Origin of the sequence: Parabacteroides sp. PF5-6 (genome assembly GCF_029504695.1) — a bacterium.
GTDB lineage: Bacteria > Bacteroidota > Bacteroidia > Bacteroidales > Tannerellaceae > QVMG01.
The window spans coordinates 1-57671 of record NZ_JAQFIN010000009.1; the positions used below are offsets into that span (position 1 = coordinate 1).

At 48.6% G+C, this 57671-nt stretch carries 36 protein-coding genes (1 of these 36 running past the window's edge); 21 read left to right on the forward strand and 15 right to left on the reverse strand.

Annotated elements, in window-relative coordinates; genetic code table 11:
* Positions 1 to 93 precede the first annotated feature (93 nt).
* Both M2133_RS11135 and M2133_RS11140 read right to left on the reverse strand, forming a co-directional pair.
* Positions 94 to 1575, reverse strand: a complete 1482-nt coding sequence (locus M2133_RS11135; RefSeq protein ID WP_277466206.1) for a THUMP domain-containing protein — start codon at positions 1573 to 1575, stop codon at positions 94 to 96.
* Between the two features lie 12 nt (positions 1576 to 1587).
* Complete coding sequence (locus M2133_RS11140) at positions 1588 to 2487, reverse strand: serine acetyltransferase (protein ID WP_277466207.1); 900 nt, start codon at positions 2485 to 2487, stop codon at positions 1588 to 1590.
* 543 nt (positions 2488 to 3030) lie between these two features.
* On the opposite strand from M2133_RS11140, the gene M2133_RS11145 reads away from it, so the two are divergent.
* The 10 genes from M2133_RS11145 to M2133_RS11190 all read left to right on the forward strand — a co-directional run bounded on the left by M2133_RS11145 (position 3031) and on the right by M2133_RS11190 (position 18564).
* Positions 3031 to 3732, forward strand: a complete 702-nt coding sequence (locus tag M2133_RS11145) for a succinate dehydrogenase cytochrome b subunit (RefSeq protein ID WP_277466208.1) — start codon at positions 3031 to 3033, stop codon at positions 3730 to 3732.
* A gap of 33 nt (positions 3733 to 3765) precedes the next feature.
* A complete protein-coding gene (locus M2133_RS11150; RefSeq protein ID WP_277466209.1) occupies positions 3766 to 5706 on the forward strand; it encodes a fumarate reductase/succinate dehydrogenase flavoprotein subunit in 1941 nt (646 codons plus the stop codon).
* 82 nt (positions 5707 to 5788) lie between these two features.
* Complete coding sequence (locus M2133_RS11155) at positions 5789 to 6544, forward strand: succinate dehydrogenase/fumarate reductase iron-sulfur subunit (protein ID WP_277466210.1); 756 nt, start codon at positions 5789 to 5791, stop codon at positions 6542 to 6544.
* Positions 6545 to 7586: 1042 nt separating this feature from the next.
* Positions 7587 to 9326 (forward strand): helix-turn-helix domain-containing protein, encoded by a 1740-nt coding sequence (locus M2133_RS11160; protein ID WP_277466211.1) that lies wholly within the window; start codon positions 7587 to 7589, stop codon positions 9324 to 9326.
* 55 nt (positions 9327 to 9381) lie between these two features.
* Entirely contained in the window at positions 9382 to 10569 is a 1188-nt protein-coding gene (locus M2133_RS11165) for an AraC family transcriptional regulator (protein ID WP_277466212.1), read from the forward strand.
* Positions 10548 to 10859, forward strand: a complete 312-nt coding sequence (locus tag M2133_RS11170) for a hypothetical protein (protein ID WP_277466213.1) — start codon at positions 10548 to 10550, stop codon at positions 10857 to 10859. The genes M2133_RS11165 and M2133_RS11170 overlap by 22 nt, the downstream gene beginning before the upstream one ends.
* Positions 10856 to 11188, forward strand: a complete 333-nt coding sequence (locus M2133_RS11175) for a hypothetical protein (RefSeq protein WP_277466214.1) — start codon at positions 10856 to 10858, stop codon at positions 11186 to 11188. Before M2133_RS11170 ends, M2133_RS11175 begins: the two co-directional genes overlap by 4 nt.
* A 269-nt stretch (positions 11189 to 11457) precedes the next feature.
* Complete coding sequence (locus tag M2133_RS11180) at positions 11458 to 13953, forward strand: hypothetical protein (protein WP_277466215.1); 2496 nt, start codon at positions 11458 to 11460, stop codon at positions 13951 to 13953.
* Positions 13954 to 14070: 117 nt separating this feature from the next.
* Positions 14071 to 15261 (forward strand): helix-turn-helix domain-containing protein, encoded by a 1191-nt coding sequence (locus M2133_RS11185; RefSeq protein ID WP_277466216.1) that lies wholly within the window; start codon positions 14071 to 14073, stop codon positions 15259 to 15261.
* A gap of 105 nt (positions 15262 to 15366) precedes the next feature.
* On the forward strand, positions 15367 to 18564 hold the full coding sequence (locus M2133_RS11190; RefSeq protein WP_277466217.1) for a hypothetical protein: 3198 nt from the start codon (positions 15367 to 15369) through the stop codon (positions 18562 to 18564).
* Between the two features lie 307 nt (positions 18565 to 18871).
* Here the strand turns inward: M2133_RS11190 and M2133_RS11195 are convergent, their stop codons facing one another.
* Entirely contained in the window at positions 18872 to 22525 is a 3654-nt protein-coding gene (locus M2133_RS11195) for a hypothetical protein (RefSeq protein WP_277466218.1), read from the reverse strand.
* 1765 nt (positions 22526 to 24290) lie between these two features.
* Here M2133_RS11195 and M2133_RS11200 point away from each other — a divergent pair.
* On the forward strand, positions 24291 to 26381 hold the full coding sequence (locus tag M2133_RS11200) for a choice-of-anchor Q domain-containing protein (protein ID WP_277466219.1): 2091 nt from the start codon (positions 24291 to 24293) through the stop codon (positions 26379 to 26381).
* A gap of 254 nt (positions 26382 to 26635) precedes the next feature.
* On the opposite strand, the gene M2133_RS11205 is transcribed toward M2133_RS11200, so the two are convergent.
* Positions 26636 to 27367, reverse strand: a complete 732-nt coding sequence (locus M2133_RS11205; protein ID WP_277466220.1) for a DUF1080 domain-containing protein — start codon at positions 27365 to 27367, stop codon at positions 26636 to 26638.
* A gap of 102 nt (positions 27368 to 27469) precedes the next feature.
* Positions 27470 to 28633: a CapA family protein gene (locus tag M2133_RS11210; RefSeq protein ID WP_277466221.1), complete on the reverse strand. Its 1164-nt coding sequence runs from the start codon at positions 28631 to 28633 to the stop codon at positions 27470 to 27472.
* 54 nt (positions 28634 to 28687) lie between these two features.
* Between M2133_RS11210 and M2133_RS11215 the strand changes: the two genes are divergently transcribed.
* On the forward strand, positions 28688 to 29599 hold the full coding sequence (locus M2133_RS11215; protein WP_277466222.1) for an aldo/keto reductase: 912 nt from the start codon (positions 28688 to 28690) through the stop codon (positions 29597 to 29599).
* Positions 29600 to 29644: 45 nt separating this feature from the next.
* On the opposite strand, the gene uxaC is transcribed toward M2133_RS11215, so the two are convergent.
* The gene (uxaC, locus tag M2133_RS11220) at positions 29645 to 31048 is read right to left on the reverse strand and encodes a glucuronate isomerase (protein WP_277466223.1); all 1404 of its coding nucleotides are present in this window, start codon (positions 31046 to 31048) and stop codon (positions 29645 to 29647) included.
* A gap of 181 nt (positions 31049 to 31229) precedes the next feature.
* Here uxaC and M2133_RS11225 point away from each other — a divergent pair, with 181 nt between their 5' ends.
* From M2133_RS11225 to M2133_RS11240, 4 genes are all read left to right on the forward strand, one after another.
* The gene (locus tag M2133_RS11225) at positions 31230 to 32042 is read left to right on the forward strand and encodes an SDR family oxidoreductase (protein ID WP_277466224.1); all 813 of its coding nucleotides are present in this window, start codon (positions 31230 to 31232) and stop codon (positions 32040 to 32042) included.
* Between the two features lie 148 nt (positions 32043 to 32190).
* Complete coding sequence (gene uxuA / locus M2133_RS11230) at positions 32191 to 33369, forward strand: mannonate dehydratase (protein ID WP_277466225.1); 1179 nt, start codon at positions 32191 to 32193, stop codon at positions 33367 to 33369.
* 24 nt (positions 33370 to 33393) lie between these two features.
* Positions 33394 to 34437 (forward strand): sugar kinase, encoded by a 1044-nt coding sequence (locus M2133_RS11235; protein WP_277466227.1) that lies wholly within the window; start codon positions 33394 to 33396, stop codon positions 34435 to 34437.
* Between the two features lie 32 nt (positions 34438 to 34469).
* Positions 34470 to 35138 carry a bifunctional 4-hydroxy-2-oxoglutarate aldolase/2-dehydro-3-deoxy-phosphogluconate aldolase gene (locus M2133_RS11240; protein WP_277466228.1) on the forward strand — a complete coding sequence of 223 codons (669 nt, stop codon included), beginning with the start codon at positions 34470 to 34472 and terminating at the stop codon, positions 35136 to 35138.
* Between the two features lie 18 nt (positions 35139 to 35156).
* Here the strand turns inward: M2133_RS11240 and M2133_RS11245 are convergent, their stop codons facing one another.
* The 7 genes from M2133_RS11245 to M2133_RS11275 form a co-directional block, all read right to left on the reverse strand.
* A complete protein-coding gene (locus tag M2133_RS11245; RefSeq protein ID WP_277466229.1) occupies positions 35157 to 39239 on the reverse strand; it encodes a right-handed parallel beta-helix repeat-containing protein in 4083 nt (1360 codons plus the stop codon).
* 1149 nt (positions 39240 to 40388) lie between these two features.
* The gene (locus M2133_RS11250; protein WP_277466230.1) at positions 40389 to 41585 is read right to left on the reverse strand and encodes a hypothetical protein; all 1197 of its coding nucleotides are present in this window, start codon (positions 41583 to 41585) and stop codon (positions 40389 to 40391) included.
* Between the two features lie 29 nt (positions 41586 to 41614).
* Positions 41615 to 43678, reverse strand: coding sequence for a DUF349 domain-containing protein (locus M2133_RS11255; protein ID WP_277466231.1), 2064 nt, complete (start codon positions 43676 to 43678; stop codon positions 41615 to 41617).
* Between the two features lie 112 nt (positions 43679 to 43790).
* Positions 43791 to 45026, reverse strand: a complete 1236-nt coding sequence (locus M2133_RS11260; RefSeq protein ID WP_277466232.1) for a sodium ion-translocating decarboxylase subunit beta — start codon at positions 45024 to 45026, stop codon at positions 43791 to 43793.
* Positions 45026 to 46960 (reverse strand): biotin/lipoyl-containing protein, encoded by a 1935-nt coding sequence (locus M2133_RS11265; RefSeq protein WP_277466233.1) that lies wholly within the window; start codon positions 46958 to 46960, stop codon positions 45026 to 45028. Before M2133_RS11265 ends, M2133_RS11260 begins: the two co-directional genes overlap by 1 nt.
* Positions 46961 to 46983: 23 nt before the next feature.
* Positions 46984 to 47286, reverse strand: coding sequence for an OadG family protein (locus tag M2133_RS11270; RefSeq protein ID WP_277466234.1), 303 nt, complete (start codon positions 47284 to 47286; stop codon positions 46984 to 46986).
* Between the two features lie 434 nt (positions 47287 to 47720).
* Positions 47721 to 49256, reverse strand: a complete 1536-nt coding sequence (locus M2133_RS11275) for a sulfatase (protein WP_277466235.1) — start codon at positions 49254 to 49256, stop codon at positions 47721 to 47723.
* Positions 49257 to 49410: 154 nt separating this feature from the next.
* Here M2133_RS11275 and M2133_RS11280 point away from each other — a divergent pair, with 154 nt between their 5' ends.
* A complete protein-coding gene (locus tag M2133_RS11280; protein WP_277466236.1) occupies positions 49411 to 50361 on the forward strand; it encodes a tetratricopeptide repeat protein in 951 nt (316 codons plus the stop codon).
* Here the strand turns inward: M2133_RS11280 and M2133_RS11285 are convergent.
* A complete protein-coding gene (locus M2133_RS11285) occupies positions 50358 to 51647 on the reverse strand; it encodes an iron-containing alcohol dehydrogenase (RefSeq protein ID WP_277466237.1) in 1290 nt (429 codons plus the stop codon). The two genes, M2133_RS11280 and M2133_RS11285, sit on opposite strands and share 4 nt — an antisense overlap.
* Positions 51648 to 51730: 83 nt before the next feature.
* Positions 51731 to 53251 carry a hypothetical protein gene (locus tag M2133_RS11290; protein WP_277466238.1) on the reverse strand — a complete coding sequence of 507 codons (1521 nt, stop codon included), beginning with the start codon at positions 53249 to 53251 and terminating at the stop codon, positions 51731 to 51733.
* Positions 53252 to 53416: 165 nt separating this feature from the next.
* On the opposite strand from M2133_RS11290, the gene rbsK reads away from it, so the two are divergent.
* The 4 genes in view from rbsK to M2133_RS11310 are tightly spaced (at most 29 nt apart) and all read left to right on the forward strand, a layout consistent with a single transcriptional unit that may run on beyond the window.
* Entirely contained in the window at positions 53417 to 54358 is a 942-nt protein-coding gene (rbsK, locus tag M2133_RS11295; RefSeq protein WP_277466302.1) for a ribokinase, read from the forward strand.
* 14 nt (positions 54359 to 54372) lie between these two features.
* Positions 54373 to 55374: a nucleoside hydrolase gene (locus M2133_RS11300; RefSeq protein WP_277466239.1), complete on the forward strand. Its 1002-nt coding sequence runs from the start codon at positions 54373 to 54375 to the stop codon at positions 55372 to 55374.
* A 5-nt stretch (positions 55375 to 55379) separates the two neighbouring features.
* Positions 55380 to 56381, forward strand: coding sequence for a GRP family sugar transporter (locus M2133_RS11305; RefSeq protein ID WP_277466241.1), 1002 nt, complete (start codon positions 55380 to 55382; stop codon positions 56379 to 56381).
* Between the two features lie 29 nt (positions 56382 to 56410).
* On the forward strand, positions 56411 to 57671 hold the 5' end (the start) of the coding sequence (locus M2133_RS11310; protein WP_277466242.1) for a TonB-dependent receptor. Its footprint extends 1790 nt past the window's final position; only the first 1261 of its 3051 coding nucleotides appear in the window; its start codon is at positions 56411 to 56413; its stop codon lies off the right edge, out of view.

Sequence of the window (57671 nt, forward strand, 5' to 3'; positions counted from 1 at the left end):
GTCAATTCAAATCAAAAAATCAAAGAACGCTTGTATCTTATATATAATCAACCTGTTACGGTTGAAATTAAAAAATTAACGCATCAGTAGTAATTAATAATTATCCTTCCCTCTTTTCTTGAAAGGTTTCTTTCCGGACTTAGAGCCGAAGTCATCATTGCCGAAACGTTTTCGGTCGCCTCCGCCGGAAAAAGATTTCTTCGCCGGACGACTGTCGCGCCGCTCTTCGCCGTAGAATTTATTCTTAGGCAAAAAGGCGGTCCGGTCTTCATCGCCCTCCGCATGCGCCGCAGCAAAGCGGCGGTCGGGACGGTCCATCCGGTCGTTCTTGAAATCCGGACGGCGGGGAATCACCTTATGCGGGCGGTCCGCACCCGGCCGTTTATCGTCGAAAGAACGGCGGTCGCCCTTCTCATTCAACGCTTTTTTATACTCTTTATTCTTTCCGTCGAACAATTCATAACAACGATACTCACATTCCAATGAGCCATTCATCAGTTTCACCTTCTCACTCGGACGCAATGCGATCTTATCGAAGCACTCGTCTTTATAGCTGAGTATCCACGCTTTATAACCCGTAAACACATGTTTCAACCGCTCCCCGATCATGGAATACAATCCCATCAGGTCGCGCGAAGAAATGCGTTCCCCATAAGGCGGATTCGTCACCAGAATACCCGGCTGCGGCGCCTCTTCGTATTTCTGGAAAGGCAATACTTTCAGTTCGATATATTTGGATAATCCGGCATTCCGTATATTCTCCTGTGCCATCTCGATGACCACCGGCGAGATATCCGAGCCATAACATTTGAATTCGAAGGTACGCTCCTGGCTCTCGTCGTTATAGATCCGGTCGAACAGTTCCTGATCGAAATCGATCCATTTCTCGAAAGCGAATTCTTTCCGGTGAATGCCCGGAGCGATATTCAGGGCGATCATCGCCGCTTCGATCAATAAGGTACCGGAGCCGCACATCGGATCGATAAAATTCGACTCACCCCGCCAGCGCGTCATCAGGATCATACCCGCCGCCAATACCTCGTTCAACGGCGCTTCGGTCTGTTCGATCCGGTAACCCCGCTTATGCAGGCTCTCGCCCGAGCTATCGATCGACAGCGTACAGTCGTTATGCGAAATATGTATATTGATATAAAGATCCGGATTATTCACCCTCACGGAAGGACGTTTCTGGAATTTCTCCACGAAATAATCCACGATCGCGTCTTTCGTGCGGTAGGCCACGAATTTGGAATGATTGAAATCTTCCGAGAAGATCACCGAGTCGATGGCGAAAGTGGTTTCCAGCGTCAGGAACTTCTCCCATTCCACTTTTTTTACTTCCTGATAGACCTTATCCGCGTCTTTGGCTTTAAAACGATAAATCGGTTTCAGGATACGAAGCGCTGTGCGGCAACAGAAATTAGCCTTGTAGAGCAATTCCTTATCGCCCGTAAAAGAGACCATGCGACGGCCTTTCTCTACATTGTCGGCACCTAATGCGATTAATTCTTCGGCCAGAACATCTTCCAACCCATGCAGGGTCTTGGCCACCATTTCGAAATTCGCTGTGTTCATAGTATTTAATTATCAATTTTCAGTTTTCAATTGATGGATGACTTCGCCGGGCGCCACGTCCCGGGTAATCCACACGTTTCCGCAGATCGTCGCCCCCATGCCGACATGGATCCTTCCCAACAGGGTCGCGTTGGAGTAGACCGTGACATGATCGTCCAATACCGGATGGCGGGCTACTCCCCGAATCAGATTTCCCCCCTCGTCAGGCCCCAGCTTCTCGCCGGCAAGGCTCACGCCCTGGAAGATCCGCACATAATTGCCGATCACCGCCGTTTCGCCGATCACCGTTCCCGTTCCATGGTCGATCGAGAAATGATGCCCGATCGTTGCGCCCGGATGAATATCGATCCCCGTTTCGGAATGCGCCATTTCGGCAATCATCCGGGGGATAAAAGGCACATCGGAAAGATAAAGCTGATGGGCGATCCGGTGATTCACGATCGCCCGGAATCCCGGATAACAAAGGACAACCTCGCCTATATCCCGAGCCGCCGGATCCCCGTTGAAGGTCGCCAAGACATCCGTAGCCAACAACCGGCGTATCTCCGGCAAGGCAGAGATAAAATCTTCGGAGAGTGTATGCGCCCGTTCCCTGATTTCCGCGATCGTACAGGAGGAGTGACAGGAGTCGTCGAAGCATAGTCCGGCAAAGATCTGCTGCGACAAAAGGCGGTGCAGGGTTTGCACATGGACTCCCGTATGGTAACGAATGGTCTGTTTACTGATCCGCGCATGGCCGAAATAACCGGGAAAAAGAATAGCCCGACACAAATCGACCACTTCCCGCAAAGCTTCGCCCGAAGGCAAAGTCTCTTCATCACGACAAGTATGAAACAATTGATTATACGAAACTTCATCCGAAAGTTTTTCAATCGTTTCATTCAATACTTGACTACGCTGCGGAACATCCATTTCAGAGGGTCTATTTTACCCTGCAAAAATAGAAATATTTTTGTGCCCTTAATGCCCTTTGGGGTTAAAAACTCTTTCTTCTGTCCGGGATCCACCCAAAAGCCACAGTTCGAATGATTTTTTCTCTCTCCTCCATAAAAACGTTGTGCCCTCCGTGTTCGTTGTGGTCAAACTTGATTATTCATTTAGCCAGTATTATTCACAATACATGGTTAACCGTGTTACAGATGGTTAACTCAAAGCAATTCCCATACAATTAGGCACCATTATATTTACCCAATTAAACACAAATACGCAAAATAAACCAATCACTTTATGCTTAATCCGACATACCAGTAAACGATTGAAGTATAGCCGGTTTGAATACTCCCGGCACTTCGGGAAAATACGGCTGCGGATCCGGATTTCGGCTCCTTTGATGGATTGGCGAAATATTTCTTTAATCTTTTGCTTCCTATATCAAATTGACATACCTTTGCGCTTTGATACAAACGCTGTAACATAAAACTTATAAACAACTAAATAACTTAAATTTATTATCTTATGTGGTTACTTAATTCTTCTATCGGAAAGAAACTGATAATGAGTATATCGGGAATCTTTCTTGTTCTGTTCCTTACGTTTCATGCAGCGATGAACGTAGCGGCGGTTTTTTCTGAAGAGGCTTACAACATGATCTGTTCCCTGTTGGGGGCTAACTGGTATGCGGTAGCTGCTACGCTGGTGTTGGCTGCTATCATTGCACTGCACTTCGTGTATGCGTTGATGCTGACGTTGCAAAACCAGAAAGCGCGCGGGAATGACAGTTATGCAGTAAATGTTCGTCAGAAAAACGTAACATGGGCGTCTAAGAATATGTTTATTCTGGGCGTGATCATCGTAGGTTTTATGCTGTTGCACTTTGCACAGTTCTGGTACAAAATGATGTTCGCCGAATTATTGGGCAATCATCATGTAGAATTGGGAGGCGCGATGGTTTCTCCGCAGGACGGAGCCGCGTTTATCAACTATTATTTCAGTCACCTTTGGGTGGTGATCGCTTACCTGATCTGGTACGTGGCCTTGTGGTTCCACCTGACTCACGGGATCTGGAGTGGTATTCAAACGATTGGTTGGAGCAATAACCTCTGGATCAAACGTTGGAAAGTGATCGGCAATATCTACGCTACCGTATTGATGGCGGCTTTTGCCTTTGTAACCATTTTCTTCTACCTGAAGAGCCTTTGTGATGGTTCTTGCTGTTAACTAAAGGTGTAACTAATAATAGAAAATATAGATATGACACAGATAAATTCAAAAACCCCTCAAGGCCCGTTGGCTGAGAAGTGGACCAATTATAAAGCACATCAGAAACTGGTAAACCCGGCAAACAAACGCCGTTTGGATGTGATCGTAGTGGGAACCGGTCTGGCCGGTGCTTCTGCTGCTGCATCGCTGGCGGAAATGGGTTTCAATGTTCTTAACTTCTGTATTCAGGACTCTCCGCGTCGCGCGCACTCGATTGCTGCACAGGGAGGGATCAATGCCGCAAAGAACTATCAAAACGACGGTGACTCGGTTTACCGCCTGTTCTACGATACGATCAAAGGGGGCGACTACCGTGCCCGCGAAGCCAACGTGTACCGTCTGGCGGAAGTTTCCAACGCAATTATCGACCAGTGCGTCGCTCAGGGTGTTCCTTTTGCACGCGAATACGGCGGTCTGTTGGATAACCGTTCGTTCGGGGGTGCACAGGTATCCCGTACGTTCTATGCCCGCGGACAGACGGGACAGCAGTTGTTATTGGGCGCTTACTCGGCATTGAGCCGTATGATCGGTCTGAATAAAGTAAAAATGTACACCCGCCATGAAATGGTTGACGTGGTGAAGGTTGATGGCCGCGCCCGCGGTATCATCGCCCGTAACCTGGTGACCGGTAAACTGGAACGTTTCTCTGCACACGCTGTAGTGGTGGCAACCGGAGGGTATGTGAATACCTTCTTCTTGTCGACCAACGCGATGGCATCGAACGGTTCCGCTGCATGGCAATGTTATAAGAAAGGCGCTTACTTTGCGAATCCGTGTATGGTACAGATCCACCCGACCTGTATCCCGGTGCATGGCGAGTTCCAGTCTAAGCTGACCCTGATGTCTGAGTCGCTGCGTAACGACGGACGGATCTGGGTACCGAAAAAGAAAGAAGACGCCGAAGCGATCCGTGCCGGCAAACTCAAACCGACACAGTTGAAAGAAGAAGACCGCGACTACTACCTGGAACGTCGTTATCCGGCATTCGGTAACCTGGTTCCGCGCGACGTGGCTTCACGTGCCGCGAAAGAACGTTGCGACGCCGGTTTCGGTGTAGGTGCCGGACAAGCGGTTTATCTGGACTTCTCCGAGGCGATCAACCGCCTGGGCCGCGATGTGGTGGAAGCCCGCTACGGTAACCTGTTCCAGATGTACGAAAAGATTGTCGACGATAATCCATACGAAACACCGATGATGATCTATCCGGCATTGCACTACTCTATGGGTGGTCTGTGGGTAGACTATGAACTGATGACCTCTGTTCCGGGGCTGTTCGCGATCGGTGAAGCCAACTTCTCCGACCACGGAGCGAACCGCCTGGGTGCTTCCGCATTGATGCAGGGATTGGCCGACGGTTATTTCGTGTTGCCGTATACGATCCAGAACTATCTGGCCGACCAAATCCGGGTGCCGCGTTTCAGTACCGACCTGCCTGAGTTTGCCGAAGCTGAGAAAGGTATCCAGGATCGCATCGACAAACTGATGAATATCAAGGGTAAACGTTCGGTAGACAGTATCCATAAAGAACTGGGACACATCATGTGGGACCTGGTGGGTATGGCACGTAATGCCGACGGCTTGAAAAAGGCGATTGAGCGCATGAAGGAACTGAAGAAAGTATTCTGGAGCGACCTCCGTATCCCGGGTAAAGGCGACGACCTGAACGTTGAGCTTGAAAAAGCCCTTCGCCTGGCCGACTTCCTGGAAATCGGCGAACTGATGGCACACGATGCTTACGACCGTGCCGAGTCTTGCGGAGGCCACTTCCGTGAAGAATATCAAACGGAAGAAGGTGAAGCCATGCGTCGCGACGACCTGTTCTCTTATGTATCCTGCTGGGAATACCAGGGTGAAGACAAAGCCCCGGTGATGTATAAAGAAGCGTTGGATTACGAATTTGTAGAACGTCAGCAACGGAATTATAAGAATTAATAAACCGGCCCCCTAAATCCCCCGAAGGGGGACTTCTCCTCCCTTTTGGGGAGGCGGGGAGGGGCCTATAAATAATACAATTATGGACAAAAATATAAATATCACCCTGAAGGTTTGGCGTCAGAGAGGCCCGAAAGAAAAAGGAGCTTTCGAAACCTATCAGTTAAAGGACATTTCCCAGGGAACATCATTCCTTGAAATGCTTGATATCCTGAACGAACAATTGGTAAACGAAGGAAAAGAACCGGTTGTATTCGATCACGACTGCCGCGAAGGTATCTGCGGTATGTGTTCGCTCTATATCGACGGACATCCGCATGGACCGGATACGGAAATCACCACTTGCCAGTTGCATATGCGTAAGTTCGACGAAGGCGCTACGATTACCATCGAGCCTTGGCGTTCAGCCGGTTTTCCGGTGATCCGTGACTTGATGGTCGACCGCTACGCCTACGATAAGATCATCCAGGCCGGTGGATTCGTTTCCGTAAATACCGGAGGTATCCCCGACGCGAATGCCATTCCTATTCCGAAGAAGGATGCTGACCTGGCGATGGATGCTGCCGCTTGTATCGGTTGTGGTGCCTGTGCTGCCGCTTGTAAGAACGGTTCGGCGATGTTGTTCGTTTCCGCTAAGGTTAGCCAGTTGGCGTTGTTGCCGCAAGGCCGTATCGAAGCTGCCCGTCGCGCCAAAGCAATGGTGGCCAAGATGGACGAATTGGGCTTTGGTAACTGTACCAACACCCGCGCCTGCGAAGCCGAATGTCCGAAAGCCGTCTCGATCAGCAATATCGCCCGCCTGAACCGCGAGTTTATCAAAGCGAAACTGCAAGACTAAACCGTATCTCTTAGATAATCAAGGGAGTGGGATTTTCTCACTCCCTTTTTTTTGGATTCGAAAGCGCAAAGACGTTGAAGAAAATCGGAAGATTTTCTTCGGTAGTGGGTAGTGGGTAGTTAGTAGTTAGTAGTTAGTAGGCGCGGAGCGGGAAATAGAAGAAGATGTGAAGATTTCTGAACTTTGATTTTGCTGATTCAATGATGAACTATGAGTCAGGATTTGTGTACGATCGTCCTGAAAGGACAATGAGCGCTGAAAGCGCGTAATACATCAGCCCGGGGTCAGAACCTTGAAGAGGTTCGCCACCCCGGGTTAAGGATACATATAAAAACGGAGCGCTGAAAGCGCGAAAGCAAATCTTTCGCGCTTTCAGCGCTCCGTTGTGTGTGGGGTGTGTTCCCGACCCAGGGTTGCGCAGACCTAACGGCCTGCTTACCCTGGGCTGGGCTCTAACGCGCTTTCAGCGCTCACTGTCCTTACAGGACACAAACAAAATACATAAATCCCTGTGGTCCGCGGCTAAAAATCTTCCAATTTCAAACTAATTGAAGATCCTAAAGAACAAAAAAACCCAAAAATACCCTCCGAACAAAGTTTTTCGTTTTTTTACTTACATCATACAGGATTTTCTTTCGAATCTGTATATCAATCATATAGCTATTTCAGATAATAAAAAAATAGTGAAAATCCTGTAAGTAACTTTCTGATACCTGTTGAAGAACCCCATCAGTGATCGGTTTAACATTGTTGCCTGTCCCGGCTGTATGATGGTAGTAAAAAAACGAAAAACTATGTGCGGGATGATCGGTTTACCACTGTTCGCTGTTTACATTTGTTGACATTCGCCATTGAGCAACCCAAGCCGCCGGAGTTTTCGAAAAGGCCGGCAGGGTTTTTAAAAAGGCCGCCGGAGTTTTTCAAAAGGCCGGCAGCCTTTTCCAAAGGGCCGTTGGCCTTCCTCCAACTACTAACTACCAACTACCGAAGAAAATCCTCTATTTATTGTTCTTCAAAGCACTGATAAATTTATCTTTGCAGGATGAAGAAAGTTCCATTCACAGTCCTTTTCCTTTTCTGCGTATGGTCGCTATTTGCACAAACGGAGGTGCGACAGACGGTCGATTCGCTCTTGCAACAGTTGCCTTCGCGCGAGGGAACGGAGAAACTCAGATTGTATGATGAGATCTACCAGGTGATGGCCTATAGCGTCGAGGCCGAAGCCGAACTGCGTTTTTTGCAGGAGTTTCTGCGGGAGTCCCAAAAACAGGGAGCGCTCAACTACGAGTTGACGATGCGGGCGGCGATCCTGAATTTCTATTTCAATCACAAACGGACGGAGGAGTTTATGAAAGCTTTTCCCGATCATGCCCGCTTTCTGGATCAGAACGGGCAGTCGGAATTGATGCTGGATATGTGGGCGGCGAAAATGCGTTTGTATCATTACGCCAGCCGTTACGACGAAGCCATGGAGGAGGCCGAAGCCATGCGGAAGCAGATGGCTAAGCGCAACGATCCGTACCTCTCAGGCTTTGTTACGGCTGTGTTGGGCACGCTCTATTATTATCAGGATTATGATGAAGAGGCTATCCCGCTGATGATTGAGGGGCTGGAGCAGATGGAGCAGAAACTGCCTTATGACTTGATTACGCTCTTCGATACCTATCGGTGCCTGTTGGAAGCGCTGGAACATCGGGACCGGTACGATGAATCTTTGATTTACAATGCGCGTTATGAGAGGTTGATCGCCAAAGAAGAGAAAGAGATGGAAGAAGACTATGGCGATGGCGCGAATAATATCCGGGTGATACTCAATCAGTTTTATTGTTATGTTCACTATGCGAACGCTTATCTTTCCAAGGATGAACTCGATAAGGCGGAGACGTATATCGCCTGGTGCGAACCCCATTTGCCCCGGTTGCCCTGGCAGATGACCATGGTTCTTTACGAATCCCAATGTATCCTGTACGACAAACGGGGAGAATACGACCGGGCCCTTGCCCTTCACACGCATATCATGGAACTGATTGAAGAACATGAGATGGGAACCGCAGCCATACGCCCGGCATGGTATCGGAAGCAGGGCATGTATCTGGCGAAAGCTCGTCGCTACGACGAAGCGATCCGGTACTACGACACCGCTTATGTGCAGGTGGAAGCGCTACGCCAGGAGACATTCGAGAAACGCCTGGCTGCTACCCATGCCCATTATAAGGTCGACCGCCTGGAGATCGAGAAGCAACGCAACCGCCATTACTTTCTGTTTGCCTTGGGCGGATGTGTCCTGTTGTTGGCTATCCTGTTGTTGATCGTCCGCTATCAGCGTCGTCTGCAGGCGAAGAACCGGAGTCTCGTGCGCCAGATCGAAAGCCAGGACGCTTTGAAGAAAGAGATGCGCCGGTTGCAAGCCGACACCGCTCCGGCGACTTCCCTGTTTGTCCAACTGGAAGACTACCTGCAGACCACCGGTGCGTTCACCCATCCCGAACTCGATCGCCAGCAGTTGATCACTGCCCTGGGCACCAACCAAACCTATCTCTACAACGCCGTACGCGAAGCGACCGGCATGTCGCTCTTGGAATACATCAACTCCCTGCGGCTGGAAATGGCCAAAGAGCTATTTAAAAGCAATCCCGAAGCCACCATCCTGCAAATTGCCGGCCGCTGTGGCTTCGCCAATATCCGCACTTTCCGCCGCCAGTTCAAAGACTTCTATGGCATGGTGCCTTCCGAATACCGCAGTGGGTTACAAATATCAAAAATACAACCATTGTCCCCTTGAAATATAACCGTTGTCCCCCTCTGAAACACCATTGTGCCTTATCTTTGCCGCGCTTATGCTTAAACATATTACCATACAGCTTCCGTTATTGGTCTCTTTGTTTTGGGGGGTACTTTTCCTCACGAACCGGAAAGTCAATACCCGCTCGCAGAATATATGGACGGGGGTGATCGCACTGATTGCCGTGACGATGGGCGTGGCGGTCTTTTATTGGTATATGGAGCGCGACGACTACAGCCTGTATTACAAACTGGACATCGTCGAGACCTATTCGACACTTTTATTTATTCCCGCCATCTTTTTATATTTCCGGGAAGTGACGGGCGATAAAAGCTGGTCGGCTTTGAAGATCAGCTTGTTCTTTGTTCCGCCACTCTTGTTTGCCACCGCAAACGCGATCGGTTTCCTGTATGCCGGCGAGGCGCAGGCGGTCCGTTTTATGAAAGACGTAGTTGAAAACAATGGGCAGGTCGTTTTCGACAATCCGTTTTTCTATCAGATGCGTTTCTTTATCAGTGAATACACCTACAGCCTGTTGTTAGGGTTGCAGGCGGTGTCGTTATTGGTCTATGCCGTTTATCGCCTGTTGTTGTACCGCCGCCACCTCCGCGATTTCTTTTCCAATATCAACGACAAAGGGCTGCGCCACCATTGGATGGCGTTAGGGGGCATATTCGTGTTTCTCGTCCTTACCTTCTGGGCCGCCGAATCGGGTTACGTGCTTTATGTCACGTACCACTATGTGGTTTCGGTCTTTATGCTCCTTTACGCCGGTACGCTCTATTTTATCTGTTACCATGTCTCCTATGGGTCGTACACCTCCGAGAAGGTCAGCGAACACCTTGTCGTGGACGTGGAAGAACCGCAAGAGCCGCAAGAACAAAATCCGGACGAAGAACATCCCAAAACCTACCTGAAGTTCCTCCCGAGATTCAACCAGGTGATCGATGAAGAACAGATCTTTCTGCAGAAGAACCTCCGGCTCGACGATGTGGCCGCTTTGGTGGGCACCAACCGCACCTATATCTCCCATATCCTGAAAGACGAATACCATTGCACCTTCTGGGAATTTATCAACCATAAACGGATCGAATATGCCAAAGAAGAGATGCTGCGCAACCCCGATTCTACGGTGGAAAGGCTGACCGAGATCTGCGGTTTCTCCCACGGCACCGCCTTCAGCCGCGCCTTCCGCCAATGCGAAGGGATTACTTTTAAGGAGTGGCAGAAGGAATTGCAGTAAAAGACTTGTTTCCTCAAGGTAGAAACAGTATATTTGTACATTATAACGTACAAAATAACAACATCATGATAGTAATAAGCGCAGGGGAGCTTCGCAATAATATGAAGAAGTATTTGGATATGGCTGCCACAGAAAGAGTCGTAATCCAACGAGGTAGTACGGAGATGTTTGAATTGGTGAAAAAAGACCGTATAGAAGAGCCCGGGATGGAAGACTTGGAACGTGCGATAACCAGCGATGAGCTAATCAGACGAATTATTCCCCGAATCGAAAAACTGTTTGTTAAATGAAAGTCCTGTTCCTTTCTGAAATAGAAGATTATCTTTTTGATTTAACCGAAGTCCTTTACCAACTGGAATATTTTGGTTTTAAGGAGAATGCTGTTCTCTACATTACCGAGCTGATACAAGATATAACTTTAAACCTACATCATAAGCAAAAGAGGAGTGCACCCCATTATTTTTCCCGATATGGCAAAGGCATGTCTTATGCCGTTTTTAAGAAGAATAAGAATACACAATGGTATGTTTTCTTTAATACTTATCACAAGAATGGAGAAACAATTTATCTGATCAGATTTGTTGGGAACAACCATTCGCTGGCACAATACCTAATGTAATCATAATCCTATATTTTGTACGGAACCGCCGTTTGTATTGAGATTGCAAAACCTTATTCTTCAAGCCCTACAACTGCATTTTTTTTCGTTCTGTTATCTTTTATACGCTGTCTGTTATCCCCCTCAGAAGGCCTGCCCCCTATCTTTGCACGCGCATACAAGCTAAGATTGTCATAGCTCTATCTCACTGCCTTTATTAAGGGAGACAAACAGAAAGCATACCGTTTAGTGAATCTACATTATTATAGTACATATTAAAAAATCAAAGAATGAAAGAAAAATTTTACTTGTTATGGTTAAGCGCGTTGGCGCTTTTGGTGTTTACGGGTGCCGCGAAGGCGGAGACTGTTGACTATACGCTTTATTTTGGGAATGGCGATGACGACTGGTCGTTGTATACGGATGAAGACCTTTCCGAAAGATACAATGGAAATATAGGGAACTGGCAAGCCTCTGAAAATACGCTGGAGCTAAGTGGTTTTAACTTTACAACAAGTGCACCTTTAGCTTTGCAGATGCCTAACGGGAGCAGCCTTGTATTGAATGAAAGCACTGAAAATACAATTGAAAGCACAACAAATACAGGCATAAAAACATTAGGAATATTAACGATCACCGGAGCAGGTAGTCTGCATGTTATTGCAGCAGATGTTGCCAACTCAGTGGCTATTTACTTCCAAGGTAAGCTTACTATAGCGGGTGGCGCTCATTTGATTGCAGAAACAAAAGGTACTACTTTCCGGGGATATGGACTTTGGGGTAATAGTGGTATAGAGATTAAGGATGGTAGTAAGCTTGAAGCTTCTGCCGGATTGCGTGGTATTCACCATACTGGTCAACTGGTTATAGATTCATATAGTACAGTCCTTGCCCAGGGAAAGATAAATGCAATTCATGGAAGTACCCTTCCTGATCCTGCGAATACGGCAATCTATGCTTCTGTCAATTATGATGGCAGTGGAGCGACAACAGAGAATATAACATGCAACGGAACGTATAAAGTCGATAGCGATGTAGCAAAATATGTACTGATCGCCCCGAATATCGAAGACGGTCTGAAAACGCTTGCGAAGAATTATATTGTTGACTCCCAGGAAGGCTTAGCCGAATTGGCGGATATTGTGAATGGGACGGGGGATTATACGGAAGGAGCAAATGCATTGGCCGGTTATTCCTTTACGATGATGGCGGATATCGCATTGACGGGATTGACAGGAACCGGTTGGACGCCGATAGGGACATCTGGAGATCCTTTTAGCGGCACCTTCGATGGTAATGGCCATACGATTTCTGGATTGTGGATCAATGATGCGAATGCCAATGCCGGATTCTTTGGCTACATATTCCAAGCTACGGTTAAAAATCTGGGATTGGAATTAGGGGCAGATGGAATTAGAGGAGGTCTTGTTGGCGGACTGGCATCTCTTTGTGCTTATAGTACGGTTAATAATTGTTATGTTTCCGGAACAGTAGAAGCGACATCCGATTTAGGTGGTTTACTGATGGCTAATGTTCTTCACTCTACTATTTCAAACTGTTATGTAGAGGGAAGTATTAAGGGGTCTCAAATAGGCGGGTTGATTTGTTTTTTGAGTAACAGTCAGCTTTCTAATTGTTATGCTGCCTGTGAAGTTAATGCAGGGTCTTATGGTGGTGGGCTAATAGCTACTTTATCAGGCGATGAGGCAAATGTAGAAAACAATCTAGTAATCAGCTCTTCCATAACTGCTTCAGTACAAATAAGCAGGATTATATATGCTACCTATGATAATGTGAGGCTTGCAAACAACCACGCCTGGGTAGGTAATATCCCGGATGGAACAGGTGAAACATTTGCTCACGACGGCCTAAACGGCGCCAATTGGTCGGGCGATATGACCGACCAGCCGATCAAGGATTGGAACAAAGAAGGTGAAGACCCGATTTGGATCATTGACCTTACAGGTGAAACAATGCCCAAACTGGCGGTTTTTGGCGACAATCAACCGACTGTCCTTAATCCGAAATACCAACCGGAAACCCCGGGCACAGGTATCACCCATACCATCCAACTTGAAGTGGCTGAAGGCATCGACCTATATAATATGACAGCCGGTAACCATACGGTAGCTGAAGACGATCACCTGTTCCTGCAATTCCTACCGGAAGACCGGGCATTGGGTGCTGCCGATATCCTGTTCCTGATCGATGGCATCGAAACAGCCTTTACGGCAACCGAATCGGGTAATTACTATTCGTATATCCTGAACCCGGTCGAAGCCGATCATACGATCCTGATCGCGTTGCGGGAGTATCCTGTTACCCTGCCCGAAGTGGAAGGCGTAACCTATAATGTAGGCGCGGGTACCCATCGGGTGCCTTACGGCGAGACATTCACCTTTAGCCTCACCCTGGCCGACGGTATCGACCCGGAGAAAGTACATGTGTTTGCCAACGGACGGGAGATCCAACCGGATGCCTTGCGTGCTGCCGTCCTGACCTATACGATCGATAAAGTAATCACCTCAATCACGGTGATGATCGAAGGAACGAACCCGACGTCGAACGGGGATATCGCTAAAGGCGATATCACTCTTTCCATTGTCAATTGTCAATTGTCAATTGTCAATTCCGGCCCTGCCGTTGATGTGGCGGTTTACGAGATCACCGGCCAAACCGTTGTGCAACTTCGTGCCCTTCGTGGTTCAAAAACCCTTACGTTGCAACCGGGTATTTACCTGGTGAAGGCCGGCAGTCAAACATTCAAAATAAGGATTAATGGTTAATGATTAATTATTAATGATTACAGAATACGCGGTGGACTATCTTGGTCTACTGCGTATTCTTTCAACTTTCAACTCTCAACTCTTCCTCTCTTCCTCCTTTTCCTTTATCTTTACGCCATGGTTAATCTTTGGCTATTCGGGACGTTGGCGGCTTCGGCGATGCTTTGTTGGCATTGCACCCTGATGCTGTTCTGGCATCACGAACGGGTGCGCTCGCGTTTGTTTATGGGGGCGATGGTATTGTTCTGGGCGGTGATCTACTCCGTCTTGACCTTTGGCGTGGGCATGGGACAGGGTGGAAAGATCGCGGGCGGTATATTGCAACCCGTACCGATGCTCTTCGGGGCGTCTGCCGGTATCTTTATCCTGGGTTATGTGATCGAACTGTTTCGCTCGGGATGGCTTACGGCGCGACGTATCGTGGTGGGCTTACTGCCGTTTATCGGTGTGGTCTCTATTTACCTCGGCGGCATATTGTTATTGGACGAACCGGTTGAGCAACTGGATGATTTGTCGGCTTTCCGGGCTTCGTTCGCGCACTTCAACGTTTGGTTTCGCCTGCCGTTATTGGTGGTTTCTTTTGGGTATATATTGGCGATCTTCGTCTTGTTCTACCGTTGGCTTCCCTCTTTCCGCCGCCGTTCGGAGGAAGATTTCTCTTCACCCGAGCAGATGGATATCCGCTGGGGTAATGTGTTGGTGTGGGGAATGGCCTTGTTGACGAGTAGTTATTATTTCCTGTTGTTTGCCGGAGAAGAGAGTTACTACCTGTTGCACCACCTGATCGCCATCCCTTATTTCACGTATATCACCCACAAAGCACTCTTCCAGCAATCACCTTTCCCGGCGCATTACTTCCGGAACACCTTGAATCTGCAAGCGGCCGAAGAAGAGGAGATCGAAGAAGAACAGGAGCTTCTGTCGCAAACGGACATCAATGAGCCGGCATTCACGGCAAAGATCGAAGACTACAAAACAACCTTCGAGCAGTGGATGCAAACCGAGAAGCCGTATCTGCGTCCCCAGTTCAACCGCACCGACCTCTCTTTGCAGATGGGATTGAACCGCACCTACTTCTCCCGCCTTTTCCGCGAGGGCTACGGGCAGACCTTCAGCCAGGTCGTCCGCCGTTACCGGGTGGAAGAGGCCAAACGCCTGATGCGTGAAGATCCGCGCCTGACCGCCAAAGAACTGGCTACGCATTGTGGCTTCGCTTCGCCGATCGTTTTCCACCGTGCTTTTGTCGAGATCACGGGCGTACCACCCATGCAATTCAAAGAAAAAGAGTCCTTTTTGCAAAACAGTTAAAAGAAATTGCAAAACAGTTAATCATTCGCTTTCCAGCCCCCGAACATCAAAGGACAGCTGCGGTTACTTTTGTGTACAAGAAAACTAACACAAAAAGGAAAACGTATGAGAAGAAGAGTGCTGATTATAGCAGCCTTGCTATTGGTGATAACAACAGGGGGAATCTGGGGAGAGACTTCCGGTATTTGGACAGATTACGTGATTAACTTCATCACCGACGAGGATATTTCTGATCAGGGAAATGGTTCCGAAGCTACTCCGTATAAGATCACCAAACCCGAACATCTGGCCTATGTGGCTCTACAGGTTGTGACAGGGACGCCATATACAGATATATATTTCAGCCTGGAAGAGGACCTTGACCTTGAAGAACACTACTGGAGGCCGATAGGGAGTTCCAGTAGACCATTTAGAGGCAATTTCAACGGGAATAATCATACAATCCGGAATCTCTTTATAGGGAAAGACGGGAACTCTCATAAGGAGTCCGGACTTTGGGGGTATGTTGTGGTAGATTCCGAAAAAACATTGACAATAAAAAATCTAATTATAAAAGACGCGGAGATCATAGGGGGGCAATTTATGCAAGCAGAATGCACAACCGGAGGGATAATAGGTCTCCTTAAAGTATACGGAACTTTTCATATCGAAAACTGCAGCTTTTCCGGTAGTGTAACGGGAGGTAATGTTGTAGAAAATACCAGCTATGCTCAATCCTGTACAGGTGGCATAATGGGGCGGGTATTTGGGGGAAGCGCTTCAACCGTTTCCGTAACAAATTGTTCAAATAACGGAACAATAAAAGGAGGTGAAGCCACTTGGTCTACTGCACCCTCCGCATTTTCCTATATGGCTGTCGGAGGAATAATAGGAACTGGTAATTCCAATAATACAACAATCAGCCAGTGTAGTAACATAGGGGATATAGAAGTGGGGGAAGTAGACCATGCTGAAATAAGCGTATATACCGGTGGAATTGTTGGTCACTATGGCCATTCGATAATAATAGATAATTGTTACAGTTATTGTACCGTTACTACTTCCATTGGGTATGCCGGAGGATTAGTGGGAGAGCTCTTGTATTCTGTAGAAGGAGAATACCGTATAAAAGACTCGTATGCTGCCGGAAATATTGTGAGCCCTTCCGGTTATAGTGGAGGGCTGGTAGGGGTATTGTCGAAGAAAGAGGCGCCTGATGTTCCGGTAGTTGAAAATTGCCTGGCTGTGATGGAATTACCGGAATCCGGCAATCGTCACCGCGTGGCTGGAAGAGTAGCCATATACGACTCTGCGACAGGATATCAAGATGTAACAGACGAAAGTGTGATTGAAGCCTGTTTTGGTGAAGGCAACTACGCCTATGTCGAGAGCGAAGGAGATTGGACTCCGGCATTGAAAGGTGTTGATGGAGCCGATTGGAGTGGCTTTATTGAATCGGATCCGATAAGTGGATGGGATCTGGATGATGTCTGGGATATTTCAAAAGCGGACACCTACTTGCCCCGGTTGAAAGCGATTGATGCGTTAGACAAAGAATTACAACCGGATGTGCCTAATCTTATCACGATCCATGTGATTTCTTTGAGTATTCCCGAAAGTGGACTGGAGTTATCAGACGATCTACAGGCGGGGGAGCATAAAGTGAAAGAAGGGGATGACTTTTCTTTTAGCTTTACCTTGACCGACAATGCTAATTATGTCCCGGAAATCACAGTAGGAGAAGGTGAGATCACTCCGGAATATGAAGATGGAACATATACCGTAATCCTTGAGGATATAGACGAGGATAAAGAGATTTCTATCACGTTGGTCCAGCAATATACCGTGACATTATCTATTCCCGAAAGTGGACTGGAGTTATCAGGCGATCTGCAGGCGGGGGAGCATAAAGTGAAAGAAGGGGATGACTTTTCTTTTAGCTTTACCTTGACCGACAATGCTAATTATGTCCCAGAAATCACAGTAGGAGAAGGTGAGATCACTCCGGAATATGAAGATGGAACATATACCGTAACCCTTGAGGATATTGAAGAGGATAAAGACGTTTCTATCACGTTGGTCCAGCAATATACCGTGACATTATCTATTCCCGAAAGTGGACTGGAGTTATCAGGCGATCTGCAGGCGGGGGAGCATAAAGTGAAAGAAGGGGATGACTTTTCTTTTAGCTTTACCTTGACCGACAATGCTAATTATGTCCCAGAAATCACAGTAGGAGAAGGTGAGATCACTCCGGAATATGAAGATGGAACATATACCGTAACCCTTGAGGATATTGAAGAGGATAAAGACGTTTCTATCACATTGGTTCAGCTGTTTGCAATATCATTATCCATCCCCAAAGAAGGACTGGTCTTATTAAACGATATGGAAGAAGGGAGCCATAAAGTGAAAGACGAAGAAGACTTCTCTTTTAGTTTTGTAATTGATCCGGATTACAGGCAACATATTCTATCTATTATGGTAAATGGGGAAAAAGTGGAAGCGGAATATGATAAGAAAACAGAATCTTATCAATTGACCCTGCTTTCTGTTATGGAGAATAAGGATATCATTATTTCCCTGATAGCCCGGCCTATCTTTTACCATACCATTACTCTCGAAATCGCTCATGGTATTCAAGTGCTGGGGCATACTATTTCGGGACCTCTTTCGGTAAGCAGTGGAGATGCGTTCTACCTCCAATTCCTGCCCGAAGACCGTTCGTTGACGGCTGAGGATGTGATGTTGTTGATTGATGGGGTAGATACGCCGTTTACTGATTTTGGCAATAATCACTATTTCTCGTATATCCTCAACCCGATATCGGCAGACCATACGATCGCCATTGCCCTGCGGGAATATACCGTGACCCTGCCGGAGACTGAAGGCGTGACTTTCGATATCGGCGCGGGTGAACACCGGGCGGCATTCGGCGAAGCGTTCCGTTTCACTGTCAACCCGGGTGACGTCGAAGATCTGAAAGTCCGAATCAACGGTATTCTTCTTGAGCCAGTCGCCACCGGCCTAAACACACTAACTTACCATATAGATCCAATCACCGGGCCGGTGACGGTTACTCTCGAAGGAATGACAACAAGCAATGCGGATATCGCTAAAAGCGATATCCACATTGCAATTGACAATGGACAATTGACAATTGACAATGGAATGGCTAACGCTGTTGATGTCACCGTTTACACAATCACCGGCCAAAACGTTGTGTCCCTTCGTGCCCTTCGTGGTTCGAAAACCCTTACATTGCGGCCGGGTATCTACCTGGTGAAAGTTGCCGATACAGTATATAAAGTCAGCGTGCACTAACACCCATTTGGGGCCCTGCACACCCCCCTTTTCAAACTACCGGTAGTTTGCGCGCAAACTACTAATATTTTGTCGACAAACTACCGGTAGTTTGTTCACCAACTACCGGTAGTTTGAAAAAGGGATCACCCCGAACCGAAGGTCGCTGATACAATATATAAAGTCAGCGTGCACTAACCTCTTTTTCGATATAAAAATAAACACCGGTGTTTCATGAAAAAAACATTAATGTTTCATTGAAGAAACACCGATGTTTCAGTAAAGAAACACCGGTGTTTTAAAAAATGGAAATGAAGTTGAATAGCCGTTAGTGGCCGACAACAATTTTATATATATTCTTTTCCGCTTTGATCAGGTAAATACCGGCGGCAACACTGAATTCTTCTCTTCCGTTTACCGCGCGATGGGCGATCATCCGTCCGGTAGTCGAGTAGATTGTTACCGGCATGATGTGCGGGGTTTCCACCACCAACAAGCCGTAGCTGCTCCATACGCGTATCGTATCATTCTCTATGTTCGCATTGCTTACCGAACCTGAGCCGTTGGGGTTTTCGGTATCGGAGACAATGACTTCCACCACCATATCTTTATTCATATTGGATAATACATAGGATAATTCAAGCGGTTCAGCCGGCGCTTTGACCAATACATACTGCTCGTTCAAGCGCAGGAAGATATATTTCTCGTCATACTGCTCGCCGATAGTCAGGCGCAGGGTAGTGGCACTACCTTCTTCGATCTGATATTTGCCCGCGGCGGGATGGATCGTGATCGCTTCCGGCGTCTCTAAGATCTCCAGCGTGAAATAGGTATTTGCTGCCGGATCGGGATCGCCCGGTTTCCAACCGTTTTTGCCAAAGCTGGCCCAGATAAAGGTGTCTTCTACCTTGCCTCCGCCATCGGCTTCCGGGATTGTTACGGTAAAGCTCCAGACGGTTTTATCCCGATCACTTCCGTTCACCTTCAACGACAGGATGCCATGTGCCGGATCGATGGGGGCGACTGTTACGCTGACTTTTGTTCCCGGTGCCAATAAGGTACCGTTGTCAATCTCCTGATTATCAACCTTGGCTGTTAATGTACCGTTAAGTAGGTTCCAGTAGATGCGGCCTTTGCCGTCGGTCACTTCGTCGTCCGGTGAGCAAAGCGCCAGGATTGCCAGGTCGCCGGTCATAGTCGTTTCAAAAGAGGCGGTTGCGCCTAATACCGCGTCGTTCAATGCAACGGCAGTAAGCGTATAACCGGCATCGGGCGTTATTTTTCCTTTCAGGGAAGTTCCTTTAGGTACCTTTGATCCTGAGGGATAAACCAGACTGCCGTGGTAGACGATCAGGCTGCCATTCACCGCTTCGTAGGTCAATAGATATTTCTGCGTGTTTGTATCCGGATCGGGATCACCTTCTCTCCAACCGTCGGCACTACCTTTGGCCCAGATAAAGGTCGGTGCTACTTTATTATTCTCTGCGTCAGGGATACGTACCGAGAACGACCACTGGGTCACATCCAGTTCTTCGCCATTCAATCGGATAAACTTCATGCCCATGCCGGCTGCCGGCGCCAGGGTGATATCCACAATAGTACCCGAAGCCAAATGCTCACCGTTTGCTACCGGCGTACCGTTTGTCGTTGCCGTCAGTGTCGCGTTTTCCAGATCCCATGCGATAAGGCCATTGCCGCTACCGTCTGCCGGAGCGCCTTCGGTGGTGCAAAGAGCAAAGATACGGGTATCGTCTTCGATCGTAAGGGTAAAGGCCTTGTCTGCCTGTGCATCCGTAACCGCCACACCATTCACCGTAGCCAATGCCAGTTTATAACTATTGTCCGGAGTGACCACCACCGAGAGTTCCGTTCCTTTACGTACGGATGAACCGGAGGCATAGACAAGGCTGCTTTTACCGGCGGCTAATATACTTCCGTTGATCGCTTCGTAGGTCAATAGATATTTCTGCGTGTTTGTATCCGGATCAGGATCGCCCGGTTTCCAACCGTCGGCACTGCCTTTGGCCCAGATAAAGGTCGGTGCTACTTTATTATTCTCCGCGTCGGGGATACGTACCGAGAATGACCACTCGGTCACATCCAGTTCTTCACCATTCAGTCGGATAAACTTCATGCCCATACCAGCTGCCGGAGTCAGGGTGATATCCACAATAGTACCCGAAGCCAAATGCTCACCGTTTGTTACCGGCGTGCCGTTTCTCGTTGCCGTCAGTGTCGCGTTCTCCAGATCCCATGCGATAAGGCCATTGCCGCTACCGTCTGCCGGAGCGCCTTCGGTGGTGCAAAGGGCAAAGATACGGGTATCGTCTTCGATCGTAAGGGTAAAGGCCTTGTCTGCCTGTGCATCCGTAACCGCCACACCATTCACCGTAGCCAATGCCAGTTTATAACTATTGTCCGGAGTGACCACCACCGAGAGTTCCGTTCCTTTACGTACGGATGAGCCGGAGGCATAGATAAGGCTTCCCTTATTAACCAAAATACTTCCGTCGATCGCTTCGTAGGTCAACGTAAACTTCGGGTTTTCTGTATCCGGATCAGGATCGCCGGGTTTCCAACCGTCGGCACTACCTTTGGCCCAGATAAAGGTCGGTGCTACTTTATTATTCTCCGCGTCAGGGATACGTACCGAGAATGACCACTCGGTCACATCCAGTTCTTCACCATTCAATCGGATAAACTTCATGCCCATGCCGGCTGCCGGAGCCAGGGTGATATCCACGAGGGTGCCCGAAGCCAAATGCTCACCGTTTGCAACCGGCGTGCCGTTTGCCGTTGCCGTCAGTGTCGCGTTCTCCAGATCCCATGCGAAAAGGCCTTTGCCGCTACCGTCTGCCGGCGCGCCTTGTGCGGTGCAAAGGGCAAAGATGCGGGTATCGTCTTCGATCGTCACTTTAAAGGCCTTGTTTGCCTGCGCGTCCGTACGGGCTACGCCGTTGACGGTTGCCAATGCCAGTTTATAACTATTGTCCGGAGTTGCCACCACCGAGAGTTCCGTTCCTTTACGTACGGATGAGCCGGAGGTATAGATAAGGCTTCCCTTATTAACCAAAATACTTCCGTCGATCGCTTCGTAGGTCAACGTAAACTTCGGGTTTTCCGTATCCGGATCGGGATCGCCCGGTTTCCAACCGTCGGCACTGGCTTTGGCTTGGATAAGAGTCGTTGGCACTTTATTATTCTCCGCGTCAGGGATACGCACGCGAAACGACCACTCCGTCACATCCAGTTCTTCACCATTCAATCGGATAAACTCCATGCCCATATCCGTATCCGGAGTCAGGGTGATATCCACGAGGGTACCCGAAGCCAAATGCTCACCGTTCGCAACCGGCGTGCCGTTTGTCGTTGCCGTCAGTGTCGCGTTCTCCAGATCCCATGCGAAAAGGCCTTTGCCGCTACCGTCTGCCGGCGCGCCGTCGGGGGTGCAAAGGGCAAAGAGATGCATGGCATTCTCTACCTTCAAATGATACGGTTGATTTTCCTCGACATCCTGCAAAGGAGTATTATTTACCATAAACAAAGCGAGTTTATGTGTATTGTCCGGGGTGACTGTTATGTCTAAATCGTATTGATCGCCCACGATTTTCCCACTGTGAACCGGTTCACCGTCACACAAAACCTCCATAGTTCCGTTGACTGTGTTATGGGTAACTTTATGCCCCACACCTACTTCCACCCACAGGGAAAGAGACTTGTTTTGAAAGCTGGGCAAAATAGTCGTAGGAGACATCCAAATACGCTTCTTCTCCCCTGCCTTCCATTCTTTAGGCACAGTAAATTCGGGTTCAAGAGGCAGACGTTCACCTAAATTAAACCAAACAGGATAGTCCGGATGATAAAGCCCTAAATCCACCATATCAATCGTAGGAGTACCTTCCGGTATTTGTATTGTGATGTTCTGCCCCGTATAAAGGTATTCTTCTGTTGTTGAAGTAGCAGGCTTCTCAAAGGTCGTCATTCGCGGTAAATAATTAAAAGGCAGCGCGTTATTTGTCAAATTGAGTCTTCTATTTGCCGGTTTTTCCCCCATTCTGTTTTCAGGTAAGAATAACTTTGATAATTTAGGGTTATCGTGGCAAAGAAGCTCATTTATACCCAAGCTCCCTCGCATAGATAGCTCGGTTAAATTCGGATTGTTACTAATGTTCATATAGCTTAACTGCATGTGATCCAGATCCAATTTGGTCAGACAGGGTGTATTTGAAATGGAAAGCCTGTTCATTTCTTTATTTCTACTTAAATCCAATTCTTTCAAGTTTGGACCTCGAACATCAAGCCAATATAATTTTGTGGCAGGACGTAGATTGAGCTCCGTCGCTTTAATTTCACCACACCTGAGACGCACCAATCCACTCGAGACTTTCAACTCCTCCAAAGGATTATCCCAGCAGTTTAGAAATTTCAGTTTAGAAAGTGAACTTAGATCTAAAGAAGTCACAGACATATTAGTGATAATCAGATTCTCTAACTGCGTCTGCAGATTTATATTCTTTATTACAGCTAACTTACGAGCAAAACTGGCATATAACTCTTTCAGGGCAGAATTTTCCTTCGGTAAAACTAACTCGGTAAGATTACTTGCGCTTTCCAATCGCAGGAAAAACAATCTGGTGCAACCTTCTTCGACATTCAGGTATTCCAAGTCGGGATGCTTTTCCGCATTTATCTCAGTCATCGACGGAAGATTTATGCAAGTGAGAGATTTTAAGCCTTTTGCTCTTCCAAAATTGATATGGATCACTCCTAGATGTCTAAAATTCGACAGCGTAAGCGTTTCTGGCGCTTTATTTAAAAAAAATTCAGCGACTGAAGTTAAACCTGTTTCTGGATCTTTGCCCCAACTCACACCACAATTTTTATACCATTCTCTGCCTTCTACGCCCCATTTTTCATCATCCGGGTCATTGACATCCGGCTTTTCAGATGCTGAACCCGTGTACCAGAGATCCAATAATCCTTGATCCTTATGATCAATAAAAAGTTGCTTTAGTGTCGCTATATCATCCGGGTTGTACACCTTTTCCGGAGTTTGCGCGACGATGTTCTGCCATTGGACTGTCAATCCAAGCAGAACGAAAATAAGTAATGTCATTTTCTTCTTCATTTTCTTTTCCATTTTGTTTAATAATTTGAACGTTTGAAGTAGCGAGCGCAGAAGCCAAGTTTACTTGGATTATGCCGAGTCACGCCAAACGACTAATTTTAATGAACGTGTTGATACTTAATCTGCTTCCGTAGAGACCGGCAAGGAAAGGCCAGCCCTTCTTCTGTGTTTGGAAGGGTCCGGGTAACCTCGTTCTCCGGGAAGTAGGTGAGAGGGTGTTGTCTTGACAAACGATTTCCAGACGCAAATTTAGAGGGGGAAAACAGGGGAGTCAAGCACAAAAAAGACAAAAAACAGGGGGTTTGGGGGACAAAAAATGCACGGAAAAAGAGGCTGGTTGGCCAATAAATGCGTGAAGCGCGTTTCCCGAAGCAAACAGAAATAAAATAGTGCTCCGGCTTAGGATCGCGTGTGGTTACGGGAGAAGAAACTGACAGTTGAGACTTTTCCTGATTTACATTTTCTGCATATAAAAGTTTTCTTCCATCCTTTCACCCGTTAAAATTCAATAGATTCGCGGCTTAATGTATTGTGTTACAATTATTTAACCTAATTTCCTCCGCCTTTTTGGATCGTTTTTCGTATATTTGCTTATTGTCTAATTTAAATACAAACCGCTATGAAACAGAAGTTATTTACCCCCCACCTGATCCTCTGGATCGCCCTGTTACTCCTCTCCCTTTCGGGACAAGCGCAAAACGCACTCTATGTCAACGCGAAGGCATCGCCCGGCGGCGATGGTTCCTCCTGGAATCAGGCACTGTCCTCGCTTAGCGATGCCCTATTATTTACCCATGACGATAGAGACACCCCCTACACTCTCCATGTTGCCCAGGGCACGTATTACCCGGAGAGCTATTTCGGGTTAGAGAAGTATGAAGACCAAGACCCTGATCTCAGTACGATCGACTACACCTTCCTGATCCTCTCCGACATCACGATCCTGGGCGGATACAAAGCCGACGGATCCGGCGAACGCGATCCGGCGAAGTACCCCACCATTCTCAGTGGCGACCTGGATAAAAGCGGAGGGTTCTCCGACGGCGACGCCTGCCATGTGGTGCTGGCGGTAGGGACAGAAGAGACGCGTATCCAGCCTACCCTCGAGGGTCTGACGATCACCGGAGGCTATAGCCCGGAGGGAGATGAAATGGTTGTAAAGACAGACATCAGCCCTCGCCACCACATCAGCCACGGCGACGGCGGCGGTTTGTATAACTACTTTGCCGATACCCACCTGCGGCAGGTGGTGGTCACCGCCAACCAAGCCAACAACTATGGCGGCGGGATCTTCAACAACTTCAGCGCGACAGTATTTACCTCGGTGCAGATCACCGCCAACCACGCAGGCTGGTCGGGCGGCGCGATCGCTATCGACCTCGGCTCTGCGGAGATTACCCAGGCGATAATTACCGGCAATCAGGCCGGTCACTTTGGCGGCGCGATCAGTGGCTTCTACCGTAGCTCCGCCCTATTAACCCAGGTCACCCTGGTGGGCAATCAGGCAGGCGATGGAGGCGGAGTATTCTATAGCCAACTTCTATCCTACTACAAGCTGTACAATAGCGTCGTCTGGGGCAATACGGCCAATGATGAGATCGATAATTACGACTCCGACGACTCCGACGACACTTTCCCCACCCACACCTATTGCCTGGTGCAAGGAGAAGGTCCCGAAGGCGAAGGCAACCTGGACGGTACGACGATCACCGACCCCGGCTTTGTCAACCTGATCGTTTCGGCCACTACCGGCTGGACCCCTACCGCCGGCGGCGACTACCGCCTGACCAACGACAGCCCCCTGATCGACGCGGGGAGTAACGATCTTTATCCCGGTGCCGATGAAGGTTTCGATCTGAATACCGACCTCGACCTGGCCGGTAAGCCTCGCCTGAACGGCGAGACAGTCGATATCGGCGCCTATGAATGGTACTTCTTGGAAGACGATCCGTCGGAAGATGATCCGGAAACGATCTATCACCCCTTCACCCTCACCCTCGCCCCGGGCATCGACCTCGCCCCGGGCCTCACCGTCGGCACACACCAGGTGGCCGAGGGCGATCACCTCTTCCTGCAATTCCTGCCCCAAGACCCTACACTCACGGCAGATGACGTACTATTGCTTATAGACGGTGTAGACACCCCCTTCAACGTGCCCAGCGGCAACACCTACTACAGCTATATCCTGCCCATCACCGCCGAACATACGGCCGTGATCGCCCAACGAAAGTATCCCGTCACCCTCACCCCCACGGAAGGCATCACCTATACCCCCGACGCCGGTGTACACCTGGTGGACTACGCCGCTCCTTTTAGCTTTACCGTCACCGGCACGTTCGATCCGGAAAAGCTGCGGATATATGTAAGCTCCACCAACATCAGCCAAGGGGAGGCGCTGCGAAGCGAAACACTTCCTATCTCTTCTATCTCCTACACCATCGACGCCGTTACCGGCCCGGTCACCGTCACCCTCGACGGCTATACCACGTCGAACGCCTCGCTAACGCATGGCATTCGAGTGGTAGTTGAAAGTGGAAAGTTGAAAGTTGAAAACGGAACGGCTGACGCAGTAGACGTGGTGATACATAATGTAACCGGCCAGACCGTTGTGCAACTGCCTGAACTTCGTGGTTCGAAAACCCTTACATTGCGGCCGGGTATCTACCTGGTGAAAGTTGCCGATACAGTATATAAAGTCAGCGTGCACTAACACCCATTTGGGGCCCTGCACACCCCCCTTTTCAAACTACCGGTAGTTTGCGCGCAAACTACTAATATTTTGTCGACAAACTACCGGTAGTTGGTGAACAAACTACCGGTAGTTTGAAAAAGGGGATATCAGCGAGTGGTTTTTCAAAATAAAACACCGCACTTTAGGCGACAAAAGTGCAATGTTTTGTCGACCAAAGTGCGGTGTTTTGAAAAAGGAAACTGTGCTAACGTATTTATTAGAATAATGGTTAATTACAGCTCGCGGATTTTGATGTTGCGGAACCAGCAGTCGTAACCGTGGTCTTGCAGGCCGATAAAGCCTTCTTTGGCGGGGCCTTCTTTGAAACCTTCCCAGTCTTTGAACTTGCTTTTGCTCACCATATCGTACCATTCCGGGGTCCAGAGTTCATAGGCTACCACCTGAACACCGTTTTGCGTATGGGTTACTTTTCCGTCTTTCACACGGATCACGATCGTGTTCCACTCATTGGCCGGACGGGCATTCTGCGGCAGTGCCGGGAGAATATCATACAAGGAGCCGGCCAGGTGGTTGCTCAGTTTCGTATCGCCGGCATACCAGTTGTCGAGCACCTGCACTTCAGGAGCGGCGAAATAGATCGGTTTGCCCGGATATTCCACTACATAATAGAAGATACCAGAGTTGCCTTCTTTCTGGATCTTCCAGTCGATAGAGAGTTCAAAGTTACTGTACTTCTTTGTTCCGAACAGGATATCACCGCCTTGTCCGTGGCCGGGACGCTTTTCATTGCCCCCCACTTTCATGGCGTTGTCGTCGATCGTCCAGTTGGCGGGCATGGCCGTATCGTTGCATTTACGCCAGCCGTCGAAGTTCTTACCGTCGAACAACAATACCCAGCCGTCTTTCTTTTCCTGGGCGGTTAATACATTACTGGTCTGAGCCGACAAGGTAGAGGCGGCACCCACCGTCAATAAAAATACGAAGGATAATACTAATTTCTTCATGGATTAATACTTTTTAGATTATACATTTAAACACGGCGTGAAAGTAATAATAAATCAGTTATTTAAACCCCGAAAACAATAAAAGATCGTGCCATTTTAACGTTAGTAAAGATAAAAATCGGAAAAAGGGAGTGTGGGTAGGGTTGCTCGGGTATCTTCATCGAAGAGATTGATTTTCCGACGCTGTTCATCATCCAGATCGTATCGCTCCGCATGCCGCCGGTAGTCGTTCACCGGAATAATGCGGTAGATGGACTGCGTCTCCTCGTTGAAGCGGTTCACCCAGAAAGGTTCATACGCGGAAGAGATCCGGGCGGTCTGCCCTTCGTTCTTGACCAGGATCACTTCGAACAGGATGCCGCCATCGGCCCTTCGCCACTGCTGGTTGGAGATGAGATTACCCAAAGAATAGATCACCGGCACCGTATCGCCCGCGTGAGTCACAATCTCGTCATAAGGCTGTACGACATGGGGATGGGAACCGATAATCAGCTGTGTGCCGTTCTCCGCCAGGAAACGGGCGAGACGGCGTTGCTCGGCATGCTCTTTCTCATGATATTCATAACCCCAATGCATACAGGTGATGATATAATCCGGTTGACTAAGGCGGGCTTTCGCCAGATCGGCACGGATCTGCACGGTATCGGTCAGGTTGATGATATTGGGTTTGCGCACCGGCATGCCGTTCGTGCCGTAGGTATAATTCAGGAAAGCCAGGCGGATATGGTTGCGTTCCACCAATAGAGGATAGTGATCTGCCCTGTCCGTGGAATCGATAAAAGAGCCGGTATGCAGCAGATCCAACGCGCGCATATATTCGATCGTGCCTTCAATGCCTTTCCGCCCTTTATCCGCCGCATGGTTATTGGCGGTAAACAATAGGTCGAAGCCCGCGTCTTTCAATGCGTCGACAATCTCCGGAGGAGAAGAGAACAGCGGGTATCCCGAATAAGGTTTGCCACCCAATGCCACCTCGAAGTTGGCGATACTCAGGTCGGCGGAGCGGATCAGGTCTTGGATATAAGTAAACGGCGGATTAAAATTATACGTGCTATCCCCTCCCTCCTGCCAGGCGGACTCGTATTGCGTAGCATGTACCATCACATCACCGGCAAAGAGAAGGCGCAAAGTATCGGGCACGGCAACGGCCTCTTCGATCACTTCGTCTTGTGGAACAGCCTCACCCGATTTACCCCCTCTTATTCCAACCCAAAGTAAGAAAATCAACAAAAGAGAAACCGGCAGGATGTATTTTAATTGTCTCATTTGCGCAAAGATAGAGAAAAATAGGTATATTGCGCAACCTTAAATAAATCCATCATGAATAAAATAAACCGACGCAGTTTTATAAAATCCGGCATCGCCGGTATCGCCGGATTGTCTCTGGCCGGATCAGGGTTTGCCGGTACAGGGTGTTCCCTGACGCGGGAAACCACAGTAGATAAAGTGAAACTGGGCAAGACCGGCCTGAAGGTCTCGCGGATCGCCATGGGCAGTGGAACGATCGGCGGCAATAAAGAGTCGAACCAGACCCGCCTGGGGATGGAGATGTTCACCCGCCTGGCACGCCATGGCTACGACCGGGGCATCCGCTTCTATGATATGGCCGATTCGTATGGCTCACAACCTTTCTTCGGGAACGCGATCAAAGGCTTGCCGCGGGAGAAACTCACGCTGCTCACCAAATTATGGACCCATGCCGACGGATCGGATCGGATCCAACCGGTGAGGGAAAATCTCGACCGGATGCGCCAGGAATTAGGCACAGACTATATCGATATCCTGTTGATGCACTGCATGACACAAGGCAACTGGACCGAGAACCGCAAGCATTATATGGACGGCCTGTCGAAAGCCAAACAAGACGGCATCATCAAAGCGGTCGGCGTCTCCTGCCATAATATCGATGCCTTGCGGACGGCTGCTGAAAGTCCCTGGGTCGATGTGATCATGGCGCGTATCAATCCTTTCGGTACGAATATGGACGCGGAACCGGAGATCGTCAAAGAAGTATTGGCCACCGCCCGCGCCAATGGCAAAGGTATTGTCGGCATGAAAATCTTCGGTGAGGGCAAACGTATCCTCGAAGAAGAACGCGAACAGTCCATCCAATTCGCCTGGCAAGAGTCGAATATCCACTGTATGACACTCGGCCTCGAGTCAATCGAACAGATGGACGACGCGATCGAAAGGGTCATGCGCTTATCCGGTACCTTTTCAGGAACTGATTAAATAAACTCTGCCGTACTTTGTCAACAGAAATAAAGTGCAGCTCTCTTAAAAACCAAAATACTCTTTTGCATTACGGTAGCTGATATCTTCGACCATCCGCCCCAGGAACGGTAGTTCGGAAGCGGGTAACAGGCCGTTTTCCACATCGTTCCCGATCAGGTTGCACAGGGTACGGCGGAAGTATTCATGGCGCGGGTAAGAGAGGAAACTGCGGGAGTCGGTCAGCATCCCGACAAAACGGCTCAACAGACCCAATGAGGACAAGGCATTCATCTGTTTCTCCATCCCGTCTTTCTGATCGAGGAACCACCAGCCGGAACCGAACTGAATCTTGCCCGGTACGCTTCCGTCCTGGAAATTGCCGATCATGGTCGCGATCATCTCATTGGCACACGGATTCAGATTATACAGGATCGTTTGGGCCAGTTTATCCTGCTGATCCAGACGATCCAGGAAACGAGACAAAGCGCCTGCCGTATTCCATTCGCCGATCGAGTCAAAGCCGATGTCCGGTCCTAACTGATTAAACAGGCGGGTATTATTATTACGGAGCGCTCCGTAATGGAATTGTTGTGTCCAGCCTTTCTCCCAATCCATCTCACCGAAAGCGACCAGGATCGCGGATTTGTATTTACGGATCTCCTCCGAAGTCAGATGTATCCCCCCGAATACCTTATGGAAAATCGTATGGATCTCCGCTTCCGTATAGTCTTCGCCATAGAATTCTTCCAGCCCATGATCGGAAAGGCGACATCCCTGTGTGGCAAAGAAATCATGCCGTTTGCGCAAGGCCTCGATCAATTCGGGATAAGAAGAGATCCGCACGCCGCTGACCTCGGAAAGTTTGCTTACATAAGAAATAAACGAAGTAGGGTTTTCCACCGCCATCGCCTTATCCGGTCGCCAGGTAGGGAACATCTTTATCTCAAAACCCTCTTCGGCAGTCTGTTTATGCCACTCCAGGCTATCGATGGGATCGTCTGTCGTGCAAACCACTTCTACATGGTACCGCCGCATCAACCCCCGGGCAGAGAATTCCGATGACTGTAACTTCTCATTACATTCGTCATAAATCTCCTTTGCCGTAGACGGATTTAATAATTTATTGATCCCAAAGGCCGTACTCAGCTCCAGATGCGTCCAGTGATACAGAGGATTGCGCATGGTATAGGGAACGGTCTCCGCCCATTGCTGAAATTTCTCCCAGTCGGAAGCATCACCTGTACAGTATTTCTCCGCCACACCGTTTGTGCGCATCGCCCGCCATTTATAATGATCCCCTCCTAACCAGAGTTCTGTGATCGAACGGAATTTATAATCGGAAGCGACCATTCTCGGGTCCAGGTGACAATGATAGTCGATAATCGGCATCTTAGCCGCGTGATTGTGATAAAGTTCTTCGGCTGTCGCGGTCTGCAACAGGAAGTTTTTGTCCATAAATGTTTTCATTGCAATCGTATTTTTGGACAAAGAAGGACAAAAAATAAGAAGGAAACAAACATATCTTGTTAAAATATGTGTGCGAGCACACAACATACTGAATAAATGTATTACATTTGCGGCGATGCTCTCTATGAAAGCATTTTATCCGTATGAATCAGCATATTCAGATAACTTAAAATATAATCGTATGAATAACTTATTTGACCTAAAAGGGAATGTAGTGGTGATCACCGGTGGTGCCGGTATCTTAGGCCGGGGAATTGGCGGATACCTGGCGGAGCAGGGTGCAAAGATCGTGATCCTCGACCGCGATGAAGCGGCCGGAAAAGCATTGGTCGGCGATATCGAAGGAAGAGGCGGCGATGCGCTCTTCCTGACTACCGATGTATTGAATAAAGAGGTGTTAGAAAAGAACCGGGAAGATATCATTGCCCATTACGGCAAGATTGATGTATTGCTGAATGCTGCCGGAGGGAATATGTCCGGTGCGACTATCCCGCCCGATAAGACCATCCTCGATCTGGAGATCGATGCGTTCCGGAAGGTGGTCGACCTCAACCTTTTCGGAACGGTGATCCCCTCGATGGTGTTTATCCCCGAACTGGCCAAACAGGAGAAAGGCAGTATCGTGAATTTTGCTTCGATCTCTTCGCTGCGTCCGTTAACGCGTGTGGTCGGTTACGGTTGTGCCAAAGCGGCGATTGCGAATTTCACGAAATACCTGGCGGCCGAGCTGGCGCAGAAATTCGGATCACACCTGCGTGTCAACGCGATCGTTCCGGGTTTCTTTATTACCCAACAAAACGAATCGTTGCTTCTGAATCCGGATGGTTCCTTTACCGACCGTTCGAAAGCGATCCTGGGGCATACCCCCTTCAACCGCTTCGGTGAGCCGGAAGAATTATTCGGCACCATCCATTACCTGATCAGCGATGCCTCCAAATTTGTGACGGGCACGCTGGCGATTGTCGATGGAGGCTTTGATGCTTATACGATTTGAGAGTAGTTAGTAGTTAGTAGTTGATAGTTAGTAGTTAGTAGGCGGCAAGCGATATTTGCCTAATTACTGCATGCGCCTACCAACTACCAACTACTAACTACCAACTACTCAATTAATCATTAATCATTAACAATTAATAATTACAAACATGTTTCTATGTGAACAATCATGGCGTTGGTACGGGCCGAATGATCCCGTCAGCCTCGCGGATATTTGCCAGGCCGGGGCTACCGGTATTGTAACGGCATTACACCATATCCCGAATGGGGAAGTATGGACAGTGGAAGAAATCAATAAGCGGAAAGCGGAGATCGAAGCGTTTGGTTTGCGTTGGAACGCGGTAGAAAGTGTTCCGGTGCACGAACATATCAAAACGCAGACCGGTGATTTCCAAAAGTATATCGAGAACTACAAAGAGAGCGTCCGTAACCTGGGCCGGTGCGGGGTGAATGTGGTCACCTATAACTTTATGCCGGTATTGGACTGGACCCGGACGGATCTTTTATACGAGATGCCCGACGGATCGAAAGCTTTGCGCTTTGAACGTGCTGCTTTTATGGCGTTCGACCTGTTTATCCTCCAGCGTCCCGGCGCCGAAGCCGAATATACGGACGAAGAGAAGGCGAAAGCCAAAAGACGCTTCGACCAGATGTCGGAAGCTGAGAAAGAACTATTGACCCGCAATATCATCGCCGGCCTGCCCGGATCGGAAGAGAGCTTCACGGTCGCCCAATTCCAGGAAGCGCTCGACCGCTACCAAGGGATCGATGCGGAACAATTGCGCAACAACCTGATCTACTTCCTCCGGGAGATCACACCCGTTGCCGACGAAGCTGGTGTGGTATTGGTGATCCATCCCGACGATCCGCCTTATCCTATCCTGGGTTTGCCGCGTATCCTGAGTACGGAAGAAGATTTCCGCAAACTGATCGAAGCGGTTCCCAACCGCAGTAACGGCCTTTGCCTGTGTACCGGCTCGTATGGCGTTCGCGCGGATAATGACCTGGCAGGCATGATTACCCGCTTCGGTGATCGCATTTACTTTGTGCATTTCCGCAGCACGAAGAGCAATGCGGAAGGTGATTTCTATGAAGCCAACCACCTGGAAGGCGATGTGGATATGTACGCCGTGATGAAAGCCCTATTGGAGGTCGAGCAGAAAGAACAACGTAGCATCATCATGCGCCCCGACCACGGACACCTGATGATCGATGACCTGAAGAAGAAGACCAATCCGGGTTATTCCTGTATCGGTCGCCTGCGCGGACTGGCCGAATTACGGGGTTTGGAGATGGGGATAGCGAAGTCTTTCAAGATAATTGATTAAATTTGCAGCGCTTAAGTAATTCAAATGGAAAAGAAAATTGTAACCTTCGGAGAGATTATGCTGCGTCTGGCCACTCCGGATTATCTTCGCTTTAATCAGACCGACAAATTGAATGCTACCTTTGGAGGGGGCGAGGCAAACGTTGCCGTGTCCCTGGCCAACTATGGACTCAAAGCCGACTTTGTCACCCGTCTGCCGAAAAACGATATCGCACGTGCCTGTGTGATGGACTTGCGTAAATATAATGTAGGAACCGACCATATCGTTTATGGTGGCGACCGCATGGGTATTTATTTCCTGGAAACAGGGGCTGTGGCCCGTGCCAGCAAGGTGGTTTACGACCGCGCCTATTCTTCGATCGCCCGGATCGAGAGCGGAATGATCGACTGGGAGAAGGTTTTCGAAGGCGCTACCTGGTTTCATTGGACAGGCATCACTCCCGCCATCTCACAGGGTGCTGCCGATGTATGCCTCGAGGCGGTACAGGCGGCCAACCGGTTGGGGATAACCGTCAGCTGTGATATCAACTACCGCAAGAACCTGTGGAAATACGGTAAGACCGCTTCGGAAGTGATGCCGGCATTGGTTGAATGTTGCGATGTGGTATTAGGCAACGAAGAAGATTGTGAGAAGGTATTCGGTATCCAGCCGGAAGGGTTTGATGTGACTGCCACACAAGGCGAAGTGGATGCCGCCGAATTCGAATCGGTCTGCATACAGATGCAAAAACGTTTCCCGCGGGCCAAGAAGGTAATCATCACCCTGCGCGGAGCCATTAATGCCAATCACAATACCTGGGGAGGTGTTCTGTATACCGAAGGAACACTCTACTCATCCAAACGCTACGATATCACCCATATCGTCGACCGGGTAGGCGGTGGCGACTCCTTTATGGGTGGACTGATCTACGGACTGATCACCTGGCCGCAGGATCACCAAAAAGCCTTGGAATTTGCCGTAGCCGCTTCCTGTCTGAAGCATACGATCTATGGCGATTACAACCAGGTAACGGTCGACGAAGTAGAGAAACTGATGGCGGGTGATGGCTCGGGAAGAGTATCCAGATAAAGACTAAGGATTAATCATTAACAATTATAAACGTGGCAAGATTTAATAAACTACAATCAATCGAGGCAATGCGTGCGACCGGAATGGTTCCGGTATTCTATCATGCCGATCTTACTATTGCCCAAAATGTGCTGAAGGCTTGTTATGCCGGAGGTGTTCGGGTATTTGAATTTACGAACCGGGGCGACTTTGCCCAGGATGTATTCGCGGCCTTAGTGAAATATGCGGCAAAGGAATGCCCGGAGATGATCCTGGGTATCGGCTCGATTGTCGACCCGGCTACTGCTGCCTTTTATCTGCAGCTGGGTGCGAACTTCGTTGTCGGGCCTTGTTTCAACCCCGAGATCGCCAAGGTGTGCAACCGCCGCCTGGTGCCTTATATCCCCGGATGCGGATCGGTCTCTGAGATCGGTCAGGCACAGGAAGTGGGATGTGATGTATGCAAGGTCTTCCCGGCAGGCAATGTCGGTGGCCCTTCTTTCGTTAAGAATATCAAAGCCCCGATGCCCTGGTCGATGCTGATGGTTACCGGTGGTGTCGAGCCGACCCAGGAAAACCTCAACGCCTGGATCAAAGCCGGCGTTACCTGCGTAGGTATGGGCTCGAACCTCTTCCCCGCCAGCGTGATCGCCGCCGGCGAATGGGACAAGATCACGGCGCTCTGCCGCGAGTCTTTAGATATTATCCGGGCGGTGCGGTAAGGCGGTGCGGATCACCTCTCAATCCACAAACACTTTCCGGGCCAGGCCTTCGGCCCGAATCAGGTAGATGCCCGTAGCTAACGGGATATTTACGGTGCCGGTCAGTGTTTGTGCGAAACAGGGGATGCCTGCGGCGGTATAGACCGTGACTTTCGTTTCCGCTGTTGGCGGAGTGATATGCAGATTTCCCGATGAAGTATAGATCTGCCAACCGTCTTTCTCCGGATGGATATTGCCGGTGGGCTGGCTTCGGGTCACGCCTCCGATCGTTATAACGCAGTCCTCAGTTCCTATGGGTATGATTACCATATAGCGGCCGGGGCTTATTTCTTTTAAATCCATCTCTTTATCGTTCACCCACAGTCGGATGGCTGAGTCGGTAAAGTCGGCATCGAGGGTGAGGTAAAGTACGAGATGCCCGTCTTCCTCAACGGTATGTATGCCCGGTCCCGGTTCGGTCGTGACACCTTCCACCTCGGGAATGGTCAGCGTATGATAGACGGGTATGCGCGCGACGTTTTCAAACGCGCCCATAAAGATATTTTTCCCGCTATTACTCAACCGTTTATTTCCTTCCAAATCAAAGAGTGAAACGTCTTTGGGATACCATTCGGCCGATCCGCGGAAGGTTCCCGGATAGATATGTTGCGCATAATAGTCGGCTGTCAGTTCCGGATCGATATCGATCACACCTTCCACACCACCACCTTCCAACAGGCTGTTCGCATAGTCCGAAGAAGAATCTTCATCGTTTACCACATTGTCGGGTTCCTCTTCCTTGCGGTTGCCCCAGATCATGGTGTTGTAGGATGTCATCTCTGAATTATCGTTATAGATGCCTGCTCCGGATTCCGTTGCCGTATTCTCCGCCAGGGTGACATTGGTCAGGAGTGACGAAGCGGTTTGGCTGTACATCCCGCCACCCATTTCGGCATTATTCTTCGCGATCAACCCATTGGTCAGGCTGAGCGAACCGGACTCGTTAAAGACCGCTCCTCCGGTGACGGCTTCATTCGCTTCGAAACGTACGCGCACCAGTTTCGTATCCGCATAGAGGTTCAACAGACCGCCGCCTTGCGACTGCTTCAGTTGATCGTCATCCGCCAAGGAGAACCGGCCGTCGGCCTGTCCGCCGCTAATGGTCAAGCCGTCGAATAGGGGGCTGATCCGGTCGTCGTCGGCTGTTCCCCAGGCTACGACCACGTGGTAGATATGATCATCTGAACCTGTTTCACCACTCAGGATCGTACGGTTACGTTTCAGGTCACGCTGATCCGGCGTTTCCGTCATATCATCTCCCCGGAAACCGCCGTAGATCTGTTGATCGTTGGTGATCAGGAAAGTCCGGTCGCGTTCGGTAAGTAGACTGCCGCCATAGTCCAATTGGAACCCGGAGGTATTCTCCGGCCGGTAGGTGCCTTTGGCGACATAGATCGGATGGGGTTCGTCGAGCGTATTATTATAGGTAATGGCATCGGCCAATGAAAGGAAAGCGTTCGTCCAGTCTTTGCCGCTTCCGTCGCCTTTGGCTTGCGCGTTGACGTATAAGGTATTGCCCGCTTCGATTTGGGGCACAGTCAAGACCGGCAGATTACCCGGTACACCCTCTTTGATTATGTTGAACACCGGGCTGGTACTTGGCAGGGTATAATCCCCGTCGGTATTGGGTTGCCAATCATCATCCGTCGGATCGGTCGGTCCGAAAAAGCCGGGGCCATCTCCTTCTTCGCTATTCGGGCCGTAGACAAGGCTGTTGGTAATCTCCGTCAATGGCACATTGGAACTATTAGGCTCCCCGCCGGCAATGTTTCCCCAGACGATGGAGTTTTCGAGCTCCGACGTACGCCACATCCAAGGAAAGCCCATAGGAATCGTTTGGTGTGAATAAAACGCCCCGCCGCCATTCTTCTGGATTGCCCGGTTATCGGCGATAACCGAATACTCCTGTTTGCTGGGTGCGAAATCTGTTTCCGTAGACGATTCCCAGTTCCCGGCGCGGGTCGTTACCTGGTTCATCGTTGGCACCTCATCGGTATAATAAGCAAAAGAGCTCACCACATTATATCCAATGGCTCCGCCGGTATTCGCCTGGTTACCGGTAAGGAAAGAATGGGAGAGATAGACCACGCCGCAGTCGAAGATACCACCGCCGGAGGTGCCTGCCGTATTACCGGCAATCCGTACCCGTTCGCCCGCGATCAGGTCCTGGTTCCAGATCCCGCCGCCGCATCTTCCCGCCTGGTTACTGAGGATCGCTACATCACGCATAGAAAGGGTCAATAACGTGGTGTCGCTCAGCATACGTTTGTTGTAGATCGCTCCGCCGTAGCCTACGGCCTGGTTATCGGTGAAGATCACCTGTTCGAAATGGGGACCGGCATTGAAGTTATAAAGCCCGGCGCCGTTGCAGTTTTCGAAACCGTTCGAGCTGATCGCCTGACATTCCGTATCATTGGCTCTCCCGTCGCGGATGGTCAGTCCGTTGAGATAGGGATGCAGTTCGGCTCCTTTCTCCCCATGAATGGATACGACATGGTAGGCATATACCTCTTCCGACAGCTTCCCGCTCAATACGGTGGAGTTAGCTACCAGGTCGCGTTCGTCGATTGCTTCTTCGCCATCGCCCCGGAAGCCGCCGTAGATCGACATACTTTTCCGGATCAGGAAGGTATAATTCTGCTCGATGATACCTTGATCCGCTGTTGTTTTCCCGGAATAATGCTCAGGCGTATAGGTGCCGCCCGCGATATAGATCGTATACGGTTTTTCTTGCGCGTTATTGAAATGGATCACATCGGTTAGCGACGGATGGGCATTCTCCCAACTACTGCCATTGCCCTCAGCACCCTGGCGCACATAGATAATACTATCGGCATCGGCAACCACCTCCTGCTCTTCAGCCCCTTCCATTATAAACAACCGCCCGTTGGCAAAGAATACCTTGCTAAAGAGATTCAGGTTGTAGTCGCCTTCGGTGGTGGGGGGCCAGGTATCCGGATTTTGTATGATCGGATTAACAAAAGAGGGGTCACGATCGTAGACGGTGCCGGGTTCGGATTCTTTGATATAGGGAGCTTCACAATCCGCTTTGCAAAAGTAACCGTCCACCGAGCTTCCTTCTACTACACTATGGGCGATAAGGGTGGTGCTGGCGAGGATGTCGTAGCCGACCGAACTGTTGCCTATACTATGCGAGAGATTCTCATTCGTTATATTTCCCCAGATAATAGAATGAAGGATAGTCGCTTGGGAATTGTTGTTATTATAGATCCCTGCTCCTATCTTGGCCTTTGTAAAATTTCCGCCTACGGTGATATTCGAAAACTCTGGTGTCGATGTTTCATTGTAAATGCCCCCACCAGGACCCGTAGCTGTATTTCCCGAGATTGTCGTATGAGAGATTCTCGGTTGAGCAGACTTCTCTATATATATACCGCCACCCCTCTCATGGCCATAATTACCCGCCACAGTCGATTGGGTTAAGGTAAAATCAGCATTTAGGGCATAGATCCCACCTCCGTAATCACATTGAATAGTATGATTGCCAATAACAATATGATCAGACATACTCATCGAGTATTCTTCATTAAAAGTCCCCAGTGCATACCCTTCGGTAATCCATAATCCATCGAGCAGTGGGGTGATAGGCTTCTCTGAGGTGCCAAGCATTACGACCACATGGCAGGCGTTTGTTTCTTCTTCCTTCAGGTTGCCACTTAATACGGTTCGGTTGGCTTCCAGATTCCTTTCTTCCAGGGTTTCATCGGGGTTATTCCCTTCAAAACCGCCATAGATCTGTACATTATTTCGGATCAGGAAAGTGTAGTCACATGGTGCAAGTTCGCGGTCAAAAGAACCCCAATAAGTAAATGCCTCATCAATCCCCCGATAACTACTTGGATAATAAGTCCCCCGGGCAATAAAGATCGAATCGTTATCGTCGGTTACTTGCAAAGCCTTATCCAATGTGGCAAAAGCCAGTTCCCAGGACGATCCATCTTTGTCGTCCGACCCTTTTTCACCATTCACATAATACCGGCTTTGAGCAAATGCGGTGTGGAACACGAATAGCGCTATCCAAAAAATACTTAATCTTCTCATTTACATACGGAATTTATAGTGCAAAGATATACTTTATATTGATTTCCAAAGGCTGCGAGTCGATATATAAATTTTATGTTTCAAAAAGTTTGAGAAGTGATTCCTTCCCTAAGCGAGGCTTGCCGAGCCATTCCCCTCTCAAGAGGGGAAGCGTTCAGGCTTCGCCTTCACGCGGCGCAAAGCGGTAAAATACGATTTTCTTTAATGTAATTCCTAAACCATTGAAAATGAGATCTTAATATTCTCTTCAGAAACTACCGGTAGTTTGCACGCAAAGTACTGGTAGTTTGGCAACAAACTATTAGTAGTTTGCGCGCAAAGTACCGGTAGTTTACCACATAAAAGTTTTTAGTCTGGTCTTCACCTTTCACCCGGTCGCCAGATCCCTGTATTCATCAGCGTTTCAGGTGAAAGATAAAGGCATACTTGAAAAACGTGAGACCTTCCCGGAAAAGGCTGCCGGCCTTTTTAAAAACCCTGCCGGCCTTTTGGGAAACCCTGCCGGCCTTTTGGGTAAAGGAGCCGCTTTTGTAGTCAAATGACGGATGTTAACAAATGCAAACAACAAATAGTGGTAAACCGATCATTCCGCACATAGTTTTTCGTTTTTTTACTACCATCATACAGCCGGGACAGGCAACAATGTTAAACCGATCACTGATGGGGTTCTTCAACAGGTATCAGAAAGTTACTTACAGGAATTTCACTGCTTTTTTTATTATCTGAAATAGCTATATGATTGATATACAGATGCGAAAGAAAATCCTGTATGATGTAAGTAAAAAAACGAAAAACGCTGTTCGGAGGGGATTTTTGGTTTTTTTTGTTCTTTAGGATCTTCAATTAGTTTGAGATGTGAAGGTTTACGATATCGGTATCTCGGCTCCTCTTCTTAGACAAGAAGAGGGGGACCACGGCTTGCCGTGGTGGAGCAGTTTGATCTTCTGACAAATCATAAATACCTATCTCATACAAAATTAGGATCAAACTACCCCACCATCGCCTACGGCTCTGGTCCACCCCCTTCTTTTCTAAGAAGGGGAGCCAGAAATGTCCATCTGCTATTATCCTACACCTTCACATTCTCTTCCATTTGAATATTCCACCTGATTTGTGGATAGTACAGATTAGATGCTTTCAGAAGAACTGTTAGCTGTTTTTTTCGATCAAGACAAAAGCGCGATATTGCGTGTCCCGATTGACGGGGCAAAGGGGGAAGTAGCCATGGCGGAGGCGGCCGTCTGCGAATTGGGCGGGATGGGATTGAAGTAGTTGTTGGTGGCGTTGCCAGGCGTCTTTTTCGTAGGTGATGCGGAAGTGGGCGGTGGCTTGCGGGTGGATCAGTCGTTCGAAGAGGCGGATGGCGAGCATGCCCATCGTATAGCGCATATTGATCTCCACGCAGGGATGGATCAGCGAGCGGTCCGCGGCATCGGTGTACAACAGCATATCGACACCCAGGTAACCGGTATATGCACCGCCGAAGGTTTCTTCAACGACCTGCCGGGTGATCTCTTTGAGGGAATGAAAAGCGGCCGTTCCGCTGTGGCGCGTGATCTCTTCCTCTAATCTTTCTTCCGATGCCAGCCAATTGCCACCATAGGTTTTCCAGCCTTCGGTGAGAAAGACGGAGAGGCCTTTGTATTCGGCTTTACCTTCGGGCGTCATATAAAATTCAAGGGCGAAATCTTTCTCTTTCCGCAGGCGCGGTTCGATGCTGACGGTGCCCTGCTTGCGCAATGCGCCCGTGAGCCATTCTTTTTCTTTGGCGGGCAACGGATGGTCGACGCGCAATAAACCCCGTCCGGAGGAGGAATACGGCATCTTTAATACAAAAGGAACGTCGGGACGGGCCAATAGATAGTGTTCCACCTCGGCGACGGAACAAAGGAATACCGGTGTCTTCGGCAGGGGATAGTCGGTTCGCTGCCGCATCATCTCCAGGCATTGGGCTGCCGTTTGCCGCCCGATCAGTGTGCGGTAGTTCTCTTTCCATTGGGGGATATACAGTGTCCGTTGTTCAACGGCGGCTAAAGTCTGAAAGAAACGGATTGTCTGCGGCGAAACTCCCCAGGGTGCCGCCTGCAAAGGCGGAAGCGAAAAAGCGGGATCGGCCCATAAAGCGGGTGTGAGCAGCGTCGGCCGCGCGGGAAAGTCGTCGGGCAGATCCGGAAAGTCAGCGTATGCTCCTTCTTCCACCCACACATAATCGCCCGCTTCCCCGTACCAAAGGGGCAGAAAAGCCAACTCCCGCTGCATGCGTTGCACATTAGCGGGAGGTGTATAATCAGGCTGCTCCAACAGGAGCGCCGCTTCGTATCCGGGATTGAAATAATGCAGGAGCATTCAACTTTCAACTGATGAGAATTTGGAGCTTACTCCAAATTCTCATCGATCGCTTCTATTTTCTTGATCGTCAAAGCCATTTCGTCTTTCAGCTTTTCGATCTTGCGTTCCATTTCTTTGACCAGGCCGCCTCCGCCTTTGGAGGAGATGCTCAGGAAGCCGATATTGTTTTCGTATGTCTGAAGCTCGTTTTTCATCCGGTCGTACATACGCATCAGCTTTTCGCGCTCGCCGTACAGCTTGTTTTTGCCCCGTTCACCGCTGGACATATCCGACAGGGTATTGCGGAACGACTGCATCCGGCGGTCGGTCTTATCCACTTTCAGGCGATCGAACTGTTTGTCGACAGCTTCGTGGTATTCTTTGTAGATCTTATCCTTTTCTTTGAACGGGACAAAGCCGATCCCTGCCCATTCCGACATGTATTCGCGCAGTTGGTTCAAGGCTTCGTCGGCATCCAGGCTTTCATCCAAGGCATTGATCTTTTCGATCAATTCTTTCTTGGTGGCCAGATTGGTTTGTTCGACGCTCTTCTGCGAAACGACATTCTTATTCTTTTCTTCAAAGAAAGCATCACAGGCGGAGATGAAACGTTTCCACACCACATCCGAATGTTTGCGGGCTACCGGACCGATCGTTTTCCACTCTTTCTGCAGGGCGATCATCTTATCCGTCGTTTCTTTCCAGTCCGTACTGTCTTTCAACGCTTCAGCTTGCTCACACAACTGGCGTTTCTTCTCGAGGTTTTTCTCCATATCCTCTTTGACGCCTTTGTAGAACTCGCTTTTCTTGTTGAAGTAGACGTCGCAGGCGGCACGGAAGCGTTCGAAGATCTTCACGTTGTATTTCTTCGGAGCGAAACCGATGGTTTTCCATTTATCCTGCAAGGCGATCACCTCTTTATTCTTCGCTTCCCAGTCTTTAAAGCTTTTCAACAGGGTGAAGTCGATGGCTTCGATCTCTTCGCAGATCGCTGTTTTCGCTTCGAGGTTTTCCTGTTCTTTCTCTTTCAGGCCTTCGAAATGCTCCTGATGGCGTTTGTTGATCACCGTCGAGGCGGTCTTGAAACGGGTCCAGAGCGATTCGCGCAGTTCTTTGGAAACCGGGCCTATCTCGCGCCATTGCTGGTGGAGCTTCTGCAGTTGATGGAATGCGGAGATCACATCCGGTTCGCTTTCCAGTTTCTCTACCGTTTCGCAAAGCGCGGTCTTCAATTCCAGGTTCTTCTTGAAGTCGTAATCTCGGAACTGATTGTTTATCTTGATGATATCATAGAATTTCTCGGTGTAGGTCTGGTAGTTGCGCCACAGTTCACTGGCGTGTTCCTGCGGGATCTGTTTCACTTCTTTCCAGCGTTGTTGGATCTCTTTAAACTCATTATACAGTTTATTGAAATCGTCCTGGCTCTCGGTCAACACTTTGAGTTGATCGATCATCTGCAGCTTCAACGCGTAGTTAGCCGCTTTGATCCGGTCTTCTTCGGCCAGGACAGCGGCACGCTTCTCGCGGTAGGTCGCCAACAGCTCTTTCAATCTCGCTTCCGCTTCATCTTCGGGAACGACAAACTCTTCCTCTACGCCTCCTTCTTCGATAAAAGCCTTCTTCAGGTCTTCGATCTCTATCCGGCGAAGTTTGTAATAGGATTGTTTCAAGGCTTCGATCTCGGGGCGCGACTTTTCGACAGACTCTTCCACTAAGGTTTCCAGTCTTTTCAGGATTTCCTCTTTGGTCAAATGATCCGTGGAAGGAGCAGGCTCTTCGACAGCCGGTTCCGGTGCAGGCTCTTCGGCAGTGGGTTCTGAGGCAGCTTCTACAATAGCCGGTTCTTCGGTAGCCGGTTCCGCTGCAGCCTCTACGGGCTGTTCGGTCTCAACGGCTTCCGGTGCAACAGCTTCCGGAGTTTCCGGAGCTTCCGTTGCCTGAGGCTCTTCTGCTTTTTCCTCGACAGCTACCGCTTGCGGTGCGTCCTGAGTGTTTTCTTCTACTGTTTTAGTTTCTTCTACTGTACTATTTTCCGTTACTTCTACCGGAGCCTTAGCATCTTCCAATTTACCGTTTTCTTCCGGCAAATTAGTTTCAAGAGTGTCCTTCATATTCATCACATTTAGAAAAAGGAAATAAATTTCCAATATTTAGCACACAAATTAAGGGAATTATTTTTGGATTACAGCATTTAGAGCTAATTATTTACGGAAATCAGCACAATTAGCCCAGGAAAGAAATCAAAACCCCGGCAGCCACAGCCGAGCCGATCACCCCGGAGATGTTGCTGGCCATGCAATACTGCAACACATGGTTTTTCGGATCGTGCTTCAGGGCGATCTCATTGGCCACGCGCGACGCCATCGGCACAGCGCTCAGTCCTGTGGCACCGATCAATGGATTGATCTTCTTCTTGGTAAAGAGGTTGAACAGCTTCACCAAGAAGATACCACCCGAGATCGACAGGGCAAACGCCAGGAAGCCGCCGACTACGATACCGATCGTGGTCCAGTTCAGGAACGCCTCGGCCGTCATCGTCGCCCCGACGCAAAGCCCCAGGAAGATCGTCGCCGTGTTCATGATGCTGTTCGAGATCGCATCGAACAAACGCCCGACAGAGGATCCCACTTCTTTCACCAGGTTACCGAACATCAACATCCCCACCAAGGGCACGGCGCTCGGGACCAATAAGGCCACCACTACGGTTACCGCTACCGGGAAGATGATCTTCAACACGCGCATATTCTTTATCTCCGCTCCCGAAGGGAACAGTTTCTCTTGCTCTTTCATATTGATCTTCAATTCCTTCTTCGTACAGAACAGGTTGACCACCAAAGGAATGATCACCGGCACCAACGCCATATAGGAATAAGCGGCAATCGCGATCGGGCCCAACAAATGCGGTGCCAATTTGATCGTCGTAAAGATGGCCGTCGGTCCGTCGGCCCCTCCGATAATACCCAGTGAAGCTGCTTCCTGTGGCGTGAAGCCCATCAGGATGGCTACGAGTAAGACGGTGAAGATGCCCAACTGGGCCGCCGCCCCGAAGATCGACAAGCGCAGGTTGCGCAACATCGGCCCGAAGTCGGTCAATGCCCCTACCCCCATAAAGATGATCGGCGGCAGGAAGCCGGTCTTGATCAGCATATAATACAGGAAATTCATGATCCCCAACTCATGAGCAATGTCATGCAGCGGCATTTCCCATATACTCTTCAGCGTGCCTTGTACGGCCACCATTCCGTTCTCATCTGCCTGTGTGATGCCCATCTCTCCACCGGGGAAATTGGCCAACAACACCCCGAAGGCGATCGGGATCAACAATAAAGGTTCATATTGTTTCTTAATCCCCAGATAGAGCAAGACGAAAGAGATGGCATACATGACGAGAAACTGCGGTTCGGCAATGATATTCCCGAACGCAGTCATTTCATATAGGTTCTCCAGTATTTCTTTCATCAGGCGATAGTCATTAATACGTCATCCTCGGATACCGAATCGCCTGCGGCGGGCAGGATCGCGGTGACCGTTCCATTGAACTCGGAGCGGACGGCGTTATAGGTTTTCATGGCTTCTACGTAGCAGAGCAGGTCGCCTTCTTTCACCACATCGCCCACTTTCAATGGCGCCTCCGAAGTGTCTTTCACGAGGAAGAACTTGCCTTCCAGGGGGGAGAGGACTTCTTCGCCGGAGGAGGCAGGGGCGGAAGGGGTTGAAGGGGCAGAAGGGGCAGAAGGGGTAGAAGGAACCGCAGGGGTAGCAGGTGCTGTTTCCGTTTCACCGAAGTTCACGGTTACCTTATAGGCCTGGCCGTTGACATCGACGGTCATCGTCTGCGGTGTGGTAGGCAACGACATGACCACAGGGCCTGCCGGAGCAACGGTCGGTGCCGGTGCCGGAGCGGCTTCCGCCGGTTTGCCGGCTTTTGCCTTTTCGGCTTTGCGCTTGGCGATATCGGCCAGGAATTCCACTTTGGCTTTGCCCGAGCGATAGGCTTCGTATTGTGCCGGGTGCATGGCGTATTCGAAGAGTTCTTCGTCGTCTTCGCCCACTTCCCATTGCTTTTCGTTCATCAGTTTGCGGTATTTATCCAGAGCATCCGGATAATTGCTTTGCGGGTCGCCGGTGAAGAACTCACGGCCTTCCGCTTTCGCCTTTTCGATGATCTCCGGAGCCAACGGACCGGGTAAACGGCCGGCTCTGCCCAGGATCATATCCCAGATATCATCGGCGATCATGCTCCAACGGGCTTTCCCTTTTTCCATCTGCATGACGTTCATCATCGCCAGGTTCTTTACATACTGGCTGAAAGGCGTAACCAATGGAGGATAACCGACGCGCGGCCAAACGTAAGCCACCTCGTCGAACAGTTTGATCAACAACTGATCCTGTGTCATCAACGCCTGGTTATTCTTCATCTTGGTCTTATTGATCGACTCCAGGTTCTTTTCCAGGTCGGACATCAGGCTACCCATCATGCCACCCGGCAGTCCCGGACCGATCAACAGCGAATTCATCAACCGGTTTTTCGGGCTGATATAGAAGCCCAACCAGTCGTCCATAAACTCCTGAACCATGCTGCGCACCTTCATATAGGCTTCCATATTGATCTCCGGCACGATATATCCGGCATCTTTCAACATGGCCTGTACAGTCAGAAGATCAGCATGTCCCGTTCCCCACGACAAAGGTTCCATACCCACGTCGATATAGTCGCAACCGGCATCGCATACCTCCAGAATAGAAGCTACACTAAAACCGGGACCGGCATGGCTGTGGTATTGGATAGGGATCTCCGGATGTTTCTCTTTGATATTGCGGACGATCTGTCCCAATGAATAAGGCCGGCCGATACCTGCCATATCCTTGATACAAATTTCGTCGGCACCCAGCTCGATCAGTTCCAGAGCCATCTTCGTATAATATTCTACCGTATGGATCGGTGAATGGGTGATGGAAAGGGCACACTGGGAAATCATTCCCGCCTCTTTCGCATATTGAATGGAAGGAGCGATATTGCGCACATCGTTCAATCCGCAGAACGTACGGGTGATATCCGTGCCCTGCGCCTTTTTTACCTGATAGAACAACTGACGAACATCGGCGGGCACGGGGCTCATCCGCAATCCGTTCAGTGCACGGTCTAACATATGCGTTTGAATGCCTGCCTCATGGAACGGTTTCGTCCATTCGCGCACGGCTTTATTGGGATTTTCGCCAAAAAGTAAATTCACCTGTTCAAAACCTCCGCCATTGGTTTCCACCCGGGCAAAACAGCCCATCTCAATAATAGCAGGAGCTACACGTACAAGCTGGTCAACGGTAGGTACATATTTCCCGGCAGACTGCCACATATCCCTAAAAACCAAGCTAAATTTAATCTCTCTTTTCATGATATCTAATTTGTCGTATTTATTTATAATTTTTTTATTTCCGTCACCTTGCCCTGTCCACCCGTAGCTACGCTTACGGCAGAGATGATCGCCGCCGTCTCTTCGGGAGATAAACCTGCCGTGCCCACAGTAGCGGCAGCAACAGGTGCAGATGCAGGAGCGGAAACCCGGGCCGGCGTTTGCTTCTTCACTACCATCTCTTCCGGAGCATAGGTATTGACCAGCGCAATAAGCCCTTTGCCCAGGTAGATCACAATCAGAAGGATGATAAATACCGTAGTCATACCGACTACCATCAACAGAAGCCCAGTTTGTATATTTTCCATAAGTATGAATTAATAGCGGCGCGAAAAACGTCTGATAATACCCTTTGTTATTCCATGAAAATGTTTCGAAAAACAATTTTCCGCCAAGTTATAAACAGCCGCAAAAGTACAGCTTTTTGCCTGCCCCTCCTATGGGCAAACTATTAAAAAATTGAAAAAATAAAGATATATTCCAAAAAGCAGAGCTAATTGAAAGCAAAACAATGGCTTTAATGATAGTTTGTCACTTATCTCTTCCTCTGCTAAATAACCCTCATTTCTCACCCGATTTTAAGCCCTTCAGACCTCCTTTTTTAAACTACCAGTACTTTGCGCACAAACTACTAATATTTTGTCGACAAACTACCGGTAGTTTGTTCGCAAACTACCGGTAGTTGTTGAGGAGAATATTAATATCTCATTTTCAGATGTTTATGAATATATATATATTTCGGTTATTCGACGGCATAGTAGGTCCGCAAACGGTCGAGTTCGCGATGCAGTTCCTGTTGCACGGAAGTATAGGCCGGGTCGGCGTAGAGATTGTTCATCTCGGTAGGGTCTTTTTCCAGGTCGTAGAGCTCCCAACAGTCGATATCGTGATAGAAATGGATCAGTTTATAGCGGTCGGTGCGTACGCCGTAATGACGCTTCACCGCATGCTCGGAAGGGTATTCATAATAATGGTAATAGAGGGATTGCCGCCAGTCGGCCGGATTTTTGCCTTGCAGAAGGGGCAGGAGCGATTCGCCCTGGATATCCTCCGGGATGGCTACGCCGGCGAGTTCGAGGAAGGTCGGGGCGTAGTCGATATTCTGTACCAATTGATCGACATCTCCCTTTCGGCCGCCCGGCAGGCGGGCCACCAGGGGCGTGCGGAACGATTCTTCGTACATGAAACGTTTGTCGAACCAGCCGTGTTCGCCCATATAGAAACCCTGATCCGAGGTATAAACGATCAGGGTGTTTTCCAATAACCCGTTTGCCTCCAGGTAATGCAGGACGCGCCCGATATTGCGGTCGACCGAGCGGATCACACTCAGGTAATCGCGCATATACCGCTGGAATTTCCATTCGGCCAAGGCGTTACCGCTAAGCCCTTGCGTTTTGAAGTCGCGGATGATCGGGTCGTAATAGGCATCCCACCGGGCTTTCTGCTCGGCATTCATGCGGTTGTAGAGGTTGCGTCCGGCACGCTCCAGCCCTTCGGAGGCGGTATGGATCTCGTCGGCTTTATCGGCCATCTTCAGGTCGTACACCAGGTCCATATCGTGGATGATACTCATCTCTTGCGCGGCTGCGGCCTGACGGTTTTCATACGCATCGTAGAAATTCGCGGGCAAGGGGAAGACCATATCATCGAAGACACCCAGGTCGCAGGTATCGGGCATCCAGGTGCGGTGGGGCGCTTTGTGGTGCAACAAGAGACAGAAAGGTTTCTCCGCATCGCGTTTGTTTTCCAGCCAGTCCAAGGCCAGGTCGGTCGTGACGTTCGTGGCGTAGCCTTCGATCTGCCGCCGCTGACCGTTATCGATAAACGTGGGATTGTAATAATCGCCCTGTCCGATCAGGATATTCCAATAATCAAAGCCGGTGGGCTCGGAGGTGAGATGCCACTTGCCGACGACGGCAGTCTGGTAGCCTGCCTGTTGCAACAGTTTCGGGTAGGTCTGCTGGCTGCCGTCGAATTCGTGCATATTGTCGATAAAACCGTTCTTATGGCTATGCTTGCCTGTCAACATACAGGCGCGGCTGGGTCCGCTGATCGAATTGGCCACGAAACTATTGCGGAAGACAACGCCTTCCTGTCCGATGCGGTCGATATGCGGCGTCCGGATATACCGCTGATCATAAGCGCTGATCGTCTGAAAGGAATGATCATCCGTCATGATATAGAGGATATTCATCTTTTTTTCCGGTTGGCTGTCCTTGCATCCGACGCAAGCGGCAAGCGACAATAAAGGCCATAGAATTGTGGTCTGAGCTTTCATCTGTACTTTGATTTTGAATTGGAGCGATAAAGATAATACTTTATTAATTAAGAATTACGAATGAAGAATTAAGAATAACGAATGACGTTCGCTCAGCGAAGCGTAAAGCAATTACATATTATTTTGTATGTTTGCACGATAAACAAAGAATGCCATGGGAATATTTTCATCTTTATTCTCTTCCTCCAAAAAAGAAGAGACACAGGAAGACAAACAACAAAACGGACAAAAGAACTTCGATATATTGAAATACGACGGTGTACGCGCCCTGCAGATCCGCCAGGTGAAGTATGCGATCCGCTGTTTCGAAGAAGCACTCAACATACAAAAAGATCCGGAGACGATGACTTTCCTGATCTCCGCTTACAGCATGGCTCAGGACACGGAAAGCGCCCTTGAGACGGCCGATGAACTGATCGAACTGGAACCGGAGAATACGGATGCCTTATTGACGCGCGTCAACCTGTATTTTATGGCCGACCGCGACAAGGATGCGATCGCCGATTGCGACCGGGTGATTGAATTGGATGAAATGAATTTCCTGGCGTGGATCCTGCGCGCGAAAGCCAAACGGGCCACCGGTGACTGGGAAGGCGCAGTGGCGGATGTTACCCGCTCGATGGCGATCAAAGAAAACTTCGCCGATGGCTATCTGCTTCGTGCCCAGCTGTATCTGGCGATGAAAAAAGGGGAAGAAGCGCTCGACGATGTGAATCAGGTCATCGCGTTAGTCGAAGAAGGCGAAGAGACGGCCCACCTCTTGCGCGGACAGATCTACGAACTATTGGGCGATCAGGATGCTGCACTCCAGGAATACCAGGAGGTATTGGCGCTTAACCCCTTCAATGAAGAAGCCTATCTCTTAGCCGCCCGCCAAATGATCGGCCGCCAAAAATACCCGGAAGCCCTGGCTCTCTACGACGAAGCCATCGAGCACAACGAACAATTTGCCCGCGCCTATACCGCCCGTGGGCAACTCAAAGAACAAATGGGTGATGCAGTCGGCGCCGCGCAAGACCTGCAAATCGCCGCCGAACTCGAACCCGAAGCCGGCACAAAAGAGCAGGCCGACTTCGACAACCTGTATAAAGGAGGTATCTTTTAATCCCGGTTTTTGATCCGGCTCATATCCCCTTCCTCCGCTGCTTCCAGAATAGGAGCCATATATTGGTCTACATCGGCGGAGGTCATCGGCACCGGCATATTCTTCAGTTTCGACTCCAATTTAGGATCCTTGGCGGCTTCGAGGCATCTTTTTTTATGGGCTTCCTTGTAGCCGGGCACCTCTTTCAGGGTGATGGGGAAACCGATGTCTTTCGACAGTTTGATCATGCCTCCGGCTAACGCCAATCCGAGATCACGACCTTCCAGCAATGCGATATCGCCATCGATATAACCTGCCTTTTTATAGATCGAAGCGACTTTCTTCAGCCGGTGGCCGATGGTGCTCGAGAAAAAGACTACATAGTAAGGGTTCATCAGGGCACAGGCACGTCCATGCGACAGGATATCGGTCAAAGAGAAACTATTCAGATGGGCGCCATTGGTCCCTCCGATCATAATGGCATATCCGCCCAGGTCCGTACCCAAGCCAATGGATTCGCGTGCATTACGATCCTCAGGATTATCGACTACCTTTTTGATCTGGCTGACGATCAGTTCGATCGCGGTCAGGCAGACAGGTTCCACTTTTTCATAAAGCGGTTCGGGAATGCCCATCAAGACTTCCAAGGCATGAGAGATCCCATCCAACGCACCATCGACCGTTAATGCCGGTGGTTGTGTGATGGAATAGGTATAATCGAATACAGCCCTGTCGGGAACCAGCGCTTCGTCGATCATCAACAACTTTTGTCCGGAACGCAGCTCTGTAATATTGGAATATTTGGTCAGGTGGGCCGCCGAACTGGCCACGGTCATTGCGGCAAAGTGAGGGAGCTTTTTTCTTCCGGTAGTAGAAAGCATTTGAGTCACTTCCCCCACCCCGAAGTAATCGTCGATATCCGGAAACGCGTCTCCCAAACAGTTGAAAGCAAGGGCCGCTTTGACGGCATCCGTCGTACTGCCTCCACCAAACGACAAGACGACATCAGGCGCCTGCTCTTCTATCTTCCGGGCTATGGTAAAGACGTCTTCCCGGGGAGCGTTAGGCCTTGCCCCACGGATATAATCACCGGCAATCGTCAGCCCTGCCTTCGAGAAGCTATCTTCAATCGTTTGTATGATAGGCAACGACCGCTCTTTCCCCAAACCATCCATAACGACAGAGACTCTTTTCCCCAATTTCGCCACCTCTGCCCCTAAGCAATCGATTACCCCTATCCCAAAAATGTACGCATCCCCCCTAAACTCAACCAGGAGCTGCTTAGCTTGTTGTTTGATTGTTTCCATGTTGTTTATATAGTTGAATTTTTTTACGCATGTCACTTAATATAACCCGAAACAAGGCCAATGTATTGTGTACCTTTTATCTTTTATCCCTCTTTTTTCTGCAAAACTTCTCTGAAGGGTCTCAAGGTCAATTTGCTTTCGATCCATGCCGGGAAGTCAAATATTTTTAAGATCTGCCGTTCATATTTGTTCCGGTGGATCTGAAGTATTTCTTTTTCCAGCTTTTCCCAAATCTTAACCCTTAGTTTCTCATATTTCGGGATAGGACATTGCAAAATGAACTTAAAAATGAGTTTTTCGGTCATATAGTCCTGGCTTTCAGAACGTATAGCCCTCTTTATCGATCGAATTTCATTTTCGAGCAAGTCGTAATCATGTAGTTCGACATCGATAATAAGGCTTAATAAACGGGCTGTTCTGTAGAGTGGATATGTTTGAAAGAGTTTCCCTTCCTGCATGATCCGCCGCATATTTCTACGCGCCTTCTTTAGTTCATTATTGCACAAAAAGATAATGACATTCGAAAGATTAAGCCGTAATTGATTTTCCAGATTCAATGATTTCATCTTCTTGTGGAGTATCTCCTCATATTCGGCAGCGAGTTGTAGGGCTTCCTCAAATCTTCCGAAACGGATATAGTACTCTGCCTGAGAGACGAATAACAAGAAGCGGACTTTCAATAAAAAATCTTCCGGATAGTCCCCGTTTGCCAAATGTTTCAGTTTCTCGACGAATAAAGGAATCTCATGATAGATCCCTGCCGTGAGCAAGCTGTTTATAATACCTTCGATAGTCGAAAAATAATATATGGGAGGGTTTCGCTTTAAATGACCATATTCATCAAACAGATCGAGCAATTCCGTATAATAACGGATTGCGGACTTGTAGCTCCCTGTATGCAGATAATAAGATGCCTGAAAAAGCAAGTGCAATTTCATGGATTCAAACCGATGATAATTATTATTCGACATCAGGTTGAGTTCGCTTAAGACCAGATCATTCATCGCTTCCTTTTGTTTATCTGATCGAACCTGATCCAGGTTGTACAAACGGTAGTTCAGTGTAGAGAATAAAGAGACATGCATATTCGTACTCCGGGTATATTTCAAGCATTCATTCAGTTTAGTATGCTTACTGACCAGTTCGCGTTCGGAAAAGTGCATGAAATCGTTTTCCATGATATATACAATTTCGGTTCGCCTGATAAGTAATAAAAGTATGTCCTGCTCAAAATCCTGAGCCAGTTGTTTGGCTTTCGATAGTTTTTGCAGAGCCTCTTTCACAAATTTTCGTTCATAAAGAGAGGACGATTGGGATATAAGATGAAATATCTCACCTTGTATATCCATTTTCTTATCCAGACAGACCAGACAATCCAATAGTTGGTCGTACAAGTACCGCACAGAAGTTTCAAGGCTTCTTTTTCCGTATTTCCGACAAAAAGATTTGTACACATCATCCACGGAATGAGATATTTCCAGTTTGTCGTAAAGGTATAAATACTCTTTTTTACCTTTCTGGAGGTTGCTCATCAGTTTGAAATAACGCTTTTCAGCCTTTGATAAAGTATTTATTAGCTGAGACAATTGCTCTAATCGGTTCATTTTTACAAGACGTTATTTATTTGATATTCAATGTATAATTCGACTCAAAATGCAAATATACAAATTTGGGTTTATGTTTTCATCTGAAAAAATGGATTGGTAGTAGAAAAACACATGAATACATTTGCTACAACGAAAAATCCGATTAACAATAAATCTAATAAAATGAAAATAGAAAAGGAAAGTTATTCTCTCAAAAGGCTGGCTGTGGTTGGCAGCAGTAATACGGATATGGTTATCAAAACAGATCATCTGCCCCGCCCCGGAGAAACCGTATTAGGCGGCACCTTCTTTATGAATCCGGGAGGGAAAGGGGCTAATCAGGCTGTTGCCGCTGCCCGTTTAGGGGTTTCCGTATCTTTTATATGTAAAACAGGCAATGACATTTTCGGGCATCAGTCTCATCAGTTGCTGGAAGAAGAGGGAATAGACACTTCGTATGTATTTTCAGATATACGCAATCCCTCCGGAGTCGCTTTAATTACAGTAGATGCTAATGGAGAAAACTGTATTGTCGTAGCTTCCGGAGCGAATGCCAATCTATTACCGAAAGACCTGGAAAAAGCGGAAGAGCTCATTAACCATTCGGATATTGTTTTAATGCAATTGGAAGTTCCGATGGAAACGGTTGAATATGTGGCCAAAGTAGCTTCTTCCAAATCCAAAAAGGTGATTTTGAATCCGGCTCCGGCACAACTTCTCTCTGAAGAACTATTGAGTCATCTTTTCCTGATTACGCCTAATGAGACAGAAGCGGAAATGCTATCAGGTATTCCGATAAAAGACATGGATTCAGCCAAGAAAGCGGCCGAAGAGATTGGGCGCATGGGAGTAGATAATGTAGTCATTACGTTAGGTTCTAAGGGCGCTTTGGTATATGGAGACGGCCAGTTTACAGAGGTAAAAGCGTTTAAGGTAAAGGCGATTGATACGACCGCAGCGGGAGATGTCTTTAACGGCGCTCTATGTGCGGCTTTATTAGAAGGCCAATCCCTGACAGATGCTGTTCTCTTTGCTTGTAAAGCGGCCTCCATTTCCGTTACCCGGAACGGCGCACAGGAGTCTGCCCCCTATAGAAATGAGATTGGATTATTATCATATATTTAAATAAGAATGGGATTATGAAAAAAGCATGTTGGTTTCTTGTACTCTGTTGTACTGTACTGATCGGATGTAATTCCCTTGGGAAAAGTGTAGAGACGAATAAGGTAAACCTTATTCTGGATACAGACTTGGGACCCGATTATGATGATGTGGGGGCTATGGCAGTAATGCATGCCCTGGCAGATAGCGGTCAGGTGAATATTCTGGCTACTATTTCCTGCAATAAAGATGAACGCGTGATACCTTGTATCGAGGTATTGAACTTCTATTTCAAGCGTCCTGATATCCCGATAGGGGCTCCAAAAGGGTTGGATGCTCCTTCCTTTACGACGTGGCACCAGACGAAATGGACGGATGCACTGCCGGCTCATTATCCGCACCGGACAAAGAAAACAACGAATGCTCCGGATGCTGTTCAGGTGTACCGCAAAATATTAAGTGAGCAACCGGACCGAAGTGTGACGATTTGTACGATAGGCTTCTTTACCAATTTAAAAGGGCTGCTCGAATCGGGTGCGGATACATACAGCCCTCTGTCCGGAAAAGAATTAGTGGCTCAAAAGGTCGTTCGTCTGGTCTCTATGGCCGGAGGTTTTCCGGAAGGCCGTGAGTATAACGTGTTTTGTGATACCCCGGCTTCCCTGGCTGTGACGAAGGAATGGCCTACCGAGATTGTTTTCAGCGGATGGGAAATCGGCGATCCTATTCTTACCGGGAAAGAATTAGTGAAGCTACCGCTAACAGACAGTCCCGTCAAAGAAGCCTATGCCTTGGCTTTTGCCGAAGGTGATCCGAATGGACGGATGAGCTGGGATCAGACAGCCGTTTTGGTGGCAATCAAAGGCATAGAACCGTATTTTCTTTCTGAGAGAGGGACGATCTCTGTCGATAATAACGGAGGAAATACCTGGATGGCGGATCCACAAGGCAAACATATCCGGTTAATTCGCAAACATCCACCGATGGAAATCGCAGCTATTATAGAAATGTATATGATGCATCAACCGATTAATAAATAACACTTATGTTTATCGTTCAAAGTTATCCGTTGGCCATTCTTTTTTGTTTTGTCACCATGCTCTGTTGGGGATCATGGGGAAACACGCAGAAATTAGCGTCGAAGACATGGCGGTATGAATTCTTTTATTGGGATTATGTGATCGGCGTTTTATTATTCTCTCTCCTTTCCGCACTTACGTTGGGGAGTATCGGTGCGGAAGGCCGGAGTTTCCTGGCCGACCTGGCGCAGGCGGATCCGGTAAACCTGGGAAGTGCCTTTTTAGGAGGTATTATTTTTAATGCGTCTAATATCCTGTTGTCGGCAGCCGTTTCCATCTGTGGGTTATCCGTAGCCTTTCCGGTTGGGGTGGGTTTGGCACTGGTCTTAGGTGTATTGGTCAATTATTTCGGTGCAGCCAAAGGGGAACCTTTATTCATTTTTGCCGGTGTACTTCTTATTACGATCGCTATTATTCTGAACGGGTTAGCCTATAAAAAGGCTTTGGTCGGTACCAAGCAGGTCTCCGCCAAAGGGATCGGGATCGCCATTGCCGCCGGTCTTATTATGGCCTTCTTCTATCGTTTTGTAGCGGCATCGATGGACCTGAGTAATTTCGCTGCACCGGCTGCCGGTAAGTTAACCCCTTATACTGCCGTCTTTATCTTTGCCGTGGGTGTTTTTGCCAGTAACTTCATTTTCAATACGATCGCAATGAAGCGGCCGGTTGAAGGCGAACCGGTTTCTATCTCCGGTTATTTCAAAGGGAAACCGCTAACCCACCTGGTTGGGATCCTTGGCGGTATGATCTGGTGTCTGGGACAATCCTTCAGTATGATCGCCTCCGAAAAAGCAGGAGCAGCTATCTCGTATGGATTGGGACAAGGCGCCACCTTAGTCTCCGCCTTGTGGGGTATCCTGATCTGGAAAGAATTCAAAGGCGCTCCAAAAGAATCTAATTATTTGAATGGAGCTATGTTTATCTTATTTATCATTGGCCTTGGCTTTCTAATATACGCAGGGGCATAGAAAATACATAAAACTTTAAATTACATATTATGAAACTAATTAATTCATGTTGCTTGCAACAGGAAAAAGTATTCCTTTTGCCTTTTTTGATCTTATCGTTGCTGTTTAACAGCTTGGGTGTATTGGCACAAAATCCCACATTCTTATTGAAAGGGAAAGTGGTTGATTCCTCTGGAAATGAGTTGCCTGGTGTTAATATTGTAGTGAAAAACACGACTAATGGGACATCGGCAGATATCAATGGGGAGTTTCAAATAGAAGTGTCCCAGGGAGAAATTCTCCTCTTTTCTTTTATCGGAATGAAATCAACAGAACATCAGGTGAGAGGCAAGGGATATATTCAAATTGTGATGGAAGAAGAAGGTATATTAATGGACGAAGTTATTGCAATTGGTTACGGAACCATGAAAAAGAGAGACATTACCGGGGCAATTGCCAGTGTCCCGGTTGCTGAGCTTCAGTCTCGTCCCAACCAATCATTCCTTCAAATGTTACAAGGAGTTGTTCCCGGTGTTAGAATCACAAGCCCTTCCGGTGCCAAACCTGACGGGACTACATCTATTCGTATCAGAGGAGCCAGTGCGGTTAACTCCGGTGCAGACCCACTTTACGTCATAGATGGATTTGCCGGATTCGGAGATTTGACAACAATTAATCCATCTGATATTGAGTCTATAGAAATTCTAAAGGATGCTTCTTCGACAGCCATTTATGGAGCGCGTGGAGCAAATGGAGTCATTCTCATTACGACAAAGCGAAATAAAGACTCTAAATTACAAATCCATTTTGACGCCTATGGGGGAGCCCAAGTCGTACAAAAGAAATTAGATTTACTAAATGCTACTGAATTTGCAGAATATGCCAATGCCGTAGAAGTCGCAGGAGGGCGAAAGCCTATATTTGATAATCCGTCTGCATTTGGAAAAGGAACAGATTGGCAAGATGAGATATTCAGAACGGCTGCCATCCAGAATTATCAATTATCATTAACAGGAGGTAATCAGGCTATTCAGTATTACATTTCAGGAAACTACTTTTCGCAAGATGGGGTGATTATCGGTTCCGGCTTGTCACGCGGAAGCTTAAGAATAAATCTTGACAGCCAATTAAAGAAATGGTTAAAGTTCGGTGTCAATTTAACCGGATCAGAAACAAAAACAGATCATGACAATACCGCAGCAACAACGGCTTCGGTTACGATTTCCCCCATTTTGAAGGTAAAAGATGAAAATGGAAAATGGCTTTCCAATACAGATTTAGTGGCTCAATATGGTGGTGGTTTTTACAATA

Excerpts from the sequence above, each read along its gene's own strand:
- M2133_RS11135 (WP_277466206.1), bottom strand. The coding sequence starts at position 1,575 with ATGAACACAGCGAATTTCGAAATGGTGGCCAAGACCCTGCATGGGTTG.
- M2133_RS11140 (WP_277466207.1), bottom strand. The coding sequence starts at position 2,487 with ATGGATGTTCCGCAGCGTAGTCAAGTATTGAATGAAACGATTGAAAAA.
- M2133_RS11145 (WP_277466208.1), top strand. The coding sequence starts at position 3,031 with ATGTGGTTACTTAATTCTTCTATCGGAAAGAAACTGATAATGAGTATA.
- M2133_RS11150 (WP_277466209.1), top strand. The coding sequence starts at position 3,766 with ATGACACAGATAAATTCAAAAACCCCTCAAGGCCCGTTGGCTGAGAAG.
- M2133_RS11155 (WP_277466210.1), top strand. The coding sequence starts at position 5,789 with ATGGACAAAAATATAAATATCACCCTGAAGGTTTGGCGTCAGAGAGGC.
- M2133_RS11160 (WP_277466211.1), top strand. The coding sequence starts at position 7,587 with ATGAAGAAAGTTCCATTCACAGTCCTTTTCCTTTTCTGCGTATGGTCG.
- M2133_RS11165 (WP_277466212.1), top strand. The coding sequence starts at position 9,382 with ATGCTTAAACATATTACCATACAGCTTCCGTTATTGGTCTCTTTGTTT.
- M2133_RS11175 (WP_277466214.1), top strand. The coding sequence starts at position 10,856 with ATGAAAGTCCTGTTCCTTTCTGAAATAGAAGATTATCTTTTTGATTTA.
- M2133_RS11180 (WP_277466215.1), top strand. The coding sequence starts at position 11,458 with ATGAAAGAAAAATTTTACTTGTTATGGTTAAGCGCGTTGGCGCTTTTG.
- M2133_RS11185 (WP_277466216.1), top strand. The coding sequence starts at position 14,071 with ATGGTTAATCTTTGGCTATTCGGGACGTTGGCGGCTTCGGCGATGCTT.
- M2133_RS11190 (WP_277466217.1), top strand. The coding sequence starts at position 15,367 with ATGAGAAGAAGAGTGCTGATTATAGCAGCCTTGCTATTGGTGATAACA.
- M2133_RS11195 (WP_277466218.1), bottom strand. The coding sequence starts at position 22,525 with ATGACGACCTTTGAGAAGCCTGCTACTTCAACAACAGAAGAATACCTT.
- M2133_RS11200 (WP_277466219.1), top strand. The coding sequence starts at position 24,291 with ATGAAACAGAAGTTATTTACCCCCCACCTGATCCTCTGGATCGCCCTG.
- M2133_RS11205 (WP_277466220.1), bottom strand. The coding sequence starts at position 27,367 with ATGAAGAAATTAGTATTATCCTTCGTATTTTTATTGACGGTGGGTGCC.
- M2133_RS11210 (WP_277466221.1), bottom strand. The coding sequence starts at position 28,633 with ATGAGACAATTAAAATACATCCTGCCGGTTTCTCTTTTGTTGATTTTC.
- M2133_RS11215 (WP_277466222.1), top strand. The coding sequence starts at position 28,688 with ATGAATAAAATAAACCGACGCAGTTTTATAAAATCCGGCATCGCCGGT.
- uxaC (WP_277466223.1), bottom strand. The coding sequence starts at position 31,048 with ATGAAAACATTTATGGACAAAAACTTCCTGTTGCAGACCGCGACAGCC.
- M2133_RS11225 (WP_277466224.1), top strand. The coding sequence starts at position 31,230 with ATGAATAACTTATTTGACCTAAAAGGGAATGTAGTGGTGATCACCGGT.
- uxuA (WP_277466225.1), top strand. The coding sequence starts at position 32,191 with ATGTTTCTATGTGAACAATCATGGCGTTGGTACGGGCCGAATGATCCC.
- M2133_RS11235 (WP_277466227.1), top strand. The coding sequence starts at position 33,394 with ATGGAAAAGAAAATTGTAACCTTCGGAGAGATTATGCTGCGTCTGGCC.
- M2133_RS11245 (WP_277466229.1), bottom strand. The coding sequence starts at position 39,239 with ATGAGAAGATTAAGTATTTTTTGGATAGCGCTATTCGTGTTCCACACC.
- M2133_RS11250 (WP_277466230.1), bottom strand. The coding sequence starts at position 41,585 with ATGCTCCTGCATTATTTCAATCCCGGATACGAAGCGGCGCTCCTGTTG.
- M2133_RS11255 (WP_277466231.1), bottom strand. The coding sequence starts at position 43,678 with ATGAAGGACACTCTTGAAACTAATTTGCCGGAAGAAAACGGTAAATTG.
- M2133_RS11260 (WP_277466232.1), bottom strand. The coding sequence starts at position 45,026 with ATGAAAGAAATACTGGAGAACCTATATGAAATGACTGCGTTCGGGAAT.
- M2133_RS11265 (WP_277466233.1), bottom strand. The coding sequence starts at position 46,960 with ATGAAAAGAGAGATTAAATTTAGCTTGGTTTTTAGGGATATGTGGCAG.
- M2133_RS11270 (WP_277466234.1), bottom strand. The coding sequence starts at position 47,286 with ATGGAAAATATACAAACTGGGCTTCTGTTGATGGTAGTCGGTATGACT.
- M2133_RS11275 (WP_277466235.1), bottom strand. The coding sequence starts at position 49,256 with ATGAAAGCTCAGACCACAATTCTATGGCCTTTATTGTCGCTTGCCGCT.
- M2133_RS11280 (WP_277466236.1), top strand. The coding sequence starts at position 49,411 with ATGGGAATATTTTCATCTTTATTCTCTTCCTCCAAAAAAGAAGAGACA.
- M2133_RS11285 (WP_277466237.1), bottom strand. The coding sequence starts at position 51,647 with ATGGAAACAATCAAACAACAAGCTAAGCAGCTCCTGGTTGAGTTTAGG.
- M2133_RS11290 (WP_277466238.1), bottom strand. The coding sequence starts at position 53,251 with ATGAACCGATTAGAGCAATTGTCTCAGCTAATAAATACTTTATCAAAG.
- rbsK (WP_277466302.1), top strand. The coding sequence starts at position 53,417 with ATGAAAATAGAAAAGGAAAGTTATTCTCTCAAAAGGCTGGCTGTGGTT.
- M2133_RS11300 (WP_277466239.1), top strand. The coding sequence starts at position 54,373 with ATGAAAAAAGCATGTTGGTTTCTTGTACTCTGTTGTACTGTACTGATC.
- M2133_RS11305 (WP_277466241.1), top strand. The coding sequence starts at position 55,380 with ATGTTTATCGTTCAAAGTTATCCGTTGGCCATTCTTTTTTGTTTTGTC.